At 68.3% G+C, this 48,370-nt stretch carries 46 protein-coding genes and 1 pseudogene; 20 read left to right on the plus strand and 27 right to left on the minus strand.

Translation table 11 applies throughout. The annotated features are described in order from the left end of the window. Positions 1 to 346: 346 nt before the first annotated feature. Positions 347 to 766 (minus strand): DUF5318 domain-containing protein, encoded by a 420-nt coding sequence (locus NL1_RS36865; protein WP_162272772.1) that lies wholly within the window; start codon positions 764 to 766, stop codon positions 347 to 349. Between the two features lie 191 nt (positions 767 to 957). Here NL1_RS36865 and NL1_RS26755 point away from each other — a divergent pair, with 191 nt between their 5' ends. Both NL1_RS26755 and NL1_RS26760 read left to right on the plus strand, forming a co-directional pair. Then, the gene (locus NL1_RS26755; protein ID WP_067844856.1) at positions 958 to 1,515 is read left to right on the plus strand and encodes a PadR family transcriptional regulator; all 558 of its coding nucleotides are present in this window, start codon (positions 958 to 960) and stop codon (positions 1,513 to 1,515) included. Further along, positions 1,508 to 2,608 (plus strand): inositol-3-phosphate synthase, encoded by a 1,101-nt coding sequence (locus tag NL1_RS26760; protein WP_067844858.1) that lies wholly within the window; start codon positions 1,508 to 1,510, stop codon positions 2,606 to 2,608. Before NL1_RS26755 ends, NL1_RS26760 begins: the two co-directional genes overlap by 8 nt. A 99-nt stretch (positions 2,609 to 2,707) precedes the next feature. Here NL1_RS26760 and NL1_RS26765 read toward each other — a convergent pair whose 3' ends face one another. Beyond that, positions 2,708 to 3,373 carry a TetR/AcrR family transcriptional regulator gene (locus NL1_RS26765; protein ID WP_245673544.1) on the minus strand — a complete coding sequence of 222 codons (666 nt, stop codon included), beginning with the start codon at positions 3,371 to 3,373 and terminating at the stop codon, positions 2,708 to 2,710. A gap of 79 nt (positions 3,374 to 3,452) precedes the next feature. Here NL1_RS26765 and NL1_RS26770 point away from each other — a divergent pair, with 79 nt between their 5' ends. Continuing rightward, a complete protein-coding gene (locus NL1_RS26770; RefSeq protein ID WP_084510972.1) occupies positions 3,453 to 3,947 on the plus strand; it encodes a DUF3237 domain-containing protein in 495 nt (164 codons plus the stop codon). Between the two features lie 93 nt (positions 3,948 to 4,040). Here NL1_RS26770 and NL1_RS26775 read toward each other — a convergent pair whose 3' ends face one another. The 6 genes from NL1_RS26775 to NL1_RS26800 all read right to left on the minus strand — a co-directional run bounded on the left by NL1_RS26775 (position 4,041) and on the right by NL1_RS26800 (position 11,481). Continuing rightward, positions 4,041 to 4,466 carry a GyrI-like domain-containing protein gene (locus NL1_RS26775; RefSeq protein ID WP_067844862.1) on the minus strand — a complete coding sequence of 142 codons (426 nt, stop codon included), beginning with the start codon at positions 4,464 to 4,466 and terminating at the stop codon, positions 4,041 to 4,043. 8 nt (positions 4,467 to 4,474) lie between these two features. Then, complete coding sequence (locus NL1_RS26780) at positions 4,475 to 4,933, minus strand: GyrI-like domain-containing protein (RefSeq protein WP_067844864.1); 459 nt, start codon at positions 4,931 to 4,933, stop codon at positions 4,475 to 4,477. 298 nt (positions 4,934 to 5,231) lie between these two features. Further along, positions 5,232 to 7,511: a transglycosylase domain-containing protein gene (locus NL1_RS26785; protein WP_067844866.1), complete on the minus strand. Its 2,280-nt coding sequence runs from the start codon at positions 7,509 to 7,511 to the stop codon at positions 5,232 to 5,234. Positions 7,512 to 8,176: 665 nt separating this feature from the next. Then, the gene (locus NL1_RS26790) at positions 8,177 to 8,983 is read right to left on the minus strand and encodes a carbohydrate ABC transporter permease (protein WP_174553470.1); all 807 of its coding nucleotides are present in this window, start codon (positions 8,981 to 8,983) and stop codon (positions 8,177 to 8,179) included. Between the two features lie 116 nt (positions 8,984 to 9,099). Further along, entirely contained in the window at positions 9,100 to 10,134 is a 1,035-nt protein-coding gene (locus NL1_RS26795; protein ID WP_084510973.1) for a carbohydrate ABC transporter permease, read from the minus strand. A gap of 45 nt (positions 10,135 to 10,179) precedes the next feature. Beyond that, positions 10,180 to 11,481 carry an ABC transporter substrate-binding protein gene (locus tag NL1_RS26800; protein ID WP_067844870.1) on the minus strand — a complete coding sequence of 434 codons (1,302 nt, stop codon included), beginning with the start codon at positions 11,479 to 11,481 and terminating at the stop codon, positions 10,180 to 10,182. A gap of 218 nt (positions 11,482 to 11,699) precedes the next feature. On the opposite strand from NL1_RS26800, the gene NL1_RS26805 reads away from it, so the two are divergent. Both NL1_RS26805 and NL1_RS26810 read left to right on the plus strand, forming a co-directional pair. Further along, positions 11,700 to 12,539 (plus strand): DUF2786 domain-containing protein, encoded by an 840-nt coding sequence (locus NL1_RS26805; RefSeq protein WP_067844872.1) that lies wholly within the window; start codon positions 11,700 to 11,702, stop codon positions 12,537 to 12,539. A 52-nt stretch (positions 12,540 to 12,591) separates the two neighbouring features. Then, entirely contained in the window at positions 12,592 to 13,104 is a 513-nt protein-coding gene (locus tag NL1_RS26810; RefSeq protein WP_067844874.1) for a TIGR04338 family metallohydrolase, read from the plus strand. A gap of 23 nt (positions 13,105 to 13,127) precedes the next feature. Here the strand turns inward: NL1_RS26810 and NL1_RS26815 are convergent, their stop codons facing one another. After that, positions 13,128 to 13,376, minus strand: coding sequence for a hypothetical protein (locus NL1_RS26815; RefSeq protein ID WP_067844876.1), 249 nt, complete (start codon positions 13,374 to 13,376; stop codon positions 13,128 to 13,130). A 165-nt stretch (positions 13,377 to 13,541) separates the two neighbouring features. Beyond that, positions 13,542 to 14,513 carry an o-succinylbenzoate synthase gene (locus NL1_RS26820; RefSeq protein WP_067844878.1) on the minus strand — a complete coding sequence of 324 codons (972 nt, stop codon included), beginning with the start codon at positions 14,511 to 14,513 and terminating at the stop codon, positions 13,542 to 13,544. A 243-nt stretch (positions 14,514 to 14,756) separates the two neighbouring features. Here NL1_RS26820 and NL1_RS26825 point away from each other — a divergent pair, with 243 nt between their 5' ends. After that, positions 14,757 to 15,059: a hypothetical protein gene (locus tag NL1_RS26825; protein WP_067844879.1), complete on the plus strand. Its 303-nt coding sequence runs from the start codon at positions 14,757 to 14,759 to the stop codon at positions 15,057 to 15,059. A gap of 284 nt (positions 15,060 to 15,343) precedes the next feature. Here the strand turns inward: NL1_RS26825 and NL1_RS26830 are convergent, their stop codons facing one another. Beyond that, on the minus strand, positions 15,344 to 16,513 hold the full coding sequence (locus tag NL1_RS26830) for a thiolase family protein (RefSeq protein WP_067844881.1): 1,170 nt from the start codon (positions 16,511 to 16,513) through the stop codon (positions 15,344 to 15,346). Positions 16,514 to 16,611: 98 nt separating this feature from the next. Here NL1_RS26830 and NL1_RS26835 point away from each other — a divergent pair, with 98 nt between their 5' ends. Beyond that, positions 16,612 to 17,127, plus strand: a complete 516-nt coding sequence (locus tag NL1_RS26835; RefSeq protein ID WP_084510974.1) for a winged helix-turn-helix transcriptional regulator — start codon at positions 16,612 to 16,614, stop codon at positions 17,125 to 17,127. A gap of 151 nt (positions 17,128 to 17,278) precedes the next feature. Here NL1_RS26835 and NL1_RS26840 read toward each other — a convergent pair whose 3' ends face one another. Beyond that, a complete protein-coding gene (locus NL1_RS26840) occupies positions 17,279 to 18,364 on the minus strand; it encodes an ABC transporter ATP-binding protein (RefSeq protein ID WP_067844883.1) in 1,086 nt (361 codons plus the stop codon). A 238-nt stretch (positions 18,365 to 18,602) separates the two neighbouring features. Here NL1_RS26840 and NL1_RS26845 point away from each other — a divergent pair, with 238 nt between their 5' ends. Beyond that, a complete protein-coding gene (locus NL1_RS26845; protein WP_067844885.1) occupies positions 18,603 to 19,397 on the plus strand; it encodes an LLM class F420-dependent oxidoreductase in 795 nt (264 codons plus the stop codon). 24 nt (positions 19,398 to 19,421) lie between these two features. Here the strand turns inward: NL1_RS26845 and NL1_RS26850 are convergent, their stop codons facing one another. Further along, positions 19,422 to 20,678: a cytochrome P450 family protein gene (locus NL1_RS26850; RefSeq protein ID WP_067844887.1), complete on the minus strand. Its 1,257-nt coding sequence runs from the start codon at positions 20,676 to 20,678 to the stop codon at positions 19,422 to 19,424. 424 nt (positions 20,679 to 21,102) lie between these two features. Here NL1_RS26850 and NL1_RS26855 point away from each other — a divergent pair, with 424 nt between their 5' ends. From NL1_RS26855 to NL1_RS36870, 3 genes are all read left to right on the plus strand, one after another. Further along, on the plus strand, positions 21,103 to 22,896 hold the full coding sequence (locus tag NL1_RS26855) for an ABC transporter substrate-binding protein/permease (RefSeq protein WP_067844889.1): 1,794 nt from the start codon (positions 21,103 to 21,105) through the stop codon (positions 22,894 to 22,896). Between the two features lie 3 nt (positions 22,897 to 22,899). Then, the gene (locus NL1_RS26860; RefSeq protein ID WP_067844891.1) at positions 22,900 to 23,625 is read left to right on the plus strand and encodes an amino acid ABC transporter ATP-binding protein; all 726 of its coding nucleotides are present in this window, start codon (positions 22,900 to 22,902) and stop codon (positions 23,623 to 23,625) included. 124 nt (positions 23,626 to 23,749) lie between these two features. Next, a complete protein-coding gene (locus NL1_RS36870) occupies positions 23,750 to 24,043 on the plus strand; it encodes a hypothetical protein (RefSeq protein ID WP_084510975.1) in 294 nt (97 codons plus the stop codon). An 88-nt stretch (positions 24,044 to 24,131) separates the two neighbouring features. Here NL1_RS36870 and NL1_RS36875 read toward each other — a convergent pair whose 3' ends face one another. The 5 genes from NL1_RS36875 to NL1_RS26885 are packed head-to-tail and all read right to left on the minus strand — an operon-like array spanning position 24,132 to position 29,561. Beyond that, positions 24,132 to 24,287, minus strand: a complete 156-nt coding sequence (locus tag NL1_RS36875) for a helix-turn-helix domain-containing protein (protein ID WP_281180864.1) — start codon at positions 24,285 to 24,287, stop codon at positions 24,132 to 24,134. Positions 24,288 to 24,315: 28 nt separating this feature from the next. Next, positions 24,316 to 25,575: a CHAT domain-containing protein gene (locus tag NL1_RS26870; RefSeq protein ID WP_067844894.1), complete on the minus strand. Its 1,260-nt coding sequence runs from the start codon at positions 25,573 to 25,575 to the stop codon at positions 24,316 to 24,318. Positions 25,576 to 25,633: 58 nt separating this feature from the next. Then, entirely contained in the window at positions 25,634 to 27,151 is a 1,518-nt protein-coding gene (locus NL1_RS26875; protein ID WP_067844896.1) for a tetratricopeptide repeat protein, read from the minus strand. Continuing rightward, a complete protein-coding gene (locus NL1_RS26880; RefSeq protein WP_067844898.1) occupies positions 27,151 to 28,146 on the minus strand; it encodes a hypothetical protein in 996 nt (331 codons plus the stop codon). Before NL1_RS26880 ends, NL1_RS26875 begins: the two co-directional genes overlap by 1 nt. After that, entirely contained in the window at positions 28,146 to 29,561 is a 1,416-nt protein-coding gene (locus tag NL1_RS26885; protein ID WP_067844901.1) for a hypothetical protein, read from the minus strand. Before NL1_RS26885 ends, NL1_RS26880 begins: the two co-directional genes overlap by 1 nt. Before the next feature lie 154 nt (positions 29,562 to 29,715). On the opposite strand from NL1_RS26885, the gene NL1_RS26890 reads away from it, so the two are divergent. The 3 genes from NL1_RS26890 to NL1_RS26900 all read left to right on the plus strand — a co-directional run bounded on the left by NL1_RS26890 (position 29,716) and on the right by NL1_RS26900 (position 33,337). Next, a complete protein-coding gene (locus NL1_RS26890) occupies positions 29,716 to 30,255 on the plus strand; it encodes a lipoprotein LpqH (RefSeq protein ID WP_067844903.1) in 540 nt (179 codons plus the stop codon). Positions 30,256 to 30,388: 133 nt separating this feature from the next. Next, entirely contained in the window at positions 30,389 to 31,192 is an 804-nt protein-coding gene (locus NL1_RS26895) for a hypothetical protein (RefSeq protein WP_067844905.1), read from the plus strand. 84 nt (positions 31,193 to 31,276) lie between these two features. Then, positions 31,277 to 33,337, plus strand: a complete 2,061-nt coding sequence (locus NL1_RS26900) for a PhoX family protein (RefSeq protein WP_067844908.1) — start codon at positions 31,277 to 31,279, stop codon at positions 33,335 to 33,337. Between the two features lie 41 nt (positions 33,338 to 33,378). Here NL1_RS26900 and NL1_RS26905 read toward each other — a convergent pair whose 3' ends face one another. Together NL1_RS26905 and ggh are read right to left on the minus strand one after the other, a co-directional pair. Then, entirely contained in the window at positions 33,379 to 34,119 is a 741-nt protein-coding gene (locus NL1_RS26905) for a glycoside hydrolase family 25 protein (RefSeq protein ID WP_067844909.1), read from the minus strand. Positions 34,120 to 34,205: 86 nt separating this feature from the next. Further along, positions 34,206 to 35,543, minus strand: a complete 1,338-nt coding sequence (ggh, locus tag NL1_RS26910) for a glucosylglycerate hydrolase (protein WP_067844911.1) — start codon at positions 35,541 to 35,543, stop codon at positions 34,206 to 34,208. Between the two features lie 258 nt (positions 35,544 to 35,801). Between ggh and NL1_RS26915 the strand changes: the two genes are divergently transcribed. Beyond that, positions 35,802 to 36,503: an SDR family oxidoreductase gene (locus NL1_RS26915; protein WP_067844913.1), complete on the plus strand. Its 702-nt coding sequence runs from the start codon at positions 35,802 to 35,804 to the stop codon at positions 36,501 to 36,503. 151 nt (positions 36,504 to 36,654) lie between these two features. Here the strand turns inward: NL1_RS26915 and leuS are convergent, their stop codons facing one another. Next, entirely contained in the window at positions 36,655 to 39,501 is a 2,847-nt protein-coding gene (leuS, locus tag NL1_RS26920; protein WP_067844935.1) for a leucine--tRNA ligase, read from the minus strand. A gap of 113 nt (positions 39,502 to 39,614) precedes the next feature. Between leuS and NL1_RS26925 the strand changes: the two genes are divergently transcribed. Next, complete coding sequence (locus NL1_RS26925) at positions 39,615 to 40,022, plus strand: SdpI family protein (RefSeq protein WP_067844915.1); 408 nt, start codon at positions 39,615 to 39,617, stop codon at positions 40,020 to 40,022. 67 nt (positions 40,023 to 40,089) lie between these two features. Beyond that, a complete protein-coding gene (locus NL1_RS38260; RefSeq protein ID WP_067844917.1) occupies positions 40,090 to 40,338 on the plus strand; it encodes a hypothetical protein in 249 nt (82 codons plus the stop codon). A gap of 50 nt (positions 40,339 to 40,388) precedes the next feature. Here NL1_RS38260 and NL1_RS26935 read toward each other — a convergent pair whose 3' ends face one another. The 5 genes from NL1_RS26935 to NL1_RS26955 form a co-directional block, all read right to left on the minus strand. Further along, the gene (locus NL1_RS26935) at positions 40,389 to 40,775 is read right to left on the minus strand and encodes a cupin domain-containing protein (RefSeq protein ID WP_156095067.1); all 387 of its coding nucleotides are present in this window, start codon (positions 40,773 to 40,775) and stop codon (positions 40,389 to 40,391) included. A 125-nt stretch (positions 40,776 to 40,900) separates the two neighbouring features. Then, positions 40,901 to 41,935 (minus strand): aminotransferase class I/II-fold pyridoxal phosphate-dependent enzyme, encoded by a 1,035-nt coding sequence (locus tag NL1_RS26940; RefSeq protein ID WP_067844920.1) that lies wholly within the window; start codon positions 41,933 to 41,935, stop codon positions 40,901 to 40,903. Continuing rightward, entirely contained in the window at positions 41,932 to 42,975 is a 1,044-nt protein-coding gene (locus NL1_RS26945) for a 3-oxoacyl-ACP synthase III family protein (RefSeq protein WP_067844939.1), read from the minus strand. The genes NL1_RS26940 and NL1_RS26945 overlap by 4 nt, the downstream gene beginning before the upstream one ends. 8 nt (positions 42,976 to 42,983) lie before the next feature. Then, positions 42,984 to 43,643, minus strand: a complete 660-nt coding sequence (locus tag NL1_RS26950; protein ID WP_067844921.1) for a DUF8713 domain-containing protein — start codon at positions 43,641 to 43,643, stop codon at positions 42,984 to 42,986. After that, positions 43,640 to 45,310, minus strand: coding sequence for a thiamine pyrophosphate-binding protein (locus NL1_RS26955; protein ID WP_067844922.1), 1,671 nt, complete (start codon positions 45,308 to 45,310; stop codon positions 43,640 to 43,642). The genes NL1_RS26950 and NL1_RS26955 overlap by 4 nt, the downstream gene beginning before the upstream one ends. 166 nt (positions 45,311 to 45,476) lie before the next feature. Between NL1_RS26955 and NL1_RS26960 the strand changes: the two genes are divergently transcribed. The 3 genes from NL1_RS26960 (at position 45,477) to NL1_RS26970 (ending at position 47,897) form a co-directional block, all read left to right on the plus strand. Next, the gene (locus NL1_RS26960; protein ID WP_067844925.1) at positions 45,477 to 45,983 is read left to right on the plus strand and encodes an EXLDI protein; all 507 of its coding nucleotides are present in this window, start codon (positions 45,477 to 45,479) and stop codon (positions 45,981 to 45,983) included. Positions 45,984 to 46,128: 145 nt separating this feature from the next. Beyond that, positions 46,129 to 47,130: an ATP-binding cassette domain-containing protein gene (locus tag NL1_RS26965; protein ID WP_245673548.1), complete on the plus strand. Its 1,002-nt coding sequence runs from the start codon at positions 46,129 to 46,131 to the stop codon at positions 47,128 to 47,130. After that, positions 47,127 to 47,897: an ABC transporter permease gene (locus NL1_RS26970; RefSeq protein ID WP_067844927.1), complete on the plus strand. Its 771-nt coding sequence runs from the start codon at positions 47,127 to 47,129 to the stop codon at positions 47,895 to 47,897. The genes NL1_RS26965 and NL1_RS26970 overlap by 4 nt, the downstream gene beginning before the upstream one ends. A 78-nt stretch (positions 47,898 to 47,975) precedes the next feature. On the opposite strand, the pseudogene NL1_RS38265 reads toward NL1_RS26970, so the two are convergent. After that, a pseudogene (locus NL1_RS38265) lies at positions 47,976 to 48,370 on the minus strand (zf-HC2 domain-containing protein); the annotation flags it as partial.

The following is a 48,370-nucleotide window of genomic DNA, read 5'->3' on the forward strand; positions in this document are numbered from 1 at the left end:
CGGCGGCTGCGGACCGCGCGGTCCGCCATTGGGCCCGCCCTGGGGTCCGCCGGGACGCGGGCCGCCCTGCTGGCCGCCCGGGCGCGGACCGCCCGGGGGCGGCATCGGACGAAAACCTGGTGGGGGCGCTTGGCGCTGTCCTGGAGTCGGGTTCGGAGCCGGATGTGAACTTCGCTGAGTACGGCCGCCGTGCGGTTCATCGCCGTAGGGGGAAGTCTCGTAAGGCGAATTCACTGACAAGATCTCCATAACTCGTATCGGTCAGGCTGGCTCGGTGCGGTCACGGGCACCGCGGCGGACACGTGCAGGCTCCGCATGTCACCCGACTGGCAGATGACCAGGCACATCACTCGGCGGCGGTACGTCGGTTCGCTCGCGTACCCGTACGGCGACGCGTGGGCGCCGGGGCATTGCCGAGCACATAGGACTGCACCAGATGATTCCAGCTGCAGCTCCGGCATACCTCGACGACATGCACCGAGAACTCCTCGCGAGTCTCGGCGAGGCGCGTCAGCTCCTCTGGTGTGCGAGCCGAACCAGCCACCGGTCCGAGGCCGTCGCCGTAGACCCAGGATACGAGGGTGAGCTGTTCTTTCCGGCAGATAGGGCACGTGACCTCGCTCCCCCGGCCGTGGAACTTCGCCGCACGCAGGAGATAGGGATTTGCATCACATACCTCGGCGACATCGACCCGGCCCGCATAGACGTCAGCCAGCAGCGACCGGCGCCGGAGCGCATAGTCGACCACCTGCCGCTGAATTCGCACGCCAACCAGAGTAGCGGGGTGCGGGCGAAGACGCCTCGCTCCGCTCGGCTGACTTCGCCCGCACCGGGCGTTGATTCGCGACCCGGGGGCACTTCGCTTCCGTGCCCACTGTGCTCGGTTATATCGGCGCGATATACTCGGAAGTCGCATCCATCGGTTAGGTCTGCACAACAGTCAGGGGGTGACGCCCGATGCTCGAGCTGGCAATCCTCGGGCTGCTCCTCGAAGCGCCCATGCACGGTTACGAGCTGCGCAAGCGGCTGACGGGTCTGCTCGGGCCGTTTCGTGCCTTCTCCTACGGGTCGCTCTATCCGACGCTGCGGCGCATGCAGGCGGACGGGCTGATCGCGGAGGAGAACGTCGCGGGCGTCACCATGCGCCGTGCGCGGCGGGTCTATCAACTGACGCCGACAGGGCGGGAGCGTTTCACCGAGCTCCTCGCCGACACCGGCCCGCAGAACTACACCGACGACGGCTTCGGCGTCCACCTGGCGTTCTTCAGCCGCACTCCCGCGGAAGCGCGGATGCGGATCCTGGAGGGCAGGCGCCGGCAGGTCGAGGAGCGCCGAGAGGGATTGCGGGAAGCGATCAAACGGGCCAGTGGGTCGCTGGATCGCTACACCCGCCAGCTCCACCAACTCGGTCTGGAATCAAGCGAGCGCGAAGTGCGCTGGCTCAACGAGTTGATTGCGGCGGAGCAATCAACGAAGGCGGCACCACAGAAAGAGGGAACCATCGGCCATGAGTGACATCAATACGGCTGAGAACGCCACCGAAGTTCGCGTGGCCATCGTGGGCGTGGGCAACTGCGCCTCCTCCTTGGTCCAGGGCGTGCAGTACTACAAGGACGCGGACGAGACCTCGACCGTGCCCGGTCTGATGCACGTCAAGTTCGGCCGGTACCACGTCCGCGACGTCAAGTTCGTCGCCGCGTTCGACGTGGACGCCAAGAAGGTCGGCTTCGACCTGGCCGAGGCGATCTTCGCCAGCGAGAACAACACCATCAAGATCTCCGACGTGCCCCCGACCGACGTGGTCGTGCAGCGCGGCCCGACGCTCGACGGCATCGGCAAGTACTACGCGCAGACCATCGAGCTCTCCGAGGCCGAGCCGGTCGACGTGGTGAAGGCCCTGAAGGACGCGAAGGTCGACGTCCTGGTGTCCTACCTGCCGGTGGGTTCGGAAGAGGCGGACAAGTTCTACGCCCAGTGCGCCATCGACGCGGGCGTCGCCTTCGTCAACGCGCTCCCGGTGTTCATCGCCTCCGACCCGGTGTGGGCGCAGAAGTTCGTGGACGCGGGCATCCCGATCGTCGGCGACGACATCAAGAGCCAGGTCGGCGCGACCATCACCCACCGCGTGATGGCCAAGCTGTTCGAGGACCGCGGCGTGCAGCTCGACCGCACCATGCAGCTCAACGTCGGCGGCAACATGGACTTCAAGAACATGCTCGAGCGCGAGCGCCTGGAGTCGAAGAAGATCTCCAAGACCCAGGCCGTCACCAGCAACCTGAAGAAGGAGCTGGGCGCCAACGACGTGCACATCGGCCCGTCCGACCACGTCGGCTGGCTCGACGACCGCAAGTGGGCCTACGTGCGCCTCGAGGGTCGCGCCTTCGGCGACGTGCCGCTGAACCTGGAGTACAAGCTCGAGGTGTGGGACTCGCCCAACTCGGCGGGCATCATCATCGACGCGGTGCGCGCGGCCAAGATCGCCCTGGACCGCGGCCTGGGCGGACCCGTCATCCCGGCCTCGGCCTACCTGATGAAGTCCCCGCCGAAGCAGCTCGCGGACGACGTCGCCCGCACGCAGCTGGAAGCGTTCATCATCGGCGCGGAGTAAGTCCTACTCGTCGATGAGGGAAGCCGGTCGGAGAGATGCTCTCCGACCGGCTTTGCCGTTTTCGGGAGCCGTTGTGCCGCAGGCGAACTCCGCGGAGAGTCAGCGTGGGGGCGTGAGGAATCCTTCGACCACCCGACGCACCTTCTGTACGGCGTCATCGTCGCCGAGGCGCATCGCCGTGTTCGCGGCGCACAGGACCGCGTCGATTTGGAATGCGGCGAAATCGGCGTCGAGTTCGGCGATCTCGCCTGCGTCCGCCGCCCTGCGCAGCTCGTTCGCGAGCAGATCGACCCACGCTGTCTGATCGCGCACGAGCGCGTCCCGTACCGGGCCCGGTCTGCTGTCGAAGTCGGCGATGTTCGCCGCTCGGAAACAACCGCCGGGAAACAGCGGTTCCGCGGCGTAGCCGATCCAGTGTTCGATCAGCGCGCGCAGTCGCGCCGTACCGTGCGGCGCGCCGCGGGCGGGTCGCACGACCGCATCGATGAATTGCTCGCGCGCGCAGTCGATCGCGGCGAGTTGCAGGTTTTCTTTCGTCCCGAACAGCGTCTGGACGCCGCTTTTGCTGAGCCCGAGATCGGTAGCCAGCCTGCCGAGGCTGAGTCCGTTGAGCCCTTCGAGGGAGGCGACGTCGACGGCATGGCGAGCGATGGTGCGCCTGGTCTGCGCGCCGCGCAGGAGGCGCTGATCGGTGATCACCCGCTCCGGTCGTTCGGGCGAACGGAAGTCACCGCGTGCGCTGTGCTGCTGCTCGAGTTCGCTCATCGTCTTCATCATGCCATGCCTTGTTCAAACGTACGATAGGTCGTACGTTTAGTTTATGACTACTCGCACAGGTGATGACATGAGGTCGGACGCACGCTTGAAGGCCGTCGACGAGATCGCGACGACGCACCTCTTCGATATGGCGGTCGATTTGGCCCCGCGGCTGACCATCGGTGACGGCCCGCTCGGCAAGCGCGTCTATTTCGGCGCGGCGGGCGGGTCGTTCGCGGGCCCCGAGCTACGCGGGGAGGTGCTCCCCGGTGGCGGTGACTGGGCGTTGTTCCGTTCCGACGGAGGGATGGCGTTGGATGTCCGGCTCACGCTCCGCACACACGACGGCGCACTGGTGCACATGACTTACGGGGGGCGCTGGATCGTCCCGCCCGAACTACGCGAGGACATCGCCGACCCGGTCAAGAGTCGTCAGGTCGACCCTGCCGAGTACTACTGGCGCACGGCCCCCCTGTTCGAGACCGGTGCGAAGCAGTACGCCTGGTTGAACGACATCGTCTGCGTCGGCTCGGGATATCTGATCGAGGGTGGGGTCGCGTACCAGGTCTCGCGCGTCATGTGAGGGGCGGCCGACAGAGGTGTCGGCCGGATTCCGCGAGCGGCGTGCCCGCGACCCGATCACGACGGGCCGCGGACACGCCGCGTCGAAGCCGGTTCAGTCCAGCGAGACGTAGACCTCGACCGAGGCCGGGCCGGTGTAGCGCTCGATCTCGGCGGTGTGCGAGCGGGTGATGATGCCCGCGCTCTCGGCCTTGGCGACCTGCGCCCATGCGGTGCGCAGCAGGTCGTAGGGCTTGTCGGAGACGACGAACTTCGCGTAGCGGCCCTGCGGGATGCGGGTCACCACATCGCCCTGGTCCAGCTCGCCCAGCGAACCCACCTCGTAGCCGAGGACGGCGACGGCGTGGTCGTTCTGGCCGATGTAGGCCGCGACGCGCGGCACGTTCTTTTCCCTGGCGAGGTAGCGATCCCAGGTGAAATTCACCAGGTCGAGGTCGCGCGCGGCCACCTCGCGGCCGGCCAGCGGGACGGTCAGTCCGGCGACCAGGCTTTCGTCCAGGGTGACGATCTCGAAATCCACAGTCTGTCCTACCCGTCGCTCGGTTCGTCGGCCAGCGCCACGAAGACCTCGGCGGTGCGGTTGTCGGGATAGTGCTCCCAGTCGCCGGAGTAGGAGCGCACCAACCGGCCCGCCGCCTCGGCGTCCCACACCGCCCGCCAAATGCTGACGATCGTATCGCCGAGATCGTCGCCGCTGGCGATGAACCGAGCGAAGCGGCCCGCGGGCACCCTGGCGAGCACGTCGCCAGGCAACAGATCGTCGATGCTGCGGCAGCGGTAGCCGACGATGTGAGTCAGATACGAGTTGATCTCCGGCGCGTGGTCGACATAGGCGGTGGTCGGCGGGCCAGGCAGGCGACGCGAGAGGATGCGCTTCCACGCTTCCTCCACCTTCGCACGGCGCGGCCCCTCGACCGCGAGCGCCGGGCTGCGAAGTACTGTGCCCGCCACCAGCGTCTCAGGACGGTCAACGACATTGAAATCCACCGGCGTAGCCCCTATGTCTAGTCTGTTTTCAATTGGCGGCGCTTCCGGGCCCTCTGTGGTCCGCCAGGCTACCGCCTGTGTCCAGTCGCTCGCGCCGCTGCCGTCGTCGCTCGAGCGCATATCCTTCCGCATCCGCACCGTGGGACGGGCGTCGCCCCTGGTTCTGCTCGGCGTCGCTCGGCCGCGCTCTCACTCTGGCAAAACGATGCTGCCATGTCATGCGTTCCCCGGAGGCGCGCTAGGTCACAAGATCGATTCAACATGGTGTGGGGCATAGTTATCGGAGCGGACGAATGGGTCACCGCGGCACCGGAACGCTCAGTCCCGGGAAGATCTCCACCTGCCTCGGCGGCTCCGGCGGCGCGGGCGGAATGGCGATCGAGGGCTCCTGCGGTTGTTCCTGTTGTTGCGGCGGGTTCGGGTTCAGGATGTCGTAGGGATTGCCCGAGGGCTTCTGCTGGTTCCCGCCGAACGGCCCGCCCGCGGGCGCGGTGGGGAACTGCTCGACCGGCGTGCCCGCCAACGCGTCGTCCATCATCTGCTTCCAGATGTCGGCGGGCAGGCCCGAACCGTAGATGTCCGCGCCCCGTGCGGTGTGAATCGGCTGCGACTGCTCGCTGCCGATCCACACCGCGGTGGACAGCGACGGTGTGAAACCGATCATCCAGGCGTCCTTGTTCTCGTCGGACGTGCCCAGCTGGGTCGTGCCGGTCTTGGCGGCCGACGGCCGGTTGTCCGCCAGCGCATGCCCGTTGGAGTAGGCGGCGATCGGCATCATCGCGGCGATGGTGTTCTGCGCGACAGCCGGTTTGATGCGCTGCTCGCCGGGTGGCAGCTGGTCGCCCACCTGCTGCTCGGGCGCGCCGCGGTCGAGCAGCACCCGACCGTCGCCGGCCACCACCCGCTGCACGAAGTACGGCTGGTGGTACATGCCCGAGGCCGCGATGGTGGCGTACGCCGAGGCCATGTCGATCGGGCGCACGAGATACTGGCCGAGCACGATGCCGTTGAGCGGGCTGCCGCCGTCCTCGGAGAGCGTCTTGCCCGCCACGCCGGGGATCTCCTCCGGGATGCCCGCCTTGTGCGCGGCATCCGCGATCGCCTGAGGACCGTCGAACATCGACATGGTCAGCCGGTAGAAGCTGGTGTTCAGCGAGCGCTTCAGCGACTCGGCCATGCTGCACTTGCCGCAGGATTCGCCGTCCACATTGGTGATCCTGGTGCCGCGATCGGACAACGGCGAACTGTCCAGCACGCGCGTCAACGGGATGCTCTGCTGCTGGGCGGCGATCACCGCGAACACCTTGAACGCCGAGCCGGTCTGCAGCGGAGCCTGCGCGAAGTCGTAGCCGATGCCGTCCTCGCCGCCGTAGTAGGCGCGCACCGCGCCGGAGCGCGGATCGATCGACACCACCGCGCCGCGCAGGTACGGCGGCTGGGGGCCGAGCCTGTCTTGCAGGGCGGTGAGCGCGGCCTGCTGGGCCCTGGCATCGATGGTGGTGGTGATCTGCAGTGCGCCGGTGTTGAGTTCGCGCTCGCTGATGCCCGAGGCGCGTAGCTCGCGCAGCACCTGGGTGCGGATCAGGCCTTCCGGGCCGCGGGCGGCGTCCTGATCGGGAAGGTCGACGATCGGCACGATCCGTGGGAAGACGGTCGCGTCCCGATCACCCGGCGCGAGTACGCCCATCTCGACCATGCCGTCGAGCACATACTGCCAGCGGGCCTTCAGGTCCGGCAGGTGTGTTTCGGGGTCCAGGATCGAGGGTGTGCGGATGAGGGCCGCCAGCACCGCGCCCTCGGCGAGCGTCAGCTGCGCGGGCGGCTTGTCGAAGTAGGCCTTGGACGCCGCGGCGATGCCGTAGGAGCCGCGCCCGTAGAAGATGGTGTTGAGATAGGCGGCGAGGATGTCGTCCTTGCTCCACTGCCTTGCCATCTTGGCCGCGATGATCAGCTCGCGCATCTTGCGGGTCAGGGTGCGCTCCGAGCCGAGGAAGGCGTTCTTCACGTACTGCTGGGTGATGGTCGAGCCGCCGCCCGCGTTGTCCTTGCCGAGCAGGTTGTCCCGGCCCGCGCGCAGGAAGCCCGACGTCGAATAGCCGGGATTGGTGTAGAAATCGCGGTCTTCGGCGGAGAGCACCGCATTGCGGACCGGCTCGGGTACCTGGGACAGCGGCACCGGAGTCCGATTACCGTCCGGCGGTACCACTTTGGCGATTACCGTGGTGCCGTCGGAGGCCAGGATGGTGGCGATCTGATTCGTCTGCACGGCAGTCGGATCCGGAATCTCGGCGCTCCAGTAGACCAGCACGAAAAGTAGCGAGGGTGTAGCGACGAACAGGATGAACAGGGCGAGCGCGAGCCGGCGGAAGCGTTCGGCGCGGCTGCGCGGAGGTCGGTCGTGATTTAGTGTCGGTGTCGTCTCGGCGCCGGATTTCCCAGGTGTGAGCGCATTTCGATCGCGGGGCCGCGGTGGTCTGCGTCGTGCGGTGAAGCCCGCGACGGAGGCGTGCAGCGGCGACGATGGCTTGCTCCTGGCGTTGCGTTTCCCACGTCGCTTGCCGATCGAGCTCACGATCATCTCCTCCCGGAGCGTCGGTCAAACCCACCTGCACTGACAACGATCGAACCGAGCTATGACCGGACTCTACCCCGCAGCCCCCGGCAGACGCCCTACGAAGTCCACACCATTCCGCTTCTTAGGCAAAGTAACCCGCGCCCCATCCCCAAGCCCCTGAAGCCACCAACCGCACGAGACCTCCAGCCCCGCCCGGAACGAGATCTATCACCGCTGCCCGTCCCACGTCACCGTGGCCCGGGGTGATCTCGCCGCCGCGGGCATGCCCCCGTTCCGTCTCCCAATCGCACGCACCACCCCTGCAATGCCGGGACCCCACGCAACATCCCACCCCGTTCCAGAGCGAGACGTATTTCTGCACCCGCCCTACGTCACCGTGGCCCGCGGTCATCTCACTGCCGCGGGGCAGCCCCCGTTCCGTCTCTCGATCGCACGCACCACCCCTGCAATGCCGGGACCCCACGCAACATTCCCTCCCCACCGACCCCGCCCGGAGCGAGCCCGACGAGCGACCGTTCGCGGCCGTCTCGCTTCCCAGCGGTCGAAGCGCATGCGACGCAGTCGCGAGTCTCGACCGCTGGGAAGCGAGACATAAAGGCCGCGAACACGCGCGCACCAGCGCGCCATAAACACAGCCGCGAACCCGCGCGCGCCAGCGCGCCAAAAACTCAGCTCTTGACGCCGCCCGCGGTCAGACCGGAGATGATGCGGCGCTGGAACACCAGCACCATGATCACCAGCGGGATCGTGACGATCGTGCCCGCCGCCATGATCGCGCCATAGGGCTGCACCAGCGGGTCGTTGCCGGAGAAGCGGGCGATCGCGACGGTGACCGGCTCGGTCGCGTCGCTGGAGAGCAGGCGGGCCAGCAGGTACTCGTTCACCGCGGCGATGAAGGCCAGGATGGCGGTGGTGAACACCGCGGGCGCGGCCAGCGGCAGCATCACCAGCCGGAACGCCTGCATCTTGGTCGCGCCGTCGATGCGGGCCGCCTCTTCCAGCTCCCACGGCAGTTCGGTGAAGAACGAGGCGAGGATGTAGACGGTCATCGGCAGCACGAACGAGATGTTCGGAATGATCATCGCCTGGTATTGGCCGATCCAGCCGATGTTGGTGAACAGCTGGAACAGCGGCGTCACCAGCACGACCACCGGGAACATCGACGCGCTCAGGATCAGCCCGGCCACCACGTACTTGCCACGGAAGGTCAGCCTGGCCAGCGCGTACGCGGCGAAGATGCCGATCACCAGCGCGATCACCGTGGTGCACGCGCCGATGATGACGCTGTTCAGCAGGGCTTGGCCGAAGTTGTTGCCGCGGCTGGTGTCGAACGCGTTGCGGAAGTTCTCCAGCGTCACGTGCGTCGGCCACGGCGTGCTGTCGAAGGTGTAGTCCGGATCGCGGAACGCGGTGACGGCCATCCAGTAGAACGGTCCGAGCCCCCATACCAGCACGACGAGCACGCCGAGGTACATGCGCGCCGAACCGAACCGCTTGGTCCACGGCGTCTGCTGCGCGATGGCCGGTTCGCTCGTCTTCGTCATCGGCGCGTCTCCAACTGTCTCGCCGGTGCGCACCCGGTCGCTCGTCGTCATGCTCGCACCGTCCCCTCACGCTGGGCTTCCTGGGTGCGGACGGCATTGGCGCCGAGGATCTTCACCAGCACGAAGGCCACGGCGAAGATCAGCAGGAAGGTGATGGTGGACAGCGCCGCGGCGCTGTTCGGTCCCTGGCGCACCTGGTCGACGACCAGGATCGACACCGTGCGGGTCGACGGGTTGTTCAGCGTCATGATGGCGGGCAGGTCGTACATGCGCAGCGCGTCCATGGTGCGGAACAGGATCGCGACCAGGAGTGCGGGTTTGAGCAGCGGCAGGGTGATCTGGGTGAACCGCTGCCAGGCCGAGGCGCCGTCGACCTTGGCGGCCTCGTACACGTCGTTGGGGATCACCTGCAGGCCGGCGAGCAGCAGCAGCGCCATGAACGGCGTCGTCTTCCAGACGTCGGCGGCGATCACCGCGAACCGCGCGGCCCAGGGGTCCGATGTCCACAGAATGTGCGTGCCGAGCACTCGGTTCACCACGCCGTCGTACTGGAACATGAACTCCCACAGGCGCGCCGTCACAGCGGTCGGGATGGCCCACGGGATGAGCACCGCCGCGCGCAGCAGCGCCCGGCCCTTGAAGCTCTTGCCCATGACGATCGCCATGCCGAGGCCGATGCTTGCCTCCAGCGCGACCGTGATCACGGTGAAGAACAGCGTGACGCCGATGGCCATCCAGAACTGCGAGCCCAGGTTGCCGGTGGGGCAGGCGATGGTCTCGCCGGTCGGCAGGCTGCACTGCTGCAAGAGCCAGTGCGTGTAGTTCGAGAATCCGGCGCTGCCGCCCTCCACGAACATGCCCGTGCTCGGGTCGAGCCCGGGGTCCTTCTGAAAGGACATGTACAGCGCGCGCGCCACCGGGTAGCCGATGACGACCGCCAGCGCGATGAGCACCGGCGCCACGAAGACCCACGCTTTGCCGGAGCGGCGCAGCTCCCAGGCCAGGCTCGCACCGAAACCGCGCTTGCGCGGAAGGAATTCGTCGCTCGGCACGCGTGTGGCCGTTCCCGAAGGATCCGACACCGTTATCTCTCTCCTACGGGTTGGTCGGGTCCGTTGCGTAAACCCTTACGATCCTGCGGTCTCGATGCCTTTCTGCATCCCGACAATCGCGTCGTCGACGGACTTGGTTCCGGTCAGGGCAGCATAGGCGTTGTCCTGGATCGCCTTCGACACCGCCGGGTAGAAGGGGGTCACCGGGCGCGGCACCGCGCTGGCGATCGACTCCTTGAGCGCGGGCAGGTACGGCATCTTGGCGATCAGCGCCGGGTCGTCGTACAGCGAGGCGCGCACCGAGGGCAGGGCGCCGGAGGCGATGATGTGCTGGGCGTCCTCGCTGATCAGGAAGCGCAGGAAGTCCAGCGCGGTGGCCTTGTTCTTGGAGAACGCGCTGATGGCCGCGTTGTAGCCGCCGAGCGTCGAGGCGCCGACGCCGTTCTCGCCGGGCAGCGGCGCGACCGCGAACTTGTCCCGCACCTGCGAGGACTCGGCGCCCGCGTCACCGAAGGTGGAGGGCCAGGCGCGCAGGAACATCAGCTTGCCCTGGGTGAAGGCGCTCGCCGACTCGGGCTCCTTGAAGGTGATGGCCTCTTTGGGGATGTCGCCGTTGTTGTAGGCGGTGACCAGGGTGTTGAGGCCGGCGCGGGCCTGCGGGCTGTCCACGGTCGGGGTCTTGCCGTCGGCGCCGACGAAGGTGCCGCCGAAGCCGTTGATCACCTCGGAGGTGTTCACCGTCAGACCCTCGTAGGGCGCGAACTGCCCGGCGTAGCAGCCGATGTTGTTGTCACGCGCCACCGGACACTGGCTGAGCATCTCGCCCCAGGTCTTCGGCGGGTTCGGGACCAGGTCCTTGCGGTAGAACAGCAGACCGCCGTTGGTGTTGCGCGGCGCGGCGTAGAGCGTGTTGTTGTAGGTGGCGCTGGCGACCGGCGGGGAGAGCAGCGTCGAGGTGTCGATGGCGAAGGAGTCCTTCAACGGCTGGATCCAGCCCTTGGCCGCGAACTCGGCGGTCCACGGCACGTCGAGGGCGACCACGTCGTAGGTGGACTGCTTGGAGCGCATGTGCTCGACCAGGTCGTCGTACTGCTGCGAGGCGTCGTTCGACTGCTCCTTGAACGTCACCTGCTCGTCGGGGTGCGAGGCGTTCCAGCGCTCGATGAGCTGCTTGACGACACCGGTCTCGGTGGTGTCCTTGCCCTCGACGTAGGTGATCGGGCCGCGGCCGTCGAGGTTCTGGGTGGTCGGGTTGCCGCCGCTGTCGCTGGAGCACGCGCTGGTGAAGGTCGCCGCCAGCAGCGCGACCGAGGCAGCCGCCAGCGCGGCCCGCGGTACGAGCGACGAACGTAGGGTCGACACCTTCTTCAAAGCCATTTGCGAACACTCCATGGGTACGACGTGAGCAGCAGCACACCCTGCCGGTTGCACAACGGAAGATACATGGTGTTCATCCGCCACGCCCGAAGAGCGGTCGAGAAGGCCAGGTCGTCCGTCGCCGGGCACGATGGGCCGATTGCGCGGCGCCGCTCGGCCGACTGCGCGCCCGAGCTCACCACGAACCGTGTCGGGACGTGCCGTTACCCTGGCTGCCGATGACTTCGCCGAACGCGGTTCCCGATCGGATGCTCACACGCATCGGCGGTCTGCTGCGCAAGGCCGAAGCGACCGACAACGAGCACGAGGCGGAGGCCTTCCTCGCCGCGGCGCAGCGGTTGGCCACCCGCTCCTCGATCGATCTCGCGGTGGCGCGGGCGCACGTCGCGGGGCGCGAGCGCAGGCCGACGCCGGTGCAGCGGGTCATTCCGATCGGCGAGCCGGGTAAGAAGGGACTGCGCACCTACGTGCAGCTGTTCGTCGCGATTGCGCACGCCAACGACGTGCGCTGCGATGTTGCCCGCACCTCCACCCAGGTCTACGCCTACGGCTTCGACACCGATATCGACACCTGCGAGGCGCTCTACGCCAGCCTGCTCGTGCAGATGGTGCGTGCGTCCGATCACTACATCAAATCGGGGCAGTACCGGTCGGCGACCGTCGAGAAGATCGTCAGCGAGAAGCGCTGGGGACGCACGGTGCGGCGGCGGGTGCAGGCGCCCGCGGCTCCCGTGACGGCCAGGCTGAATTTCCAGATGGCCTTCGCGGCACGGATCGGGCGGCGGCTCGCCGAGGTGAAGTCGGAGGTCGAAGCCGAGGCGGTGGCGCCGGAGACGGCGGCGGCCGGGACGGCGCTCGCGCTGCGCGACAAGGAACTGGAGCTCACCGACTTCTACGGCCGCACCTCGGAGGCGCGTGGGACGTGGCGCGGGCCGCAGGCCTCCGCCGGGCACTCGGCCGCGGCCCGGCACGCGGGAGATCGGGCGGGGCAGGCGGCGCGATTGGGCACGTCGCCCGAACTGGGCGGGGCGCGCGGCCAATTGACCTCCGGCGGGTGAGTCCTTTCGTGTGGTGGCATCGCCGGCGGATGACGCCCGGGAGCATGGTGCGATGAGTGTGCGAGATACCCAGCGCGCCAAGGTGTACGACGCCGAACAGCTGGTCCGCGGCATGTTCGATCGCGCCGACGAGCACGGCAACCGCACCGTCGAAATGTACGGCTCCCACATCACCCTGCCCATCGAACGCCGTTTCGCCTCGGTGGCGTCCGTGCAGACCTATGCTGAAAAAGTGCTCACCCTCAATTGGGTTCGGGCCCAATGGGATAGAGCCGTAGTGCCGGTTCGGGTGCGGTCGCGTGCCGGAGCGACCGCCGCTCACTACGAGGCGGCCGACGCGGTCCTCGCGGTGCCGCTGCACACCGGCGGCACCGCGTGGGCTCTGCGTGAACTTGTCGTCTTGCACGAACTGGCCCACCATCTGGAGCCCGCCCCCGGCGAGGTCGCCCCGCACGGCCCTGAATTCTGCACCCGCTACCTGGAATTGGTAGACGGCGTCATCGGACCCGAGGCGGCCTTCGTGCTCCGCGGTGCAATGCTCGGCTGCGGCATCCAATTCGGCTAGCTGCCGATCCCGCCGCCCACGGTCTATCGCGCGGCCTTCAGCGCGGCGCCGCGCGCCCGCAGGTCGTCGGCCAGCTGCTTGCCCTGCGCCCGCGCCTCGTCCCGCACCTGCGCGATCTCCTGCTTGGTCGGCCGGACGAAACCCTTGGCCTCCTCGATACGCAGGCCTGCCCGCTGCTGCGCTGCCTCCGCCGCGATCATCCGCTGATCGGCCTTCGCGATGGCGCTGTCCATGCGGGCGCCGACCAGGTTCGAGAGGGTGTTGTTCGACATTGTTCTGCTCCTTGTGCTGAGGCCGGAGTCGGTGTCTCCGGCTGACAAGAAAGACAATGACCGCCGCCGCTGACAGCGCGCTGACAGACCGCCGACACCCTTCGATTCAGTCAGGGCCTGTGTCGAAGTGAGGCCAGGTGGAGGGTGTGTGGGTGTGCAGGCCTTCTAGGCGAGCAGGGCGCGCACTCGCTCGTAACGGGCGCGCCACCAGACGACGCGATCGGGGTCAGGGTGGCGGTAGCGGTTGAGGAGCACCGGGTCGGGCGTCAGGGGGGTGCGCGGTATGGGGAGAAGGCCGTCCACCGGGCGCAGGGATTCGGCCACCACGTCACCCTCGAAGAGGGAAATCGTTCCTAGTCCGCACGCGAAGTCGAGTTCGGCGAGCGCGCCTGCCAGCGCGAGTTGTGCGCCGAGGCCGACGCTGGTCTCCAGCGCAGAAGAGACCACGCAGGGCAGTCCGGCCGCCGCGGCGACCTCCAGCGCGCGCCGAACACCGCCCAGCGGTGTGCATTTGAGCACGGCCACATCGGCTGCCCCCGCCACGGCGACGCGCAGCGGATCCTCGGCACGCCGGATGGATTCGTCGGCGGCGATGCGCACGTCGACCTTCTTGCGCACTGCGGCGAGTTCCTCGATGGTGCGGCACGGTTGCTCGACATACTCCAAACCGCCTGCGGCGCGGTCGATCCGGACGATGTGGGCGATTGCGGTGTCCACATCCCACACCGCGTTGGCGTCCACTCGAATCCCGCCGTCCGGCCCGAGCGCGTCGCGGACCGCCTCGACCCGCGCCAAATCCTCGCCGAGGGAATCGGGATGGTCGGCGACCTTCACCTTCGCCGTGCGGCACCCCGAGGCGCTGACGATCCGATGCGCCCGCTCCGGATCGACCGCGGGCACCGTGCAATTGATCGGTATCCGCTCCCGCACCGGTTCCGGCCACCCGACCGTCGCCTGCTCCACCGCCGTCGCGAGCCATGGCGCCGCCTCCCGATCGTCGTACTCGAGAAACGGACAGAACTCCCCCCACCCCAACGGCCCCGGAATCAGCATCCCCTCCCGCACGGTGATCCCGCGAAACCGCGTGCGCAGCGGAATCGCGTAGACGACGGGCTCGGGGAAGGTGTCGGCAGTCATCGTTCGTCAGCCTACGGGGAGCGGTCCGAGGTCCGATGGATGAGTTCGGAGCTGGAATCCGACCGGGTCGCCGGTCGGGGGTCGCCGAGACCGGCTTCGGCAGCCGCGTATCCGAGCACGTGCCGACCAACCGGCCGCGCTCGGCGGACACCCGAGTGGTGCACTGGTCGGCGTGCGGTTCCATGGCTGCGCGGCCCAAGGCGCGGGCATCCTGGACATATGAGGTCGGCGGTGTCGAGGCGATTGGCGGACTTGACCCGGGCTGTCCTCGCAACCGTCCTGGCCCTCGGATTCGGTTGGGCGGCCGCCCTTCTCATTCCGCTGTACGAGTTTCTCGGCGAGGACGGCGGTAGCTCGTACCTGCCGGTCGCCTACGGCATCGCGTGGACAGGAATCGTCGCGGCGGGCGTGGTGGCGGCGATGCTGGTGGTGTCGAAGGTGCGGACGCGCAGGACAATTGGGTGGACGCCGCTGGTGGCCGTCCCGCTGATCATCGAGTCGTGGCTGCTCGGATGCCTTGTGGCGCTGGTGCTGGGTTCTGTTTGAGCTGGGCTCGACTCGATGGCTCCTCCGACATCCGCGCGTACCCGTGCGGGCCGGGGTGCGCTGATCGTGACACGCGGGCTGTATCGAGGCGGTCGCCTCGTGTCGATCAACAGCGACGTATCCCGGCCGCGGGTGTCCGTGGGCCAGGGCTCTTCTATGTGGGGCTCTGGGGCTCGGCTCGATTCGTGCTGGTTCTCAGCGCTCGGTTCGAGCTGGTGTGATTGGGTGCTCAACGCCAATCCAGTGTGGGGCGCCCAGTGGCGTGGGCCGGGCGCCCCACTGGTTCACAACCGCTCGAGGATGGTCGCGTTGGCGAGTCCGCCTGCCTCGCACATGGTTTGCAGGCCGTAGCGGGCGCCGCGGTCTTGCATGGCGTGCACGAGGGTGGTCATCAGGCGGGCGCCGGAGGCGCCGAGCGGGTGGCCGATGGCGATTGCGCCACCGTTGACGTTCACCTTCGACAGGTCGGCTCCGGTGTCCTGCGCCCAGGCCAGCACCACCGGCGAGAACGCCTCGTTGATCTCGACGAGGTCGATGTCGGAGAGCTGAAGACCAGCGCGCTGCAACACCTTTCGGGTCGCGGGGATGACCGCGGTGAGCATCATGAGCGGGTCGTCGCCCGCGACGGCGAAGCTGTGCAGGCGGGCGAGCGGGCGCAGGCCGAGCTGTTCGGCGCGTTCGCTGGTCATGATCAGCACCGCGGCGCTGCCGTCGCTGACCTGGCTGGCGCTTGCGGCGGTGATCTGCCAGCCGATCTGCGGGAAGCGTTCGGCCATGGCCGGGTCGTAGTAGGCGGGCCGCAGTCCGGCGAGGGTGTCGAGGGTGCTGCCCACGCGGATGCCCTCGTCGGTGGTCAGCCCGTTGATCGGCGCGAGTTCGGCGGCGAACTGGCCGTTCTTCGTTGCCTGCGCGGCCTTTTCGTGGCTGGCCAGCGCGAACTCGTCGAGCTGGGTGCGGGTCAGGCCCCATTTCGCGGCGATGAGTTCGGCGCTGATGCCCTGCGGTACCAGACCTTCCGGGTAGCGTTCGGCGAACGCGACACCCGAGACGTCCTCGGAGCCGATGAGGTTGGCGCCCATCGGAATTCGGCCCATGGACTCGACACCCGCGGCCACCACGATGTCGTAGGCGCCCGCGATCACGCCTTGGGCGGCGAAATGGATGGCCTGCTGGGAGCTGCCGCACTGCCGGTCCACCGTCGTCGCGGGCACCGATTCGGGGTAGCCCGCGGCCAGCGCCGCCCGCCGTGTCACGTTCGCGCCCTGCTCGCCGACCTGCGTGACCACACCGCCGATCACGTCGTCGATCAGCGCCGGATCGATGCCGCTGCGCTCGACCACCTCGCGCAGGCTGTGCGCGAGCAGGTCCACCGCGTGGACGTTGTGCAGCGCTCCGTTCGGCTTGCCCCTGCCGATCGGCGTGCGCACCGCTTCGACGATCACCGCGTCTCTCATGGCGGATCCTCCCTCTGACCGGGGCTTCTGCGCCCTGGCTCTATTGGCTTATAGTCAGGTTAACGCCTAGATATAGTCGACTCAAGTCAGTAGTGGATATGATGTGCGTCATGGCAGCCGTGATGGAAGGACCCTTGGCCGATCTCAGTTCGTGGCAGGCCGTCGACTGCTCCATCGCCAAGGCAATGGATCTCATCGGCACACGCTCGGCCATCCTGATCCTGCGCGAGGCCTACTACGGCACCCGTCGCTTCGACGGCTTCGCCGACCGGGTCGGCATCACGGACGCAGCCGCGGCCGCCCAGCTGCGCAAACTCACCGCGGCGGGCCTGCTCGCCAAGCAGCCCTATCAGGAAGAAGGCAAACGCACGCGCAACGAGTACGTGCTCACACCTATGGGCCGCGATCTTCTCCCCGCGGTCCTAGCCCTCATGCAATGGGGCGACGCCTACCTCCAACCGGGCCCGGCCCCGCTGCTGCTGGTCGAGGAGGCGACGGGCGCGCCGGTGCGCGTCGAAGTGCGGAGCGCGACAGGCAAAGAGATCGAGTTGGAAGAGCTGGGAATTCGAGTAAACGAGAACTACCTGCGCAAGAGAAACGAACGCTCGGAGTAGAACCGGCGCAACCCACCGGCTCGGTTTGCGTTCCTGGCCAGCAGGAACCTGGCAACCCGACGAGAACCGGAACCTCGCAGAGCTTCCACACGCTTCGCAGCAAATACACGGGCTGCGAAGCGTGTGAAGCCTCTGCGAGGTCTCCGCCGACTCAGTCCAGCCGGCGGCCGTCGGCGGCGGAGAAGAAGTACGTGTGCTCCGATGAGGTGGACAGCTTCAGGCGGGTGCCCTTCGCGGGCGGGTTACGCCAATCGGCCCGCGCCACAATGGATTCCCCCGCGCCGTTCAGTTGTCCCTCGGCGATGGTGCGGCCGTAGATGTAGGCGTCGGAGCCGAGTTCCTCCACCACGTCCACCTCCATCTCGATGCCCGCGCCGTTGCCGAGCTCGAAGTGTTCGGGGCGGATGCCGACCACGACCTTGCCCTCGGCGGCGTCGGACACCGAACGCGGCACCGGCAGCGCGTGCCCGCCCAGCGCCACCGCGCCGTTGGTCACCGGCAGCGTGAACATGTTCATGGCGGGCGAGCCCATGAAGCCGGCGACGAACGCGTTGGCCGGGTCGCGGTACAGGTCGCGCGGCGTCGCGCATTGCTGGAGCAGACCGTCCTTGAGCACCGCGACGCGGTCGCCCATGGTCATCGCCTCGACCTGGTCGTGCGTGACGTACACCGTCGTGGTGCCGAGCCTGCGCTGCAGCTGGGCGATCTGGGTGCGGGTCTGCACGCGCAGCTTGGCGTCCAGGTTCGACAGCGGCTCGTCCATGAGGAACACCTGCGGCTGACGCACGATCGCCCGGCCCATCGCCACGCGCTGACGCTGACCGCCGGACAGCGCCTTCGGCTTGCGGTCCAGGTAGGGCTCCAGGTCGAGCAGCTTGGCGGCTTCCCGCACGCGCTGGTCCTTCTCCGCCTTGGCCACCTTGGCCAGCTTGAGCGCGAAGCCCATGTTCTCGGCCACCGTCATGTGCGGGTAGAGCGCGTAGTTCTGGAACACCATCGCGATATCGCGTTCCTTCGGCTCCGCGTGGGTGACGTCGTTGGCGCCGATCAGGATGCGCCCGCCGTTCACCTCCTCCAGCCCGGCCAGCATCCGCAGCGAGGTGGACTTCCCGCAGCCGGACGGGCCGACCAAGACCAGGAACTCACCATCGGCGATCTCCAGATCCAGCTGGTCGACGGCGGGTTTGGTCGCGCCGGGATACAGGCGCGTTGCGCGCTCGAAGGTCACCGTTGCCACGGCAGATCACATCCCTTCACCGGCAGGAACGTGCCGGACGATCCGAGTAGAGGGCTCACCGTCGCACGCGGCGCGCGGACGGTCCGGACGATGGTATCGGGCCGCCGCCCCCCGCGCGCCGAGTCCGCCCCGACGGCCGCGGCCGCACCACACCACGGCGAACGTTTCACCGGGCCGGATCCCCCGCGCGCCGGTAGCCTCGATCGCGGGGATCAGCGAGCGACGAGGAGGGCATGTGATGAGTCGGCCGATTCGGATCGGAGTCCAGCTGCAGCCGCAGCACGCCCCCAAGTACGGCTTGATTCGCGATGCCGTGCGGCGGGCCGAGGATGCCGGTGTCGACATCGTGTTCAACTGGGATCATTTCTATCCGCTCAGCGGTGACCCGGTGGGCGCGCACTTCGAGTGCTGGACCATGCTCGCCGCGTTCGCCGAGCAGACCGAGCGGGTGGAGATCGGCGCGTTGGTCACCGGCGGCGGGTACCGGAATCCGGAACTGCTCGCCGACATGGCCCGCACCGTCGATCACATCAGCGACGGCAGGCTGATCCTCGGCATCGGCGCGGGCTGGTTCCAGAAGGACTATCACGAGTACGGCTACGAATTCGGCACGGCGGGCAGCCGATTGAATCTGCTCAAAGAGAGCTTGCCGCGGCTGACCGCGCGGCTGAAGAAGCTGAATCCGCAACCCACTCGCGATATCCCGCTCCTGATCGGCGGAGGTGGCGAGCGCAAGACGCTGCGCCTGGTCGCCGAGTACGCCGACATCTGGCACAGCTTCGCCGACCTCCGCTCGCTGCGGCACAAGAACGAGGTTCTCGCCGAGCATGCCGCTACCGTCGGCGCCGACCCATCGCGCATCGAGCGTTCGGTGCCGTGGCCGGGCGCGGAGCAGGCGCCCGCGTTCATCGAGCAGGGGGTCGGTCTGTTCACCGTCGGCGTGAGCGGCCCCGACTACGACTTCGGCGAACTCGAGCGGGCCATCCGCTGGCGCGACGAGGTGAACCCGGAACAGGTCACCGGCTTGGCCTGAGCCCTGTTCCGGGTTCCACCGCGGTCAGTTCGCCGAGTACTGAAGCTCGCCGTCCGCTGCCCCCTCGACGGGCAGCGACAGGCGGACCGGCAGTGCGGCGAGACCGCGGATCAGCAGGCTCTTGCGCCAGCTCAGCTCGTCGAAACCGCCGTCGAGCGACATCGCGGGGATGCGGTCGAGCAGCCGGGTGAGAGCGATGGTGGCCTCCATCCGAGCCAACGCCGCGCCGACGCAGTAGTGGATGCCGTGGCCGAACGCGATGTGCCTGTTGTCGGTGCGTTCGGCGTCGACCTCGTCCGGGGCCGCGAACCGCTGCGGATCGCGGTTGGCAGCCGCCAGCGAGATCATGATGAACTCGCCCGCGTCGATCTCCCGACCGCCCAATGTGATCGGCGCGGTGGTGAACCGGGCCGTCGCCATGTGCACCGGACCCTGGCAGCGCAGGATCTCCTCGACGTAGGCGGGGACGCCGGTCGGGTCCGCGCGCAGTCGCTCGGCCGCGGCGGGATCGCGTAGCAGTTCGAGTACCGTGTTGCCGATCAGATTGACGGTGGTCTCGTGCCCGGCGGCCAGCAGCAGGAACAGCATCGAGATGAGTTCCTGCTGATCGAGCCGGTCGTTGTCGTCCTTGGCGATGATCAGCGCCGAGAGCAGGTCCTCGCGGGGGTTGTCGGTACGCATGGCGATCAGTTCGGTGAGGTAGGTGAAGAAGCTGATCCCGGCGCTGGTGCGTTCCTCGACGCTGGCCGATTCGTCGACCACGACTTCGGTCCAGGCGCGGAAGTCGTCCTTGTCGTCGTCCGCCACGCCGAGCAGCTCGCAGATCACCATGATCGGCAGCGGGAACGCGTAGTCGTCGATGAAGTCGGCGGATTCCTTGGCGCTCAATTCATCGAGCAGCGAGTCGGCGATCGCGGTGATGCGGGGGCCGAGGTTGCGGACTGCGCGGCTGGCGAACGCCTTCGCCACCAGGCTGCGTAGCCGGGTGTGCTGCGGCGGATCGGCGAAGAGCATGTTGTCGTTGACGGCGCCCGCGAACTTCTCGGCTCCGCCGTTCTTGGCTATGGCGGCCTGGCCTTCGGGCGAGGTGACCCGCTTGCTGATATTCGGTTCGATGAAGGCCTGCTTGGCCACATCCTGATCGACGACCAGCCAGCTCAGCACCCCGTCCAGCCGGACCCGATGGATAGGGCCGCGTTCGCGCAGACTCCGGTAGACGGCGTGCGGGTCCTGGTAGAAGTCGTCGTCGGTCAGCTCGATGATCTCGTTGGCGGTCGTCATGAGGTGCCCCCGGTCCTCGACGCGGAGCCGGTCGAAACCGAACGTGAATCCAGGTAGTTCACTAGCCCTGTGTCCTTTCGAGGTCGAATGGTTCTGATTTCGACGCAGCCTCGAGGAGCGGTAGCAGCGGGATCTCTTCGCTGTCCGATCGTGGTGGTGCCGAGGCGAAGTCGGCCGCCGGCTGCATCGGTGGAACGTCGAGCAGTATCGATCGGTGTGAACCATGAACAAGCCCATGAGTCGAGTGCACCGGCGACACTGCGTCGACCGGTCGTACGGCGCCGGCGGCAGAATGTCCGCGTACTCGGGGCAAATTCCCGAGCGATTCTCGCACAGGTGCGCCGCAGGGGTGGCGAGTGACCCTCGTCGCGTCCGCCGCGCGTAACTGTGGATTTGCGCTGTCTCCGCACTAGGGTTCTCGACCATGGCTGGTCTGCCCGCTGTGTGGCGTCGTGCCCTGATCACCTCGATGCTGGTCGCCGTCGGTCTGACGGCGGCGGGTTGTGGTTCCGGCGACGATTCCTCCGATATCCGAGACCTCTGCTCGCCTCCCGGGCTGAGCGCGGCGTCCGCGGCGCCGACGAACCTGGCCTCCCCGGCCACCGCGGGACCGGACCGCTACACCACCGCGAACACGGCGCCGCTCGACTCCATCGACGGGAGCAAGCTCGGGCTGATCACCCCCGGCACGCTCAGCGTGGGCACCCTCTCGGACGCGCCACCGAGCATCTGCGTGAACTCCGCGGGCGCCTTCACCGGCTTCGACAACGAGCTGCTGCGCGCGGTGGCCGCGAAACTCGGCCTGCAAGTGCAGTTCTCGGGCACCGAGTTCGCCGGTCTGCTCGCGCAGGTGGCGGGCGGGCGCTTCGACGTCGGCTCGTCCAACATCACCACCACCGATGCCCGCCGCGAGCTGGTCGGCTTCACCAACGGCTACGACTTCGGCTATTTCGCCCTAGTGGTGGCCGACGGGAGTCCGATCCGCAGCTTCGCCGATCTCGGGCCCGGCACCCGGATCGCCGTCGTGCAGGGCACGGTGCAGGACGACTACGTGGTGAACACCCTGCACCTGGATCCGGTGAAGTTCCCGGACTACAACACCGCCTACGCCAACCTGAAGACCGGCCAGGTCGACGCCTGGGTGGCCCCCTCGGCCCAAGCCGAAGGCGCGATCAAGCCGGGTGACGGCACCTCGGTGGTCCAGAACGCCTTCAGCCTGGACAATTTCGCCGCATGGGCGGTGAACGAGAACAACAAGCCGCTCACCGACGCGCTCAACAGCGGCCTGGACGCGGTGATCGCGGACGGCACCTACGCCCGCCTCTACAGCGACTGGGTGCCCAGGCAGCTGCCGCCGGGCTGGAAGCCGGGTTCCAAGGCCGCGCCGACGCCGCAGCTTCCCGATTTCGCCGCGCTCGCCGCCGAAAACCAGACGGACGAAGCCCAGGAGCCGACCGCGCCGAAGTCGACGCTGGAGCAGTTGCGTGACACGTTCTTCGACTGGTCCTTGTACCGCAAGGCCTTTCCCGATCTCATCAAGACCGGATTGCCGAACACCCTGATCCTGGCGCTGGTTTCGGGAGCGCTCGGCACCGTGCTCGGCATGCTGCTCGCGGTCGCCGGAATCTCGCGCACCCGCTGGTTGCGTTGGCCCGCAAGGGTTTACACCGATATCTTCCGCGGCCTGCCCGCCGTCGTGATCATCCTGCTCATCGGTCTCGGTATCGGGCCGGTGGCGCGAAACATCACCGGCAACAATCCGTACTGGCTCGGCGCGATCGCGCTGGCACTGCTGGCCTCGGCCTACATCGGCGAAATCTTCCGTTCCGGAATCCAATCCGTGGAGGCGGGACAGTTGGAGGCGGCGCGCGCCATCGGCTTCGGCTACCGGCAGGCCATGACGCTGGTGGTGATCCCGCAGGGCGTGCGCCGGGTGCTGCCCGCGCTGATGAACCAATTCATCGCGCTCATCAAGGATTCCTCGCTGATCTACTTCCTCGGTCTGCTGGCCAGCCAGCGCGAGCTGTTCGCGGTGGGCCGAGATCTCAACGCGCAGACCGGAAATCTCTCGCCGCTGGTCGCCGCGGGCCTGATGTACCTGGTGCTGACCATCCCGCTCACGCACCTGGTCAACTACATCGACCACCGGATGCGCACCGGCAGGCCGGACCAGCCGATCGACGAACTCGAGCAGGCCACCATCACCGAAGGGCGCTGAACCATGAGTGCATCTCTCACCGGAACCGGCCTGCACCTGACCCTCGGCCGCAACCACGTGCTGCGCGGTATCGACATCCACGTCGACGCGGGCACGACCACCACCGTCATCGGACCCTCGGGTTCGGGCAAGTCGACGCTGCTGCGGGTGCTCAACCGGCTGCACGAGCCGGACCGCGGCGACGTGCTGCTGGACGGCGAGTCGGTGCTGCGCGAGGACCCGGACCGGCTGCGCCAGCGCATCGGGATGGTGTTCCAGCACTTCAACCTGTTTCCGCACAAGACCGTCGCGGACAACATCGCGCTCGGCCCCCGTAAGTTGCGCGGTCTGTCGAAGGATGCGGCGCGGGCGCTGGCGATCGAGCAGTTGGAGATCGTGGGGCTCGCCGAGAAGGCCGACGCGCGTCCCGCGAACCTCTCCGGCGGCCAGCAGCAGCGGGTCGCGATCGCCCGAGCGCTGGCCATGCGGCCGGAGATCATGTTCTTCGACGAGGCCACCTCGGCGCTGGATCCAGAGCTGGTGAAGGGCGTGCTCGCACTGATGAGCGAGCTCGCGTCCGGCGGTATGTCGATGATCGTGGTGACGCACGAGATGGGGTTCGCGCGCAGCGTCTCCGACAACATCGTGTTCATGGATCGAGGGCAGGTGGTGGAGACCGGCACGCCGGACGCGCTGTTCGAGGCCGCCGAGACGCCGCGGTTGCGCCAGTTCCTCTCGCAGGTGCTCTGAAGGTTCCCTCGCCGATGCGCTGAGGGCCGGTAGCGCACAGCTAGCAATCTCCATTCATGCGTACGTGCTAATGTGTTTCTGTTCACAGATGCACCTGTCCATCGCGATGGAAGAAGGCTTTCTGATGACTGCAGCACACTCCGAGCACTCCGGCCACGCGCACACCCACGGCGAGGGCTGCGGCCATGTCGCCGTGCCGCACGGCGACCACGTCGACTACGTTCACGACGGTCACCTGCACCGCGCCCACGACGGCCACTTCGACGAATGCGAGCCCTCCGGCCACACCGAAGTCGTCCACGACCACAAGCACGGTGAGGGTTGCGGCCACGTCGCCGTCCCGCACGGCGACCACGTCGACTACATCCACGACGGCCACCGTCACGCTCCACACGACGGCCACTACGACGAACACTGATCCCGGCCCACGTCACACCTCTCGCGCGCCCGAGCCCTGATAAAGCTGCCGGGATCCGCGCATGGCCGGAGCGAAGGCGGGGGTACGCCTACCCCGCCTCCCGCAACCGCACCTCCAGCCGCAACCCCAAAGCCTCCGCGTACCGCTCGAGCATGGGGATCGTCGGCATGGTGCCCCCTGCCTCGAATCGCGCCACGGCAGGCTGCTTCAACCCGGCTCGCTCCGCCAACTCCGCCTGCGTGATCCCGAGTGCCCGGGAGTTGGGGGTGGAGTCAGGTGTGGAAGGTGGCGATGGCGGACCAGAGGAGGGGGGAGTGTTCGATGGCGCCGGTTTCGCGCCAGGTGGTGAGGCGGGTGCGGTGCCAGGTGGTGAGGGGGTGGAGGGGGTCGGGGTGGTCGTGGGCGGTGTCGATGGCGCAGATGAGGTCTTGGAGGGGGGTGGCGGTGGCGCCCGCGAGGCGCTGGAAGGCCAGGTCGGTGGGGAGTGGCCAGCGGGTGGCGGTGACTAGTTCGGCGCCGCCGTTGATCATGGCGGCGACGAGGCCGAGCGCCTCGGTGAAGCGGAGGTCGCCGCCGCTTTCGCAGGCGATCAAGGCGACTCGGCTCGGAATCGGCCAAAGGTCTGGGCCCGCAACGGGTTCGGGGGCCAGGGTGTGAGTGCCGAGCAGGAGGTCCTTGGCCGAGAGTGGGCGGTGCGTGCGCAGGGGTTCGGCGAAACCGGTGGTTTCGGCCGTGCACGCCAGGTGGAGTTCGGCGCTTTCGCTCTGACCGGACTCCGGGGCGGCGGCCGTGACGTGGCCGACGTAGATCAGCCGCGAAGCCCCCGCGCGGAGCGTGTCGGAGAGCCACCCGCGATCCAGGTCGGTTCGGCGGAAGACCTCGACGGTATCCGTCGCGGTGGGCCGGAGGCGTTGGTGTGCAATATGTTCGGCGACGCGCTCGGAGAGTGCGCCCGCACCGTTCATCCGTCCCAGCACCGAGCCTAGGGCGGAGTCGGCGCGGAATCCCGGCACCCGCGGATCGAGCACGGCGACCACCGGCAACTCGCGATCGGCCGACCAGCTGCGCGCGAACCGGCCCGGCGCATGCACGACGCCTGCGGGAGCGAGCAGGCTGACGTCGGCGATGTCGATGAGTCGCAGGTCGGGGTCGGGCGCGATGATCTCCCACGGCACCTGCGCCACCCGCGGCGAGGGTTGCAGCCGGATGTGCGGCCGAACTCCGCCCGTGTACATCTCGTGCAACTGCGCGGCAAGGGCATAGGGCAGCAGCGCGCGGGAAAGCGACTGCGCCAATGCATATTCCGCATCCACCGACGCGAACGCGCCGGTCGTCAGCGCGCGCTCGAGCCCGCCCGGCGCGTCGGGCTTCGGCAGCGCATCGGCAAGCGCCGACACGGCCTCCGCGATCGGATCACCCGGCAGCATCGCGGCTCCGCGCGGCGCTACGTCGTCTTCCCACCGCCAGGACATGTACAGGTCACCGGCGTCGGCCATCCGCACGACAACCGTCGGCTGCTCGGGAGTCGTCATGCTCGAACCCCGTGATTCGTGCGCCGTGCCGATGTGGGCCGCCGATCAGTAGGGTCACTCATATCGTCAGCACCCGTTCCTCGCGCACCGCGCGGCCATAGCGCTGCTCGGCGGTGGTGATGTACTCCGCCAGTGCGATGTGTCCGTCCGGCGCGACCGCCAGCCGTGGCGGTGGGGCGACCCGCAGGCCGGCGGCCGCGGCGACCTTGGCCAATGCCGAACCGAGGTGGAGCGCCGAACCCTCGGTCGAGGCGGGCGTTTCGATCGGCGAGAGCGGTTCGAGTGGCAGCTGCGGGCGGGGCTGGTGGTCGGTCGCATCGACATCCACTGTGGTGCCCGCACATTGGGTTTCGATGAGGTCGGCGATGAGCGGGCCGTCTCCGCAGAGGAACGCGAACCGGAACGCCAAGCGCATCGCGGGGTCGGCGATCTCGCGGTTCCACTGGGCGCGCTGGCTGCCGTTCGGCAGCGTGTAGCGCACGGCATCGATGGCGATGGCCGCGGGCACCGCCACATCGCGGGCCAGCGCCAGCAGTTCGGGGGTCGGCGAGGCGACGCTGTCGATGAGCGCCTCCAGCAATACCGCATGCCAGAAATCGACCTGCGCGCAGTGCAATCCGAGACCGCGCGCCGCGTACGCCTCGAACGCGGCGGCGAGCAACTCCTGTCCCTCGTCGACTCGAAAACCTTTGAAAGCCACTGTCGCGAGGCGGGTCTGGACGGCGGCCACGTCCAGCGCCGCGCCGGACGCCTCGAAGCAGGCCAGGCTGCGCCGGTACAGCGCCTCGGCTTGTTCGTCGTCGCGCTGTTCGGCGACGAATCCCATGATCCTGAGCCCGACCCCGGCGCGGTACTCGAGCCCGGCTTGTTCGAAGTACCACTGGCTCGCCCGCAGCGGCGCCTCCGCCTCGTCGAACCGGTCCACCCTGGTGTACAGGGTGGCGAGATTCTGCTGGGTTTCGGCCACCGCGTTGTGGTCGCCCGCCGCCTCGAAGGCGCGCAGCGCTTGTTCGGCGAAGTCGATGCCGAGTTCCCTGCGTCCGGTCTCGAAGTAGGCGCCCGCCAAGTTCATCAGCGGATGACCCGCCAGATGCGGCGCGAAATGCTCTGCGACGTTCAGGGTTTCGGTGGCCAGTTCGATCACCCGCACCCACTTGGCGCGGTGGAACGCCACCGCGGTCAGCGAGAGCAGGCAGGGCACCCGCAGCGACCCGAATTCGGGATTGTCCGCGAGCAGCGCCCTGGCCTCCTCGAGCGCTTCCTGCGCCGTGTCGAGTTCGCCGAGGTGCTGTAGCGCCTGCGAGTAGTTGACGAGCGTGGACGCGCGTTTCTCGACGGCATCGTCGGGGATCTGTGCCAGCGCCGACCGGAACCGGACGGCCGCGCCCGCGTGGTCGCCGAGTTCGTCGCACATGCTCGCGGCGTTGACCAGCGCGCTGACCCGCACACCGTCGGAGGTGGTGCGGACCGCGTGCTCGAAGATTCGCAGCGCCTCCGCGACTTCGCCGCGCTGATACGCCGCGGCTCCCTCGTAGAGCAGTTCCAGGCCGGGCGGCGCTGCGTCGTCCTGCGTCATCAGAAGTCCGAATCCGATGCGGCGGCCGCGATCTCGGCCAGTAGCGGCGCATCGTCGTCGCTCGCTGTGGCGCGGCGCAGCCGGGCTGCCACCAGATCCCGGATGCGCGCGCGCTCGTCGTGCTCGGCGGGGGAGAGCGGTTCCGGACCCACGCCCGGCACGTAAACCTGCACCCCCGCAACAGCTTCCGCATCGGTAGACGCGGTGCCATGCCAGGTGTCGCCGAATAGATGGAGTTCGGTATCGATCACGCCGACCGCTGTGTCGAGCAGCGCGCGCGGGTGCAGATGCGCGGGCGGGGCCCCGAGTTGCGGCGCGGCAACCGCCTGCACCCGAACGAGCGTCGCACCTTCCGCCCTCGTCAACTCCCAGGACACCGCGTGCTCGGAAGCGTCGACCAGGCCGGGCGGGCAGCGCCGCCAGTCCCAGCCGCTGCTGCCCCTCCCGAAGACCAGTTCACCGTGTCGCGCACCGGAACCGGCGGCCAGCGCATAGTCCTCCGCGCGGCCCAGCGCGACGGGTGCCGAGGGCGCGGGCTCGGGATGCGCATCCGCGCCGTCCACGATCAACTCGCACGCCTCGGTGAGCGTGGCGATCTCGGTGTCGAGCAGCCGCTGATCCAGCGCCGGGATGCCGTCGATGGTGGAGGCGGGCCACCAGCGCGTCGCCCAGTGCGCGTAAGCCAGCTTTCTGGCCTGCGCGACCAGAGCGGGCAGCGCGGGTTCGGCCGCAAGCTCGACGGCCTCCCGGTCGGCGACGGCGAGTGCGACGCGCTCGCCGTACACGGCCCACAACCATTCCTGCGCTTCGTCGAGGTCGTGCAGCACGGCGGCGGGAACCGGCTCTCCGGCAAGCAGACTCCAACCGAGGTGGCCGCCGACGACCTCCAGCACCATGGTGTCCAGCGGGGGAACGTCGGCTGCGAGCACCGGCGCGCCCGCAGGCGCGATGGTCCAGAGTCCATCGGCGTCTTCGCGCACGAGCACCGTATTCATCAGCTCGCCCTCGATTCCGTCGAATCGCCTTCGCCCGCGACAGCATTCGCACTGAGCGCGTTCTTCACCTTGGTGCGATGATCGAGGATGACCGAGCGGGCGACGCCATCCAGCAGATCCCACAGCTCCTCGGGTTCGGCCACCGGCGCCGTCCGAACATCACGGCCGTGCAGACGAACCCACAGCCGCCGCAGATAGGGCCGCCACGGCGTGCGGAGTTCCGCGGCGATCTGCGCAAGCGGCCCGCGCACTTCATCGCCATCGTGCACCGCAAGCCGCCGTGCTTGCAGCACATAGGCTTCGCGCCGCCAGCGGTTGTTGATCACCTGGTTTGCCGCGGATCCGCGCACCACGTCGACCGGCGCCGATACCCGCCCGGCCACCCGTTTGGCGTCCGTGCTGCCGCGCTCCGACCACGCCGCATCGGCCAAGCGGCGCACCCGCCCCGCCTCATGGACGCGCTCGTTCACCCCCGCGCCGAACGGCGAAAGGCCAACGGCAAGTACGGCTCCGGTAGCAGCCGCGACCCGCAGCGTCTCGTCCAGCAGTGCCCACGGCGAACAACTGCGGGCGATTTCGTCGGTGACGAGTTCCGGGATCGGTGGCAGTTCGGCGCGTTCGCTCGAGGCCTGCAATACCGTGAAGACCCGTTCGTAGATCGTGCGATCGAACGGGAGCCCGAGGTCCGCCTTGGACGCCGAGGCGCCGAGCGCGGGCGGGTGCGGTAGCGGATGCGCGGTGAGCCCGAGTTCGTTCGCGCTGCCGCCGGATGCCCGGTGCCAGAGGTCGATTCCGGAGTGGGTGCCCGCGCGCGCCGCCACGAGACGGTCGAGTTCGGGCTGTCCGTCGCCGGTCACCCGGCTGTTCGCGCACGCGTCGAGCAGTTCCTCGAACGCCGCGGTGTGATCGCCGCTCGCCGTCGCCGGTCGCCGTCGCCAGGCGATCTCGATCAACCCGCCCAGCTCCCGCGCCAATCCCGCGTCGGTGAGATGGTTCTTGAGCGCCTGCGTGGTGCGGCCCGCGGCGAATTCGTGGATATCGCGCAGCGCGGCTTCCGCTGTTTGCCTGTCCCGCACCGGATCCGGGTGCCCCGCCGTCGTCGCGAGCTCGAAGCAGCGCTGGAAGTAGAGATCCTGCGGATTGCCCTCGGTGATGCGCAGTGCGCGGCGAACCTGTTTGAGCAGCGTGAACCAGGCCGCGGTGGCCCGCAATACGTCCGCGGCGGCGAATATCCGCGTGGCGAGCAGCGTCGCGCCGTCCGCGCTCAGGATCGCGCCCGCGCAAGTCGGATGCTGCACGGGCCGGATCACCAAAGGGTCGAGCACGAGTTTGACGGTCCGGCGCAGCGGTCCGCCGTGCGGTCCGCTGAGTGCTTCCACGCCGTCGAGCCTGCGCCACACCTCGTCGAGCACCATGGCGCGCGGTCGTCGCATTCGACCAGGTTAACGGACCTCTGGCCGACTCGGGCCGCCGAAACCTGGGATCGGTAGGCGGCGCGCGATTTCTACCTTTCTCGCAACGGCCCAACCACGGGGCCGGACCAACCGAGAGAGACAGGAACAGATCACCATGAACACCAAGCACTTCCGCATCGGCACCGCCGCCATCGCCGCCATCGCGCTCACCGGCTTCCTCACCGCCTGCGGCGACGACTCCGCGAAGAGCTCGCCCGCGACCTCGCAGCAGACCACCGCCGCCGCGCCCGCGGCCCCGGCCTCCGGAAAGTCCGCGGCGCTGGTCGACGGCAAGACGCTGACCGGCACGTTCGACACCACCTGCGCCAAGCAGGGCGACACCCTGGCGCTCGCGCTGACCGACAACAACAACGCCACCTACGGCCAGCTGACGGTCAGCGCCACCGTCACCGGCGCCGACACCGTGCAGGCCGTCGGCATCGCGGGCAGCAAGGGCGGTTCCTCGGGTCTGCCCTATGCGGTGGGCTACGGCAACGGCCAGCCGGGCGGCTCGGCGAAGGTCGTGAAGGACGGCAACACCTACAAGGTCACCGGCGAGGGCGTCGGCGCGCCGGACCTGACCAATCCGCTGGCGGGGCCGTCGACCTCGACCTTCGACATCACCTTCGCCTGCTCGACCATCGTCGGCGCCTGACGGACGGTCCGAGTGCTCGGCTCCCCGTCGTCCCGCGAGCCCGGCGCTACCGAGGGGTGCGCCTGGCAGGCACGACGGGGTTGCCCGGAACCCGGAACACCCGGCCCGACAACGAACAACCGAGGAGCACACCATGGCAACCAAACTGCGCGCCGCCGCGATCGTCTTCGGCCTCGCCGCGATCGGCCTCTACCTCTGGCACGGCCTCACCTACGAGCCGAGCAGCCCCTACGAGCCCGGCTTCCTCGCGTGGGTGAACGGCTTCATGGCCCTGCCGATCATCGCGTTCACCGCGGTGGTGATGGTCTTCGCCTTCACCGGCGAGGGCATCATGTCCGCCTTCACGGGGCTCAACACCACGGAATTCCGCGGCGGGCTGCTCGGCATCGGCACCGTGAAGTCGTTCCGGCAGACCGGTCTCACCGTCAACGACCAGCCGCAGATTCGCATCGAGTTCAGCGTCGAAGGCGTGGACGGCAAGGTCTTCGAGTCCGCGGCGAAGCTGATCGTGCCGCTCACCGAACTGGCGCTGCTGCGTCCAGGGGTGGTGCTTCCGGTGCGGTACCTGCCGGACCGCACCGACAAGGTGGAGGTGGATCTGTCCGGCGACAGCGTCGAGGCGCAGCGGGTGATGAACGAATCCATGATCCGCAAGGGCTTCACCACCGAGGCCAAGCTGGACATCGCGGCCCGCGGCATCGCGGCCCAGGCGGTGGTGCAATCGCTGTCGGTGCCCGGCGAGATCCGCGGCGGATACTCGAAGGTGGAGATCGGCCTGGCCGTCACCAGGCCCGACGGCAGTACCTTCCGCACCCGCGCCGAGAAGTTCCTGCCTCCGGCCAGCGTCGGCAATGTGCAGGTGGGCAGGATCGTGCAGGTGCACTACTTGCCGGAGAACGAGCAGGAGGTCGTCATCGCGGTTCCGGTGAACGCCTGAGACTTGGTCGGCTGTTCACCTGGGTGTTTCCTGGGAATAGCCTGGGGCGTTTAGCGTGCGGCCGACAGCCCGAAGCAGGAGATCGTGACCTTGAAACCACTCGCCCTTTTCGTGCAGCACGACGGCCGCTCCGCGCGCGCCGCCGTGACCTGCGAGTACAAATGCGCCAACGCGTGCTTCCACGAGACACCCAACACCTCGGGCGGCGAGTACTTCGGCGACATCGTCAGCTCCCTGAATCGGCGCGGTCTGATCAAGGGCGGCGCGGCCGCGGTGCTCGCCGTCGGCGCCGCCTCCGCGCTGGCGGCCTGCGGTGACGACGAGGCAGGCACCGGCGCCACCCCGGCGGGCCCGCCCGGCACCGGAACCGACTTCACCGCGGTCGCCCCCAACAAGGAAGATGCCCTCGTCATCCCGGAGGGTTACGAACAGTCGGTCGTGATCCGCTGGGGCGACCCGCTTTTCGCCGACGCACCCGCCTTCGATTTCGACAAGCAGACCGCCGCCGCGCAGGTCAAGCAGTTCGGCTACAACAACGACTTCGCGGCCCTGCTGCCGATCGAGGGCCAGGCCAACAGCTACCTGCTGGTGGTCAACCACGAGTACACCACCGCGCCGCAGATGTTCCGCGGCTACGACAAAGCGAACCCGACGCCCGAGCAGCTCGCCATCACCATGGCGGCGCACGGCCTGACCGTCGTCGAGGTCAAGGGTGAAGCGGGCACCGGCAAGCTGACGCCCGTCTTCGGCAAGTACAACCGCCGCATCACCGCGACCACCGAGTTCACCGTGACCGGTCCGGCCGCAGGGAGCGATCTGCTGAAGACCTCCGCCGACCCGACCGGCACCAAGGTGCTCGGCACCTTCGCCAACTGCGCGGGCGGTGTGACGCCCTGGGGCACAGTGCTTTCCGGCGAGGAGAACTTCCACGGCTACTTCGCCAACGGCGACAAGCCCGCGGGCGGCGACGCCGCGGTGGCGCGCGCCAAGCGCTACGGCTTCACCGCGGGCGCGACGGCCAACCTGTGGGAGCGCGCCGACAAGCGCTTCGACCTGGCCCAGGAACCCAACGAGGCCAATCGTTTCGGCTACGTCATCGAGGTCGACCCGTGGGACCCGAACTCGACGCCGGTCAAGCACACGGCCATGGGCAGGCTCAAGCACGAGGGCGCGAATATCTACGTCACCAAGGGTGGCGACGTCGTCTCCTACACCGGGGACGACGAAAGATTCGACTACATGTACAAATTCGTGTCGTCCCGCAAGGTGCAGTCCGGCACCGGCGCGGCCAGCAGGCGGCACAACATGACCATTCTCGACGCGGGCACCCTCTACGTCGCCAAGCTCACCGGCGACCACGCGGACAAGATCGACGGCACCGGCGCCAAGCCTTCGGATCAGGGCTTCACCGGTAAGGGACAGTGGATTCCGCTGCTGGAGACCAACGCCGAGGGCAAGGGCAAGTCGCTCGTCGACGGTATGACCGCCGAAGAGGTCGCGGTGTTCACCCGGCTGGCGGCCGACAAGGTCGGCGCCACCAAGATGGACCGCCCGGAGGACTTCGAGGCCAACCCCTTCACCGGCAAGGTGTACGTCGCGCTGACCAACAACGACAACCGCGGCAAGGAGGGCAAGGCCGGTCCGGACGAGGCGAACCCGCGCAACCTCAACAAGAACGGCCAGGTCCTCGAGATCGACGACGACCACACCGGCACCCAGTTCACCTGGTCGCTGCTGCTGGTCTGCGGCGACCCGGCCGCGGCGGACACCTACTACGCCGGGTTCGACAAGACCAAGGTGAGCCCGATCTCCTGCCCGGACAACCTGGCCTTCGACCCGTACGGCAACCTGTGGATCTCCACCGACGGCAACGCGCTGAAGTCCAACGACGGCCTCTTCTCGGTGGTGCTGGACGGCGCGAATCGCGGTGAGACCAAACAGTTCCTGACGGTGCCGCGCGGCGGTGAGACCTGCGGTCCGATCGTCACCGAATCGCGGGTCATCGTGTGCGTGCAGCATCCGGGCGAGGCCGACGACGCCACTCCCGACAACCCGCTCTCGCACTGGCCCGACGGCGGTTCCGCGCAGCCGCGGCCCTCGGTGGCGGTGGTCTGGAAGAAGAACGGCGGCCGCATCGGCGTGTAACCGGCTGTCCCCCGGGTGGTTTCGCCACCCGGGGGCATCGGTCAGCTGCTTCCGGTGAGCCCGCCCATGTTGGCGAAGCGGGCGAAATCGCCTTGGGCGCCGCTGTATACGTTGAGGTCGGTGCGGCCCGCGATGCCGGGGATGCTGCCGCTGTCGGTGGTCTGCCAGAACGTCCACGTCGGCCAGCCGCCGGGCACCTCGGGCTGATCGTTGCCGCGGTAGTCGGCGATCCACAGCGGATAGTGAGTGAACTCGCTGGTGTTGGCCATCGCCGTCTTCCAGAAGTTCGGATAGGTGTAGACGATCGGCACCCGGCCGGTCAGCGCCTGCACGGTGTTCAGGTAGCGGTGCGTCCAGTTGATCAGCGCCGCGGGATCGAGCCCGCCGGTGTGCTCGAGATCCAGCACGGGCGGCAGGTCCAGCGGACCGTTCTGGCCGAGCACTATCGCGGCGTAGAGCGCCGCTTGCGGTTCCGGCGGCAGTTGCGGCCGGGCGTAGTGATACGTGCCGCGGGCCATGCCCGCCGCGCGCATCAGCAGGCTGTCCGCGACGAAGTAGGGATTGATGTAGCTCAAGCCTTCGGTGGCCTTGACCATGGCGAAATCGTGTCCCGATCGCTTGACGGCGAACCAGTCGATCAGCCGCCCGTCGATGTGCTGCCAGGACGAGACATCCGGCCCGACCGGCGCGGCCGCCGCCTGTCCGTTTGCCGAAAGGATGCTGCCCACGACGAGCGCGGACAACGCAAGATTGCGGGTCGCTCTCCAACGAGTGCTATCCATGCTCTTCGACCTTAGGTGGCGGCACTTCAGGCGAACAGTGGTACGAATGATTCGGTTGCCGAATGTTTACCAGAGAACGGTAGTGATCATCCGAGCCAGTCAAGCACCGACGCGGCGGTCCAGGACTGCTGCATGCTGCCGAGCGGCTCGCCGGTGAAAGGCTCGTAGTACTCCGCGAAGGCGCCGTCGCTGGCCTGCCGCAGCCCCTCGGCGCGGAGCATGAACGCCCGCTCGGCCCAGCCGCGACGGGCGAAGACCCAGGAGAACAGCCAGCTCATCACCGGCCACACCGGCCCGCGCCAGTATTCGCGCGGCCGGAAGTCCTTGGAGACGGGGGAGGTCGAGGGCGGCAGCGCGTAGCGCAGGTCCGGGTGACCGCAGTAGCGCGGGCCCTCGAACAGGCGAAGCAGGCTGCGCTCGGTGTTGCGCGGCAGGCCGCCGCACAGCAGCGGGGCGAAGACCGCGAGGGTCTCGGTGCCGATCCAGCGCTGCGCGCGCACGTCGAAATCGCGGGCCGCGCCCGTGCGGGCGTCCGCGGTGGCGACGACGCCCGCGCGGAAGCGATCGGCCCACGCGTACAGGTCGCGCACGTCGGCGTTCGGCTGCTTGTACTCCTCGCCGATATGGGCGAGCACCTCGCAGGCCAGCGAGAAGATCGCGGTGACGAACACGTCCTCCACGGCGAAGCTCATGCTGGAGGCCAGCAGGTAGTCGTCGTATCCGGCCCGCCGCATCTGCTCGACCAGCCACAGGTACCTGTCGTACTCGCGGTCGGTGGGGCGCTGGGTCGGATCGGAGACGACCAGCACGTCCTCGCGGTGGTAGGCGGGCAGGTCGCCGGGGAGGACGTTCTCGTAGGCGCGGTCCCAGCGCGGCGAGTTGTCCATGCCGGATTCCCAGCCGTGATAGAGCGTGATCCGGCCGTTCTCCTTCGGATCGCGGGCGTGCGCGAGCCAGCGATGCCAGCGCACCAGATCCGGCCAGCGACGGTTGAGGAACTCCTCGGCGACCGCGCGGGTGCTGCGGCCGTGGCGTCGCGAGTGATCGAGGATGCGCTGCACGGCGATGGCGTGCACCGGCGGCTGGGTGATGCCGGAGGTGTCCGGTCCGTCGGGCGCATTGGCGGCCAGCTTGCGGCACTCCCAGCGGGCCGGGCCGGGGAAGTAGCCGTCCACACCGTTGGCGAACACGATGTGCGGGATCATCCCGTTCTTCCACTGCGCCGAGAGCAGCGTGTCCAGCTCGACGACGGCCCGTTCCACGCTGAGCGGAGCGAGGCCGACCGCGACGAACGCCGCGTCCCAGCTCCACATGTGCGGGTACAGCCGGGGCGCCGCACTGGTCATCGTGCCCAGGTCGTTGCCCCGCAGCAGGTAGGCGGCGCGCGCCGCGAGCTGAGTGGGGGTGAAACCCGGATGTGCCATCCCCCTATTCTGCGATCCCACGGGGAGATATGCCCGCTCGGCAGCGGTGCGTTGCGTCGCAGTATCGGGTTCGGCCGTACCGCCGATTCGTGGCCCGGCATCGTTCCCGGCCTGCGGCGTTCGATGGTGGCTCATCAGGTGTTCCGCGGATCTCACTCTCGCATGCCCCCCGTACGTGGAGATTGTTACGACGTATGCGTGCATCGCTACGAGTCCGCGCGGTGCTACGGATTTTCGCAACCCACTACGGTGGGGCGCATGACCGCCGCCGTCACCAGCACCCCGAAGCCGACCGCGTTGATCACCGGAGCCAGCCGCGGGCTCGGCGCGGCCATCGCCCGCGAACTCGCGCCGGGATACGACCTGCTGCTCGGCGCGCGCTCCGAGGACGCGCTGCGCGACATCCTCGCCGAGCTGCCGGAGGCGACGCCGTGGCCGGTGGAGCTCACCGATTACGACGCCGTCGCCGAGGCGGTGTCCGCGGTGCCGCGGCTGGACGTGCTCGTGCACAACGCCGGGGTGGCCGATCTCGGCACCATCGCGGAATCTTCGGTGGCGCAGTGGCGAAACACGTTGGAGGCCAACCTCATCGCCGTCGCCGAGCTGACCAGATTGTTGCTGCCCGCGTTGCGCGCGTCGAACGGCCATGTGGTGCTGATCAATTCGGGCGCGGGTCTGCGGGCCAACGCGGGCTGGGCCACCTATGCGGCCAGCAAGTTCGGGTTGCGTGCCTTCGCCGACGCGCTGCGGCTCGAGGAGCCCGCGTTGCGCGTGACCTCCATCCACCCCGGGCGCATCGATACCGACATGCAGCGGGAGATCACTGCCAACGAAGGCCGCGAGTACCGACCGGAGGAGTTCCTCACGGCCGAGACGGTCGCGACCGCGGTGCGACATGCCGTGGAGACCCCGCTCGACGCGCATCCGACCGAGATCGTGCTGCGGCCCATCGCCCGCTGAACCCGACCGAAGGTGACATCCGGCCCGCCCGACGGGCTCGAGGTCACCTTCGGTCGATTCCTCGCCCGCGCCATGTATTCCGACCGAAGGTGACATTCGGCCGGTCTGCCGGGCTCGGGGTCACCTTCGGTCGGAGGTATGGGTCGGGAGATCAGGCGACGATGTTGACCAAGCGCCCCGGCACCACGATCAGCTTGCGCGGCGCGGCGCCGTTCAGCAGCGCCGCGATCTTCTCGTCGGCGAGCGCGGCCGCCTCGATGGCCGCGGAGTCGGCGTCGGCGGGGACCTGAATCCGGCTGCGCACCTTGCCGTTCACCTGGATCGGGTACTCCACCGTGTCCTCGACGAGCAGCGCGGGATCGGCCACCGGGAACGGGCCGTGCGCCAGGGAAACGCTGTGGCCCAGCCGTTCCCACAGCTCCTCGGCCACATGCGGGGAGAGCGGCGCCAGCATCAGCACCAGCGGCTCCACCACCGAGCGCGGAGCGCCGTCGGGGTAGTTCTTGGTCAGGTGGTTGGTCAGCTCGATGAGCTTCGCGCCCGCCGTGTTGTCGCGCAGCGCGGCGAAATCCTCGTCGACGCCCGCGATCGTCTTGTGCGTCAGGCGCAGCGTCTCGTCCGACGGCGCGTCCTCGGTGACGCGCAGCGTGCCCGTCTCCTCGTCCACCACCAGGCGCCAGACCCGCTGCAGGAACCGGTGCGCGCCGACGACGTCCTTGGTCGCCCACGGCCGCGAGGTGTCCAGCGGACCCATCGACATCTCGTAGAAACGGAAGGTGTCGGCGCCGTACAGATCGCACATCTCATCCGGAGAGATGGCGTTCTTCAACGACTTTCCGATCTTGCCGTACTCCTGGAACACCTCGAGCTCGACGCCGGTCGCATCGCTCCAGAAGAACTTGCCTGCGCGATCGACGATTTCGGCGGCGGGCACGTACGCGCCGCGCTCGTCGGTGTAGGCGTGCGCCTGGATGTAGCCCTGGTTGAACAGTCGCCGGTACGGCTCGCTGCTGCTCACATCACCCAGGTCGAACAGCACCTTCTGCCAGAAGCGCGCGTACAGCAGGTGCAGCACCGCGTGCTCGACGCCGCCGATGTACAGGTCGACGCCGCCCGGATCGTTCGGACCGTGCTCCGCGGTGCGCGGGCCGAGCCAGTACTGCTCGTTCTCCTTGGCGCAGAACGCATCTGTATTGGTCGGATCGGCATAGCGCAGCTGATACCAGGAACTGCCCGCCCAGTTCGGCATGACGTTGGTGTCGCGCCGGTACTTCTTCGGCCCGTCGCCCAGATCCAGCTCGACGTGCACCCAGTCGGTGGCCTTGGCCAGCGGCGGGGACGGCTCGGAGTTCGCGTCGTCCGGATCGAAGGTCACCGGTGCGAAGTCGTCCAGCTCGGGCAGTTGCACGGGCAGCATGGATTCCGGCAGCGCGTGCGGTGCGCCCTGCTCGTCGTAGACGATCGGGAACGGCTCGCCCCAGTAGCGCTGGCGGGCGAACAGCCAGTCGCGCAGCTTGTACTGGATGGTGCCGGTGCCGTGCCCGTCGGCCTCCAGCCTGCCGATGACGGTGGCCTTGGCCTCCTCGACCGAAAGACCGTTCAGGTAATCGGAATTCACCAATTCGCCCTCGCCGGCGTGGGCGCCGTTGGCGACATCGCCGCCGGAGATGACCTCGATGATCGGCAGGCCGAAGGCGGTGGCGAACTCGTGGTCGCGGTGATCGTGGCCGGGCACCGCCATGATCGCGCCGGTGCCGTAGCCGATCAGCACGTAGTCGGCGATGAAGATCGGAATCCGCTGTCCGTTCACCGGATTGGTGGCGTAGGAGCCGAGGAAGACACCGGTCTTCTCCTTGTACTCCTGGCGCTCCAGATCCGACTTGGCCGCGATGGCCTTGCGGTAGGCGGCGACGGCGTCGGCGGGCGTGGCCGCGCCCTCGTTGGTCCAGCGGGGATCGGTGCCCTCCGGCCACTGCGCCGCGGCCAGCCGGTCGACCAGCTCGTGCTCGGGGGCCAGCACCATGTACGTCGCGCCGAAGAGGGTGTCGGGGCGGGTGGTGAACACCTCGACCTGGCCCGCGTCGGAATCGAACTTCACCTGGGCGCCGCGGGAACGGCCGATCCAGTTGCGCTGCATGGCCTTCACGTTCTCCGGCCAGTCCAGCGAGTCCAGGTCGTCGACCAGCCGGTCCGAGTAGGCGGTGATGCGCATCATCCACTGCCACAGGCGCTTACGGAAGACCGGGAAGTTGCCGCGCTCGCTGCGGCCGTCGGCGGTGACCTCCTCGTTGGACAGCACGGTGCCGAGGCCGGGGCACCAGTTGACCACCGAATCGGTCTGGTACACCAGGCGATACGAGTCGATCACCGCGGCGCGCTCGGCGGCGGACATGGCCGCCCAGTCCTTGCCGTCGGGCGCGGGCCGTGCGCCGGAGGCGAACTGGTCCTCCAGGTCGGCGATGGGGCGGGCGCGACCGGTCTCCAGGTCGTACCAGGCGTTGTAGATGCGCAGGAAGATCCACTGCGTCCAGCGGTAGTACTCCGGGTCGGTGGTCGCGAACGAGCGGCGCCGGTCGTGGCCGAGGCCGAGCCGGTCCAGCTGGCGCTGCATGGTGGCGATGTTGGACTCGGTGGTGTCGCGCGGGTGCGCGCCGGTCTGCACCGCGTACTGCTCGGCGGGCAGGCCGAAGGCGTCGTAGCCCAGCGCGTGCAGCACGTTGCGGCCGTGCATGCGGTGGTAGCGCGCGAACACATCGGTCGCGATGTAGCCGAGCGGATGGCCGACGTGCAGGCCCGCGCCCGACGGGTACGGGAACATGTCCTGGACGAACAGCTTGTCGGCGGGGATGTCCCCGGCGAGCGGGCCGGTCGGGTTCGGCGCGTGGAAGGTTCCACGCTCCACCCAGTTCTGCTGCCACCGGCGCTCGATGCGGCCGGCGAGGTCAGCGTTGTACCGGTGCTGGGGTACATCGCTTTCGGTTGCACGACTGTCCTGCACGGTCCTGCCTTCTTGTTTCTCGCCGATCCTGGACAAACTTCGTATTACAGGGTAGAACGTCCGGTCCGAGGTACCGAAAATCGGGCTGCGCGCCCATGCGCTAGCCTGCATAGGTGTTCGTCGTCGCTCTCGTCCTGTTCGTGCTGGCCGCCGTGGCCATCGCAACCGGCGTGCTCGGACTGACCGGCAGGCTCCCGCGCAACCGCTTCGTCGGTGTGCACACCGAGGCCGCCCTCACCTCCGAAGAGACCTTCCGCATCGCGAACCGCGTCGCCGCCCCCACCTCGGTCGCGGCGGGCGCGCTGCTCTTCGCCGGTGGTCTGGTCGCCTACGCCGCGGGCGGTGTGGTCGCCCTGATCGTCGCGGGCGGCGCCGCCGTCATCGCCCTGTTCACCCTGGGTGCGGGCGCGAACGCGGCGGGCGAGGCCATCGCGGGCTTGGTGCCCGCGAAAGACGTGGGCGGCTGCGGCCAGTCCTGCGGCGCGTGCTCCCTGCGCGACGCTTGCCAGCCCGCGAACTGACCCTCCCGACGCCGCGCGAGGCGTACCCTGAGCTGCACCGGCGGGTCATCCGCCTCGGGAGGGTTCCATGTATTTCATTCTGGCGATAATCGCCGCCGCCCTCGGCGCTGCCCTCCTCGACGACGGCCTGGCGCCCGGCGTGTTCTTCGCCCTCGCCGCAGCCTTCGTTGTGATGGGGATCATTCAGGTCAAACGCAATGCCGCCCGCCCCGGCGCGCGCTGGTGGGCAGGCGGCAGCGGCGGCTCCGATGACGGCGGCGGCTCCGACAGCGGCTGCGGCGGTGGTGGTTGCGGCGGTGGTGGCGGAGGCGATTGACCGCGCCGCCTGCCGCGGGGAACCGCTCTTTCTCTCCCGTCGATTCGGAGTCAGTCGGCGCCAGGGGGTGGGGTGATGTGGCGGGAGAGTGGGCTGCCCTTTGGGTTGAGGTAGAGGACGAAGAGGGTGACAAGGGTGGTGCCGAGGTTGCGGGCGACGTGTGGGTACTCCGGGCCGCTCGGCTCGCGGAACACGCGCCCGCGCCGGTAGGTGACGGGAGCGCCGGCGGCGCCGGGGTGGTCGAGTGTGCCGCGAGCGACCAAGACCAGGAGCGTGCCGTCGTGGTAGTGCCAGCCGCTGGTGCCGCCCGGGTCGATCACCGTCTGCCGCAACAGCAGGTCGCGCCCACCGAGACTCAGCCGTGCCAGCACCCGGCTCGCGGTCCCCGATGCGGGTGAGGCATTGGCAACGAGACCGGGTAGACGTGGGATCCTCACCACCCCATCGAACCATCCGCCCGGGAGGCTTTGCCGGTGCTCCGTTCGCTGCCACGAAACCTTATTCGGGGGGCGGGACCGAACGGCCGAGCCGTTGGAACAAGGGGGGACGGGCGGGCGTTCGCTCAGCGCAACCCCGCCACCGCCGCCAGCACCGCGCGTCCCGCTTCCCGATCGCCGACGGCGATGCGGGCGCTGCCGTCCGGATACGCCTTCGCCGCGATCTGCGCCCGCCGCAACGCCGTCGCCACCCCTGGCCCGGGGAGGTACAGGAAGTTGGCGTGGCTGCGCGGGACGGCGTGGCCGCAGGCGAGTAGCGCGTTGCGCAATGATTCGCGTTCCTCCGTGATGTGCCGGATCCTTGCCGCGAGTTCGGGCTGGGCCGCGTAGGACGCGGACACGGCGGCGACGGCGGTGGCGGAGACGCCGAAGGGAAGTTGCAGCCGATGCACCCGCTCGATGAGCTCGCGCCGCCCGTACGCGTACCCGATGCGCAGGCCCGCCAGTCCGTACGCCTTCGAGAAGGTGCGCAGCACGAGAAGATTCGAGTGCTTGCGCAGCAGCGCGAGGGTGTCCACCCGGTCCTCGGGGCCGAGGAATTCGGCATACGCCTCGTCGAGGATCACCGTCACCCGGTTCGGCACGGCGTTCAGGAACGACTTCAGCTCGTCCGCGGGCACGACGGCTCCGGTCGGATTGTGCGGACGGCACACGACGACCACCGCCGTCCGCTTGTCGATGGCCCGCCGCGTCGCGGCCAGATCCTGATTGCCCGCGGCGTCCAAGGGCACCGGAACGAGAGTCATCCCGATCATCTCCGCGATGATCGGATACCCGTCGAAGGTCGGCATGCCGGCGACGATCTCCGCACCGTCGCCGACCGCTTGCATGATCTGCATGGCCACCCCCGTCGCGCCGGAGCCGACCACCACTTGGTCGCCATGCACGCCGACGCGCCGCGCGATGATCTCGGGCAGCTCCCGCGGCAGGAACTCCGGATACCGATTCGCCTGCACCAGCGCCTGATTCACGGCGCGGAGCACGGAAGGCAGTGGCGGGAACGGGTTCTCGCTCAACGAGAGATCGAACCGCGTCGGCGGTCGGGTCTGCCGGCGGTGGTGTCGCGAGGAGCGGGTGTCCTCGGTGAACCCGATGGTCATGCCGCCGCACCCCAGCGCACCGCCGCGGCCGCGGCGAAATCACCGGCGTGCGCGAACGCCGACATCAGTACCACCGACCCGTTGCGCAGCCGACCGGCCCGGTTCTCCACATCCAACGTGACGGGAATGCCTGCGGCGAACAGGTTTCCGCACCGATCGAAGGTGTCCGGGTGCCGCTCGGCGGGCAGTTCGAGGGCATCGTGCCAGTTACGCAGGAACAGCCGGTTCGGCTGATTGGTGACGAAAGTGTCGATGTCGCGGCCCTTCACGCCGATCCGGTCGCACACCGCAAGCGCCACTTCGGGCACCAGCCGGTTGCCGCGCGCGAACACCTTGGTGACCTTGGATTCGGTGAAGCTGACGCAGGCCTGACCCGCACCCGGCTCCCAGTACTTGCGCTCGCCGTTGGTCGAGAAGTCCATGTCACCAGCGAATTCCGGGTAGGTACGGCATTCGATGTCGAGCACCGGCGCGCTGTCGTCCTTGACCAGCAGACCGACGCCGCATCCGTCACCGGGCACGGGCGCCTGCGCCAGTTTGCGGATCTCGGTCTGGGTGAACACCGGGCCCGCGGAATTCTGGGCGACCGCGATGAGCGCGGTGCGAGCGTCGGTGGTCTGCAAGATCATTCGAGCCAGCGCCATCATGTGCACGAAGGCCGCGCAGCCGCCGTTGTGGATGTCGTAGACGACGCGCGGCCGGATGCCGAGCCGCCTGGCGACCTCGGGACCGCTGCCGAGCACCGGATTGTCCGGCAGCTGGGTGTGCGTGATCAGCACATCGATGTTCGAAAACAGTTGTGTCCCATGGCGTTGCCGCAGCGGCTCGACGGCGCGCTCGATCATGTCGACGGCGGTTTCGTCCCTGCCCACATGATGTCGACCGCGCGGGGAGCGGAACATCACGTTCTTGGCCATCCGGTCCGAGCGGGCGAACTGGGTGAAATATTCGGTGTCGACGGGCTCGCCGGGCAGGTAGGAGGCCACATCGACGAGGCTGACGGTCGGGAGCCTCGCGGCGTCCGGGTCGGTTGCGAACATCGGCATCCTCACTTCATCCAGTCGGGTTTGATCGGCAGCCCGTGCGCCGCCCGGTATTCGCAGATCGCCTTGAGGTTGTCCAGCTCCAGCTGGTGACCGGCGGAGAACATCTCCCAGAAGTCGCCGACCCAGACCGGCCGCCCGGCGGGCGCGGTCTCGGGGTAGGGGTTCTCGTCGTAGAACGGGTGACGGCAATTCGTCCACAGCACGACCGAACCCGGCTTGTGCAGCACCACCTGCGCGTCGACCACCCGCATCAGGTAGACCATCCACAGGTGTTCACCCTGATCCCAGGCGCAGTGGTAGTCGACGGTCATCGCGTCCGGATTCGCCACCGTGCGGGTGAATATCCGGGTCGAGTCGCCGAGCCGGTCGTAGGCGAGCCACAGGCCCTGCTCGTCGGTTTCGGTGAATCCGCGCAGGCTGTAGGTCCATTCCTCCAGCGATCTGGTGTCGGCCAGATAGTCGTACACCTCGCGCGGCGGTGCGGCGACATAACCCTGGACCGGGCAGAAATCGCCGAAGATCTGGTCGTGCGGGTACACCGACCGCAGCATGTCCATGATGATCGGGGTGGTCGCGTCCTTGTCGGAGTTCTCGATCCGTAGCACGCCGGGTACGACGTCTTCCGGAATGTCGCTGAGCGCGGGCAGGGCACTGGTCGTCACGGGGTCCTCCTGGAGTTCGCGAGTGTGTCGAGGAACGGGATGAACGGGGGGATCTCGTCGGGGTCGCAGTCGATCGCGAGGAACGACGGCCCGGCTGTCTCGAAGCAGCGGCCGAGCGCCTCGGCGAGTTCGGCCGGGGTGCGCACGGTGTAGGCGGGCAGGTCGGGGAACATGGCGGCGATGCCTTCGCCGAGGAACGCGGGCCGGAATCGGTTGAAGCTGTAGCGGTCTCGGTAGTAGAGCTGTTCGCGGGTGACGCACATGGCGTGCGCGTTGTTGTTCAGTACGACGAAGGTGATCGGCAGCCGGTGTTCGACGGCGGTGTGCACTTCCATGCCGTGCATGTAGAACGCGCCGTCGCCCGCGATCACCACGGTGCGACCCGGCCTGCGGCGGGCGAACGCGGCGCCGATGCCCGCGCCGAAGGCGTAACCCATCCCGCCCATGCCGAGGGCGACGACGAAGCGCCCGCCGCGCGGCACCCTGAGGTGATGCACCGCCGCGGCGCCGGTATTGCCCGCGTCGGCGAAGACGTCGGTACCGTCGGGCAGTGCCGCGCCGATGGTCTCGACGAGTTCCCGATAGCGCAGCCCGGGGCCGCTCGCGGCGGGCACCTGGAGCGGCGTCAGCGCGCCGGCCTCCGGTTCGGTGTGCGATGTGCTTGCCGGGTCGGTGAATTCGTCGGTCAGCTCGCCGAGGGTGATCGAGAGATCGGTGCTCGTCGCGTGGATCGAGGGCACGAACGGCGGCGCGACGCCGATGCTGGCCACGGTGAGATCGGTGAGCAGATCGTCGAGTCCGGTGCGTCCGGTGATCGGCAGTTGGGTGCCGATCACCAGGCAGAGCGCCGCCGATCGGAGGTCGGCGGCGAGTTCCGGATGACCCATACTGCCCGCGACGCCGCAGAATCCGGGATCGAAGTTGTCGTAGGCGTCCTTGGCGTCCGGGGTGACGCCGACGGCGGCATCCAGAGCCGTTGCGAGACCTGCCAATTCGGCCCGCGCGTCGTCGCGTGCGATTTGATCACCCGCGATGATCACGATCTTTCCTGTGCTGCGCGCCGCGGCCAGCGCGGCGCGCACCGCGGCGAGTCCGCTCGCATCGCGAGAGTGTGAGCGCGGCGGCAACCGGAACGGCGGGACCGCGTCGAGTCCGGACTGCTGCACATCCTTGGGTAGCAGCAGGACCGCGGGCCCACCGTTTCGTGCGGCGGTGGCTGCCCTGACCACACTGTCCGGCAGTTGGGCCGCCGTCTCCACGCGGGCGCAGTACCGGCTGATGGAGCCGAACAGGCGGACCGCGTCGATCGAGCCCGCGCGCCCGCTGGAGTCCTGGAAAGCCCCTCGGCCCTCCAGCGCCGTCGGCGGCTGACCGACGAGCGCCAGCACCGGCACCCGAGACGCATACGATTCGGCAAGTCCGGCAACGAGATTCATCGCCCCGCCGCCGGAGGTCGCCGCGACGACACCGAGTCCGCCGGTGACCCGCGCGTAGCCGTCGGCCATGGTGGCCGCGGAGAATTCGTGTTTGGCCACCACACCGGTGATCTCGGAGTCGAACAGTGCGTCGTAGAGGTCTTCGATATTGGCGCCGTCGACGCCGAAGATATGTCGCACACCGAGTGTCGAAACCGCCCGAACCAGATAATCCACGACCCTGCTCGGCATGGACGCTCCCTTCCGCGAAGGTCGGCCGATCGCGTGTGCGCCGGCCGACCGCATTACCTCGTTCACGAGGAATACGACGCAGCCCGGTAGGCGGTTCAACGGCATGCAAAGAACCCGTCCCGGCGAGAGGGTTGCGTGTACGTATACATCTACGTATAGTGGGTTCATGCCCAACAAGACCATCTACGTAGCCGACGACGATCTACAGCTCTTCCAGCGTGCACAGGAGCTGGTCGGTGGCAATCTGTCCGGCGCGGTGACCACGGCGCTGCGCCGCTTCATCGAGTTGGAGGAGGGGCGCCAGGAAGGGTACGAGGAACTGGTCCTCCGGGTCGGCCACAACGGTGCCCGGCAGGTGCGGTTCTCCGGGAGCCTGCTCGGTGAATGGCGCGACGTCGGCGACAAGCGCATGGAGCACCTGCGGGTGTATCGGACCCGCAAGGGCAAGTACGCGCTGCACGCGCAGTACTCGAACTGGTCCGAGTTCCCCACCGACACCAATCCTTTCAAGGACTGGCGGCGCTTCCTCGGTGTCGGTGCGCAGGACTGGGGTGATTTCGTCCTGGAGATCGCCGACTCGCTCGCCGAACTGAAGGACAAGATGCCCGCCAAGTTCTACGAGCGCGTCGCCGACATCGCCAACCATCCGCAGATCGAGGATCTCGACATCTAAGAGCCGCCGGGCCGGAGCGAAGCCGGAGGTAAGTACAGCTCGCGCGTAAAGCGCACCGAGACAACCGAACAGCACGTTCGAAAGCAACACCGCACCGCCATTGGGCGGCGGTGCGGGTGAAGTATGCATTTATTCGCATTCAGTAATGAATTTTCACGAAAGGACCACCATGATCAACGGTCACCGCGCGCCGGCGATCTCGGCGCTCGGCCTGCGCAAGGTGTTCGGCGAGCACGTGGTGCTCGACGGCATCGACCTCACCGTGCCGGAAGGAACCATCTTCTCGCTGCTCGGGCCGAACGGCGCGGGCAAGACCACGACCGTGCAGATCCTCACCACCCTCATCGGCGCCGACGCGGGCGAAATCCGCGTCGGCGGACACGATCTCGCCGCCGATCCCAACGCGGTGCGGTCGGCGATCGGGGTGACCGGGCAGTTCTCGGCGGTCGATGAGCTCCTCACCGGCCGGGAGAACCTGATGCTCATGGCCGACCTGCATCACCTGCCGCGCAAGGAAGGCAAACGCCTGGCCGAGGATCTGCTCGCCCGCTTCGACCTGGTCGAGGCCGCCGACAAGACGGCCTCGACCTACTCCGGCGGCATGACGCGCCGTCTCGATCTGGCGATGACGCTGGTCGGCGACCCGCGCATCATCTTCCTCGACGAGCCGACCACGGGTCTCGACCCGCGCAGCAGGCGCTCCATGTGGGAGATCATCAGGGCACTCGTCAACGACTACAGCGTGACCGTCTTCCTCACCACCCAGTACCTGGAGGAGGCCGACCAGCTCGCCGACCGGATCGCCGTGCTGGACGGCGGGCGCATCGTCGCGGAGGGCACCGCCGCCGAGCTGAAGAAGCTGGTGCCGGGCGGGCACATCCGCCTCGAATTCGCCACGCCCACCGCACTGTCCGCCGCGGCGCTGGTCCTCGGTGAGACCGCCCGCGTGCTCGACGACGTCGCCGACGACGAGCTGACTCTCGCCGTGCCCAGCGACGGCGGCGTGAAATCGCTGCGCTCCGTGCTCGATCGGCTCGACGACGCGCGCATCGAGGTCGAAGGCCTCTCCGTGCACACCCCCAACCTGGACGACGTGTTCCTCACCCTCACCGGACACCCCACCGCCGAGAAGGAGACCGTGCGATGAGCACCCCCTCGTATGCGCTTGCCGATTCGGTGACCATGCTGCGCCGAAACCTGCTGCACGCCAAGCGTTATCCCGCCATGACCTTCAGTGTGGTGGTCATGCCGGTGATCCTCATGCTGGTGTTCACCTTCGTGTTCGGCGGCGCGCTGGAGATGTCCTCCGGCGGCAACTACATCGATTACCTGGCCCCGGGCATGATGATGGTGCTCCCGGCCTATCTGACGGTCTCGGTGGCGGTCTCCATCACCACCGACACCACCAAGGGCATCGTGAATCGCTTTCGCACCATGGCGATCTCGCAGCCCTCGGTGCTGGCCGGGCATGTCGTCGGCGCGCTGATCCAGGCGCTGCTCGGCATCGCGATCATGGTCGCGGTGGCGCTGCTGATCGGGTTCCGCCCGAACGCCAACCCGGTGGAATGGCTCGCCGTGTTCGGTCTCATCGGGCTCGTGATGTTCTCGCTGTCCTGGGTGGGGGTGGCGATCGGTCTGATCGCGCCCACTCCGGAGAGTGCGAGCAACATGCCGTTCCCCCTGGTGATGCTCCCGTTCCTGGGCAGCGGTCTGGTCGCCACCGATACCATGCCGGTCGTGATGCGCCAGTTCGCCGAGTACCAGCCGTTCACCCCGATCACCGAGACCCTGCGCGGTCTGCTGATGGGCACCGAGATCGGCAGCAACGGCATCATCTCCATCGCCTGGTGCGCGGGTATCGGCCTGGTCGGCTACGTGTGGTCGATGTCGCGGTTCCGCAAGCAGGTCGGCTGATCACGCTGCGCCGCAGACGAATTCCCCCGCCGAACGGTATCGGCGGGGGAATTCGTTCGTGTCTATCCGATGTTCCGCCTACACCGTTCCGGTCAGGACGACCTTGTTGGTGGCGGACGACTTGATCTCCACCTTCTGGACCTGGTCCGGCGGCATGTCGATGGTGCGGTCGACCGTCAGCACGGTGCCGGGTCCGGCGGGCCACTCGTCCAGCTCGTGCTGACTGCCGTCGGTCCCGGTCACCATCAGCGTGTACTTATAGGTGTACTGCAGGTCGCTCGGCCCGTAGGTGCAGTTCATCACGATGCGGGCGCGATCGCCATCGGCCATCAGCTTGAAGTCGGCCGAGATCGGCGTCGGCTCGAGCGGGCTCATCGACCGCTCCGCGATGACCTGCTCGACCGCCGGCGGCTCTGTGCCGGGCGTCGTGTCGATCACCGGGACGGCGATGGCCACGGCCGCGGCCGCAGCGG

This window comes from Nocardia lijiangensis NBRC 108240, from assembly GCF_001613045.1.
Taxonomy (GTDB): domain Bacteria; phylum Actinomycetota; class Actinomycetes; order Mycobacteriales; family Mycobacteriaceae; genus Nocardia; species Nocardia lijiangensis.

Excerpts from the sequence above, each read along its gene's own strand:
- NL1_RS26880 (WP_067844898.1), bottom strand. The coding sequence starts at position 28,146 with ATGAATACGGTGCTCGTGCGCGAAGACGCCGATGGACTCTGGACCATC.
- NL1_RS26885 (WP_067844901.1), bottom strand. The coding sequence starts at position 29,561 with ATGGTGCTCGACGAGGTGTGGCGCAGGCTCGACGGCGTGGAAGCACTC.
- NL1_RS36870 (WP_084510975.1), top strand. The coding sequence starts at position 23,750 with ATGACTGCAGCACACTCCGAGCACTCCGGCCACGCGCACACCCACGGC.
- NL1_RS26955 (WP_067844922.1), bottom strand. The coding sequence starts at position 45,310 with ATGCCGAGCAGGGTCGTGGATTATCTGGTTCGGGCGGTTTCGACACTC.
- NL1_RS26945 (WP_067844939.1), bottom strand. The coding sequence starts at position 42,975 with ATGTTCGCAACCGACCCGGACGCCGCGAGGCTCCCGACCGTCAGCCTC.
- NL1_RS26790 (WP_174553470.1), bottom strand. The coding sequence starts at position 8,983 with ATGTACCTCGGCGTGCTCGTCGTGCTGGTATGGGGGCTCGGACCGTTC.
- NL1_RS26835 (WP_084510974.1), top strand. The coding sequence starts at position 16,612 with ATGATGTGCGTCATGGCAGCCGTGATGGAAGGACCCTTGGCCGATCTC.
- NL1_RS26905 (WP_067844909.1), bottom strand. The coding sequence starts at position 34,119 with ATGGATAGCACTCGTTGGAGAGCGACCCGCAATCTTGCGTTGTCCGCG.
- NL1_RS26960 (WP_067844925.1), top strand. The coding sequence starts at position 45,477 with ATGCCCAACAAGACCATCTACGTAGCCGACGACGATCTACAGCTCTTC.
- NL1_RS26870 (WP_067844894.1), bottom strand. The coding sequence starts at position 25,575 with ATGACGACTCCCGAGCAGCCGACGGTTGTCGTGCGGATGGCCGACGCC.
- NL1_RS26890 (WP_067844903.1), top strand. The coding sequence starts at position 29,716 with ATGAACACCAAGCACTTCCGCATCGGCACCGCCGCCATCGCCGCCATC.
- NL1_RS26875 (WP_067844896.1), bottom strand. The coding sequence starts at position 27,151 with ATGACGCAGGACGACGCAGCGCCGCCCGGCCTGGAACTGCTCTACGAG.
- NL1_RS26915 (WP_067844913.1), top strand. The coding sequence starts at position 35,802 with ATGACCGCCGCCGTCACCAGCACCCCGAAGCCGACCGCGTTGATCACC.
- NL1_RS26770 (WP_084510972.1), top strand. The coding sequence starts at position 3,453 with ATGAGGTCGGACGCACGCTTGAAGGCCGTCGACGAGATCGCGACGACG.
- NL1_RS26940 (WP_067844920.1), bottom strand. The coding sequence starts at position 41,935 with ATGACCATCGGGTTCACCGAGGACACCCGCTCCTCGCGACACCACCGC.
- NL1_RS38260 (WP_067844917.1), top strand. The coding sequence starts at position 40,090 with ATGTATTTCATTCTGGCGATAATCGCCGCCGCCCTCGGCGCTGCCCTC.
- ggh (WP_067844911.1), bottom strand. The coding sequence starts at position 35,543 with ATGGCACATCCGGGTTTCACCCCCACTCAGCTCGCGGCGCGCGCCGCC.
- NL1_RS26760 (WP_067844858.1), top strand. The coding sequence starts at position 1,508 with ATGAGTGACATCAATACGGCTGAGAACGCCACCGAAGTTCGCGTGGCC.
- NL1_RS26765 (WP_245673544.1), bottom strand. The coding sequence starts at position 3,373 with ATGAGCGAACTCGAGCAGCAGCACAGCGCACGCGGTGACTTCCGTTCG.
- NL1_RS26810 (WP_067844874.1), top strand. The coding sequence starts at position 12,592 with ATGAGTGTGCGAGATACCCAGCGCGCCAAGGTGTACGACGCCGAACAG.
- NL1_RS26895 (WP_067844905.1), top strand. The coding sequence starts at position 30,389 with ATGGCAACCAAACTGCGCGCCGCCGCGATCGTCTTCGGCCTCGCCGCG.
- NL1_RS26855 (WP_067844889.1), top strand. The coding sequence starts at position 21,103 with ATGGCTGGTCTGCCCGCTGTGTGGCGTCGTGCCCTGATCACCTCGATG.
- NL1_RS26800 (WP_067844870.1), bottom strand. The coding sequence starts at position 11,481 with ATGGCTTTGAAGAAGGTGTCGACCCTACGTTCGTCGCTCGTACCGCGG.
- NL1_RS26755 (WP_067844856.1), top strand. The coding sequence starts at position 958 with ATGCTCGAGCTGGCAATCCTCGGGCTGCTCCTCGAAGCGCCCATGCAC.
- NL1_RS26860 (WP_067844891.1), top strand. The coding sequence starts at position 22,900 with ATGAGTGCATCTCTCACCGGAACCGGCCTGCACCTGACCCTCGGCCGC.
- NL1_RS26965 (WP_245673548.1), top strand. The coding sequence starts at position 46,129 with ATGAATTTTCACGAAAGGACCACCATGATCAACGGTCACCGCGCGCCG.
- NL1_RS26970 (WP_067844927.1), top strand. The coding sequence starts at position 47,127 with ATGAGCACCCCCTCGTATGCGCTTGCCGATTCGGTGACCATGCTGCGC.
- NL1_RS26850 (WP_067844887.1), bottom strand. The coding sequence starts at position 20,678 with ATGACGACCGCCAACGAGATCATCGAGCTGACCGACGACGACTTCTAC.
- NL1_RS26815 (WP_067844876.1), bottom strand. The coding sequence starts at position 13,376 with ATGTCGAACAACACCCTCTCGAACCTGGTCGGCGCCCGCATGGACAGC.
- NL1_RS26830 (WP_067844881.1), bottom strand. The coding sequence starts at position 16,513 with ATGAGAGACGCGGTGATCGTCGAAGCGGTGCGCACGCCGATCGGCAGG.
- NL1_RS26805 (WP_067844872.1), top strand. The coding sequence starts at position 11,700 with ATGACTTCGCCGAACGCGGTTCCCGATCGGATGCTCACACGCATCGGC.
- NL1_RS26785 (WP_067844866.1), bottom strand. The coding sequence starts at position 7,511 with ATGATCGTGAGCTCGATCGGCAAGCGACGTGGGAAACGCAACGCCAGG.
- NL1_RS26820 (WP_067844878.1), bottom strand. The coding sequence starts at position 14,513 with ATGACTGCCGACACCTTCCCCGAGCCCGTCGTCTACGCGATTCCGCTG.
- NL1_RS26845 (WP_067844885.1), top strand. The coding sequence starts at position 18,603 with ATGAGTCGGCCGATTCGGATCGGAGTCCAGCTGCAGCCGCAGCACGCC.